The following is a 57,671-nucleotide window of genomic DNA, read 5'->3' as shown; positions in this document are numbered from 1 at the left end:
GCGCGCTCGTGCGGTGGGCGCGCCGCGCGGGTCGCTCCATCCGGATCTTCGCGCTGGATCGCGATGGCGAGACGCTCCGCGCGGCCGCCCTTCGGATGGCCGGCTATCCCGAGGTCACGCTGGTCCGCGGCGACGCCCTCGCCCTCCCCGTGCGGCCGTGCTCGGTGGACGTGGCCATCTCCGCCCTCGTGCTCCATCACCTGCCGCCCGCCGAGGCCGCGGTCTCCCTCGCCGAGATGGATCGCGCCGCCCGGCGGGGTCTCGTGGCCAATGATCTCTTCCGGAGCCGCCTGGCCCATGCCGTGGTCTGGCTGACCACGCGGCTCCTGGCCAGGAACCGCATGTCCCGCCACGACGGGCCCATGTCCGTCCGGCGCGCCTATACCCTCGGCGAGGTCGAGTCCCTCGCCCGGCGCGCCGATCTCGCCGACGTGCGCGTGCATCGCCACGCCTGGGCCTTGCGTCTCTGCGCCGTCAGGACCACGACCCAGCACTCGCCTCGCCGCTCATCTACTCAGCCCTCGCCTCAGGGCTTCGCCCTTCAGCTCGAACTGCCACGCCTGCGGGATCAACTCAGCCCTCGGCTCGCGTCGGCGAGGCGCCGCCCCTCGCCTCGAACAGCGGGCAGCGTCTCGGCTCGAACTTCCCGGCCATGAGCGCGCGCGACGTGATCGTGGTGGGCGCGGGTCCCGCGGGGGCCGCCTCCGCGATTCTCCTGGCCGAGCGCGGCTGGAGCGTGACCCTGCTCGACAAGGCCGCCTTCCCGCGTCCCAAGATCTGCGGCGAGTACCTCTCGCCGGAGTCCGCGCGCATTCTCGACCGGCTGGGCGTGCTCAAGGCGATCGACGAGGCGGGCGCCCAGCCCCTGCGCGGCATGAAGATCGTGGCGCCTGACGGCACGGTCATCATGGGATCGTATCCCACCACCGGTCCCTGGCCCAGTCACCGGGACCATGCGCTGGCCATTGTCCGCGAGAGGCTGGACCAGATCCTCGTCGATCGTGCGCGAAGCCTGCCCGTGGACGTGCGAGAGCGTCATCGCGTCACCGGCCTTCTGAGGGAGGGGAGCAACGTGAAGGGCGTCCAGGCTCAGGATGCCGAGGGCCGGGCGCTCGAGTTGCGCGCGCGGCTCGTGATTGGTGCCGACGGCCGCGCTTCCGCCGTGGCGGCGGCGCTGGGGCTCCTGCGCCCGCACCGCCTCCGGCGCATGGCCCTCATCCAGCACGTGGCCGGGCTCGACGGCTTCGACGAGCGCGGAGAGATCTTCGTCGATCCGCCCGACTACGCCATTCTCAATCCCGTGGCTCCCGGTCTCGTCAACCTGGGCCTGGTCGTTCCCCTGGCGCATGCCAGGCCCTTCGCGGGCCGGCTCGAGACTTTCTTCCATGCGCGCCTCCGGCAATTGCCGCGGCTCTCCGCGCGGCTCGAGGGGATGAAGCCGGTGGGGGCCTTGCAGGCCATGGGTCCGCTGGCCTATCGAGTCAAGGAGCCGCGCGCGGGCGGCGTCATGCTCGCCGGAGACGCGACGGGCTTCTACGACCCGTTCACGGGCGAGGGGATCTTCACCGCGCTCCGATCCGCCGAGCTCCTGGCCGAGGTGGCGCATGCCGCCATCGAGCGCGGCACCCTCGAGGCATCCGCGCTCAGGCCCTATGCGGAGGCACGCCGCGAGCACTTCCGCGGCAAGGCGCGGCTCACCCGCGCGCTCCAGTTCGTGATCGCGCGGCGCCGGCTCGCCAATGCCGCGGCGCACGCGCTTCTGCGTCGCCCCGCCCTCCTTGATCTGCTCATGGGCGTTCTCGGGGATTTCGTGCCCCCGGCCGCTCTCTTCAGCAAAGGCTTCCGCTAGGCACGCTCCTGGGCCAATTTGCTTCGCCACATCAACTCAGCCCTCACCTCGCGGCCGGGCCGCTCAGCTCGAAATGCCACGTTCTCGGTCGCCAGCAACGCTCAACGTACGATCCACTCAGCCCTCGCCTCGGGCTTCGCCCTCAGCTCGAAGGGCCACGTACGCCTCGCGTTGCTGGCTCCCTCGGGCATGGCGGTTCGAGCTGAGGGGCGCAGCCCCGAGGGGAGGGCTGAGTAAAATTGGCTCGCAACTTGACCCAGTAGAATACCGGCCGGGTTGACACAGCCGGAGCCGGCATGGCACTCTGCCGTTCGGTCTTTCGAACAGAGGTTCACAAATGCGAATAGCCGCCATCACGAGGGAACCGACCCCAGGGCCGCCGCGTCCGCGCAGCCGGGACGCGGGGCCCCGCGCCCTCGGCCGGGCCCTCGAGGTGCTGGAAGCCCTGGCGAGGCGCCGGGATGGCGCGACGCTCTCGGGGCTCTCCCAGCGGCTGGGCTCACCGAAGAGCAGCCTGCTCTACCTGCTTCGCCCCATGGCCCGGCTGGGTTACCTCGTGAGAAGCTCCGATGGGCGCTATCAGCTGGGCCCCGCCGCCTTCACGCTGGCCATGGCGGCCCTGTCCAACCGCGAGCTCCCGCAGCTGGCGCGTCCCTTCCTGGAAGACCTCGCCGAGCAGAGCGGGGAGACGGCGCTCCTCGCCACCATGGCCAGCGATGAGCCCGTGGCCGTCTACATCGACAAGGTGGATGGCCGGGATCCCATCCGCTACACGCCGCCTCTCGGCCTTCGCCGTCCGCTCTATTGCTCGGCCATCGGCAAGCTCTTGCTCGCCCACCTCCCGCCCACCCGCCGTCACGAGTACCTGCGCACGACCAAGCTCCGGGCCTTCACGCCCCAGACACCCGTCACGCGCACCGCTCTGCGGCGCGCCATCGAGGAGATTCGCGCCGCGGGACTCTCGATCTCCGTGGATGAGATCGCCGAGGGCGCCGCCGGCATCGCCGCTCCCGTCTTCGACCGGCACGGCGAGCTTCTCGCCGGGCTCGTGGTGGGCGGCCCGAGCAAGCGCCTGGCCGCTGACCAGGAGCGTCTGGGCGCCCTGGTGATGGAGCGCGCGCGCGAGCTGTCGCGCGTCATGGGCTTTGGAGCAGAGCCGGCCTCGTGAGGCTCGTTTTTCACTCCCTGTCCCTCGAGATCATCAGCGGGCTGGTCCCCGCGCTCTAGAGGGGAGACGTCCATGATGACGCCCGCCGCGGCGGCCCTCGTCTGCTGATCCGGCCCGCCGCGTGATCGCGAAGACGTCGAGGGCGGCCGGTCTGCTCGCCGGAGTGGCCGTGCTCGTCCTCGCCGTACTCATCTCCTTCGACGTCCTCATGCGGTACTTCCTCGACCGGCCCCAGCTCTTCGTCGACGAGATCGGGCCCTTCCTCCTCCTCCTCGTGGTCTTCGGCGGAGCCGCCCAGACGTTTCGCGTGGGCGGCCATGTCCGCGTCGATCTCATCACGACCCACCTGCCCCCCGCGGTACGCGCGTGGCTGCGCGTCTTCAACCTGGTCATCGGCATCGTCTTTCTGCTCGCCGTCATCTGGGTCACCACCCAGTCCGCCTTCACCGCCTTCCACTACGGTCGCGTCTCCGCCGTCATGCTCTACCCGCTCTGGCTGCCCATGTTTCTGATTCCCGCGGGCCTGGCCCTCACGGCGGGCGCCATGATGATCGCGCTGCGTCGTCAGCTCCGCGCGGCCCTCGGGCCCCACGCCGGCCGCGACGAGGTGCCTCCCTCGCCGGAGGCGCGGTGAGCGAAGCCCTCTTCGGCACCCTCCTCATCGCGCTCCTGTTCCTCCTCTTCGCCCTCGGACTCGAGATCTCGATCTCGCTCGGGCTGGCCGGCGTGGTCGGCCTCCTCTACCTGAAGGGCTGGAAGGTGGGCATGGGGGTGGTCGGATCCATCGCCTGGACCAACGCCACGAGCTTTTCCTTCATCGCCGTCCCCCTCTTCATCTTCATGAGCGGCATCCTGCTCCATTCGGGCATCGGCAAGGGGCTCTTCACCGCCGTCGCGCGCTGGGTGGGCTTTCTTCCGGGCGGCCTCGCGGTGGCGAGCATCTTCTCCTGCGCCATCTTCGCCGCGGTGTCCGGCTCCAGCGTGGCCACCGCGGCCACCATCGGGATGATCGCCATTCCCGAGATGGAGCGTCGCGGCTATGGGCGGCCGCTCATCATCGGCTCCATCGCGGCGGGCGGCACCCTGGGCATCCTCATCCCGCCCTCCGTGCCCATGATCATCTACGGCGTGATGACGGAGACCTCGGTCGGCCATCTCTACATGGCCGGGATCATTCCCGGCATCGTGCTCGCCGTCATGTTCGCGATCTACGTGGTCGTCTACGCGCTCATCTGGCCCGAGAAGGCCCCGCGCGTGGCCGAGGACCGCGGGTCGTTCCGGGACAAACTCCGCTCCTTCGGCGAGGTGGCGCCCGTGGCCATCTTGATCTTCGTCGTCCTCGGCTCCATGTACCTCGGCATCGTCACCCCGACGGAGGCGGCGGCCCTCGGATCCGTGGTGAGCATGCTCCTGGCCTTCTGTTACGGCAATCTCTCCTGGCGGGCCCTGAACCAGACCTTTCAGGCGACGGTGCGCACCACGTCCATGGTCATGCTCATCATCCTCTTTGCCGCTATCTTCTCGCACGTGATCGCGCTCCTGGGCGCCCCCAAGGCGCTCCTGAACGCCGTGCTGACCCTGGGGCTTCCCAAGTGGGCTCTCTTCGCGGCGATCTTCTCGGTGCTGCTCGTCATCGCCTATGCGCTCGAGGAGCTGTCGGTGATGATCATCCTGCTCCCCATCCTCTTTCCCCTCATCACGGGCCTGGGCTTCGATCCGGTGTGGTTCGGCATCATCATGGTCGTCTGGCTCGAGATCGGCTTCATCACGCCCCCCGTCGGGCTCAATCTCTTCGTCATCCAGAACCTCATGCCCGGCTCAGGCGCGCGCGAGATCACCATCGGCACCACGCCGTACGTGATCCTCATGGTCGTGCTCGTCATCATCCTCTTCTTCGTGCCGGAGCTGGCGCTGTGGCTGCCCGCTCAGATGATGCCCGGTCGGCGCTAGACTCGGGGACTGGATGAGCGACCGCCGGATGAGCCCCCCCGGTCCATGAGCATCATTGGCCCATGAGTGTTTTGGGATGGTGGCGCGCGAGGCGGGCCCGCCTCCGCCAGCTCTGGGTGGTGGGCGCGATCGCCGCCTGCGCGGTGACGGCGGGCTCGGCCATGGGCTATTTCGAGTCGCTCCAGGTCCGAGCGCTCGACCTCTTGATGTATCTGCAGAGCCCGCGCCAGCCCGGGACCATCGTCATCGTGGCCGTCGACGATGGCGCCTTCGATGCTCTCGGTCGGCGCCAGCCCATTCCGCGCGATTACCTGGCGCGGGTGCTGCGGGGGATCCAGCGCGCGGGGGGCGTCACCGTGGGCTTCGACATCTCGTTTCGCACCGCCGGACCCGCGCCGGAGGACGCCGCCCTCGCCCAGGCCATGGCGGAGTTCGCGGAGCGCGGAGCGCGCCGGCTCGTGGTGGCGAGCGCGGCCCTGCCCGATCGCGGTCCGCTCGCCGATCCCGCGCTCGCCAAGCTGGTCGTGCTGAGCGCCCCGGAGGTCCCGGTGGACGGGGACGCCATCGTCCGGCGCGTGGTGGTGAGAGTCGGCCGCGATGTCGCCTTCGGGGCCGCGGTCAGCCAGTCCCAGACCTCGGAGCCGGGGACGGTTCTCCCCATCAACTTCATCGGTCCCCCCGGAAGCTTCCTGACCATTCCGTCCGACGCGGTGGCCGCCATCGGCGACGCGGGGGCCGACATCGCCGGCGACAATCCCCTGCGCGGACGCATCGTGCTCGTGGGGGGTACCTTCCAGGACGGCCGCGATTTCCACATGACGCCCTTTGGCCGGATGTCGGGCGTGGAGATCCAGGCGAATATCGCCCAGATGCTGCTGACCCAGAGCTTCGTCCGGCCGGCGGGATGGATCGCGGCGCTCGGAGTCCAGCTCGGGGCGGTGCTCCTCGCCGGTCTCGTCATGACCGCGCTGCGGCCGCTCTGGGGCACCGTGGTCTGTCTCGCGGCCGCGGCCATCCTGGGCATTCCCGCGAGCCTGGCCGCTCTCAAACGCGGCTACCTCGTGGATTTTCTTCTCCCCGTCCTCGCCGTGGCCCTTCTCGGGCTGGGCGCCGACGTCCTGGCGAGGCGGCGGCTCCGCGAGGCTCTCGGCCGCTATGTCAGTCCCGAGGTGGCCGCGCGCGTGGAGCGCCGCCCCGAGGAGCTGGCCGGCGAGCGACGCGAGGTCTCCATTCTCTTTTCGGACCTGCGCGGCTTCACCACGCTCTCCGAGCGCATGGCGCCCGAACAGATGGCCGCGCGGCTGACCGAGTACTTCGACGCCATGACGGCGGCCATCTTCGTCCATCGGGGCATGGTGAACGATTTCATCGGGGACGCGATCATGGCCGTGTTCGGCGCTCCCCTCGACGATCCGGATCACGCGCGCCACGCGGTGCAGAGCGCGCTGGCCATGCAGCGGGCGCTCGCCGGCCTCAACCGGCGCTGGGAGTCCGAGGGGCTGCCGCCGCTGCGTATGGGGCTGGGCGTGCACACCGGCGAGGTGTTCGCGGGAAACGTCGGCCGGGAGGGCAAGGTCAAGTACGCTGTGGTGGGAGACACGGTCAATCTGGCTTCCCGCGTCGAGGGCTTGAACAAGGAGCTCGGCACCATCATGCTGGTGACCGAGTCGGCCTATCGAAATGCGGCCCTGGACGTGGGGATGACCGACCGCGGACTGGTGCAGGTCAAGGGACGGCAGGAGCCCGTGCGGATCTACGAGGTCGCGCCGCCGGAGCCCGACGAAAGAGAGCGCTGAGCGTGGCCAAGACTCTGGCGGTACTGCTTGGGGCGGGTCTGCTCGAATGGACGCTGATCCTCCCGTCAGTGGCGATGGCCGCGGATCCCGTGGCCGTGGTCACCGAGATCCGCGCGGAGGGCGGCCAGATCGAGGTGAAGCGGGCGGGGGAGTCCGCGTGGGGCGCGGCCCAGCCTCTGCAGGCGCTCCGCGCGGGCGACCAGATCCGCGCCGGCGGCTCGGCGCGCGCGGCCGTCGTCTTCACGGGCGGGCGGGGAGCGCAATCGGTCTCCGCGGCCAACTCGCCCTTCACCGTGCAGCCGCCCGCCGCGGCCGCCTCCGGCGACAAGCTGCGTGGTCTCGTGGGCGGGGTCACGGACTTTCTCTCCGGCAAGCAGAAGGACCTGGCCTATCTCCCGCTCTCGGTGCGCAACGTGCGCCCGCCGCGCGTGCTCCAGCTCGCCCCCCGCGACACGAAGATCCTGCCCGGCACCGTGGCATTCGAGTGGAACGGCTCGGACACCTTGCGCTACCGCGTGCGCGTGCTCTCGGCCAAGGGTCCCCTCTGGGAGCAGGCGGATCTTCCGCGGCGGCCCGTGGCGTATCCTGCCTCCGCGCCCGCGCTCCAGCCCGGCGTGCGCTATCTCTGGCAGCTCGAGACGGCGGGTCAGCCGGTTCAGCAGACCGAGTTCGAGATCCTGGCCGCCGGAGACGCCGCGCGGGTGCAGGAATCGCTCGGCATCCTCGTCCCTGCCTCGATGCCCGGCTATCCCGCCTCCAGCGTGGCCATCATGCGGGCCGGCTATCTCCTCCGCGAGGGGCTCTATGCCGAGGCCCGGCGCGAGCTCCTGGCCGCGGTGGCCAAAGACCCCGACGAGCCGACCCTGCATCTGCTGCTCGGACAGGTCTACGAGACGATAGGGCTGACCGAGCTCGCCCAGCGGGAGTACGTGGAATCCCGCGACCTCTCGGCGGCGCGGCGGTAAGTACCCGAGCTTCCAGGCGAGTTCCCGCTCGCGAACCGAGGAAGCAGGCCTCTCCCGCCAAGTTTGACACGGCCCCGCCCAGGCGGATAGGGTCATCACATGGTTCGTTCAGGCCTGAAGCGATTGTCTCAGCTCGCGCCTCGCCGCGCTCCTCTCCTGCGGGATCAACTCCGCCCTCGGCTCGCGTCGGCGAGGCGCCGCCCCTCGCCTCGAACTGCGGGCCGCGTCTCAGCTCGAACGTCTCTTGCCCTCTTCGCCTCGGCGATCGTGCTGGCCCTCGTGCTCTCGCCCGCGCTCGCCCACGCGCAGGCCAAGCCGCGGGCCGAGCGGCCGACGTATACGCTCGGCGAGAAGTGGGTGCGCAATGACGGCCTCTACGAGCTGATCCGTATCGAGAAGGACATCTACGTCTTCTCCACGAGGCCGCGCTGGGAGATCCACCTGACCAAGGACCTCGGGATCGCCCGCGCGCAGCGGGGCGACGCCGTCCTCGATTTCAGCCCGCCCATCGAGCTGAAGTGGCCGCTCGAGGTCGGCAAGTCCGGTTTTCAGAACAGCCTCTGGGAGACTCCGGGAACCTCGGGGCGCTCGTTCCCCGTCTCCATCAGCTGGAGGGTGGTGGCCTACGAAGACGTGCAGGTCTTCGCGGGAACCTTCAAGGCCTTCCACATCGTCCTCACCTTCACCAATCAGGGCGGCCGGAGCTTCGAGAACCATCTCTGGTACTCACCCGAGGCACGCCAGTACATCAAGGCGGACGGGCCCCAAGGCACTCTCCGATTCCAGCTCGTCGGTCTCGATCATCCCACCACCGGTCCGATACAGTTCGCCCTCGAGGGCATGCCCGAGAAGGACCGCGTCGGTATCGATAGCATCACGCTGGGCGGAAAGGTCACCGCGGGCAAAGGCCTGGCCTCGGTGGTGGTCACCGTGAACGGCGCCGAGGTGGCGAGCAAGAACGAGCGGCGCGCGCCCAAGCCGGAGATAGCCCTGGATGTGCCGATCAAGCTCCGTGAGGGCAAGAACGTCGTCATCGTGACCGCCGTGGATGGCGAGGGCACCACCCGGCAAGAGGCCCGCGGCCTCTTCTATCTGCCGCCTCGAGGGCCGGCCGTGCCGGGCGCGCCGCCCGGCCCCGTTCCGCCGATCGGCGCCCCGCCACTTCCCCAGCCCCCGCCGCCGCCTCAAGTCGCCGCGCCCGCGCCCGCTCCGAGGGCCGTCCCGCTCCAGGTGACGCTTTCCTCGCCGGCTGATCAGGCGCGCTTCGACAACGAGACGGTGGCGCTCGCCGGGCTCGCGTCGGGCGGCAAGAACGTCCGCCGCGTGGCCGTCTCCCTCAATGGGGTCGAGGTCGCGCGCCAGGAGCCCGGCACGACCTCGGCGGCCGTGAACCTGCCCCTCAAGCTCCGCGAGGGCCAGAACACCGTGGTCATCACCGCCACGGACGCCGACGGCGTCACCCAGCAAGAGGTGCGGACCGTCTATTACGAGAAAGCCGCGCCGCTGACCGTGTCGTTCCGGTACCCCGAGGATCGCTCCCGCGTGAGCGAGGAGTCGAGCGTGGTGGCGGCATTGGTGACGTCGAGCAAGGGCGTGGCCAAGGTCACGGTGGCCCTCAACGGCACCCAGGTGCACCAGCAGAGCGACAAGACGCCGCCGCGCTCCGTCGCGGTCAGCGCGCCCGTCACCTTCCGCGAGGGCGCCAATGCCATCGTGCTGACGGCCACGGAGCCCGACGGCACCATCAAGCAGGAGCTTCGCACGGTCATCTATGACAAGCCGAAGCCGGTGGCGTCCGCGCCTGCCCCCCCGCCATCGCCGCCCGTCAAGCCCGTAAGCGACCGATGGGCCGTCGTCATCGGGGTGGGGCGCTACCAGAGCACGGACATCCCCTCGCTCCGCTACAGCGTGGCAGACGCCGAGGCGCTCTATCAGGTCCTGGTCGGACCCGGGGGCTTCCGGAAGGATCACGTGCTCCTGCTGAGCGACAAGAGCGAGAAGCCGCCGACTCTTCGCAACATCAAGTGGGCCCTCGGCACCTTCCTCGCGCGCTCGGCCAAGAAGGACGACACGGTGGTGATCTTCTTCGCGGGCCACGGGGCTCCCGAGGTGGACCAGCGAGGCGTCGAGCGCGACGGGCTCGCCAAGTATCTGATCCCGGCCGACGCCGACCCGGACGATCTGTACTCGACGGCGCTGCCCATGGACGAGATGCAGACCATCTTCAGCCGGGTCGAGGCCGAGCGCATGGTGGTCTTCCTCGACGCCTGCTATAGCGGCGCGGCGGGCGGGCGGACCTTCAGCGCGAAGCGCACGCGCGCCACCAACCTGGACGACCAGTTCCTCGAGCGGCTGACCCGCTCGAAGGGACGCGCCATCATCACGGCCTCGCGTACCTCCGAAGTGTCGATCGAGCTGGCCGAGCTCGGGCACGGCATCTTCACCTACTACCTCGTGCAGGGGCTCAAAGGCGCGGCCGACCTCAACAAGGACGGCATCGTCACCGTCCAGGAGCTCTACGAGTACCTCGAGCAGCAGGTGGCACAGAAATCGCGCTCGGTCGGGGGCAACCAGCATCCCGTCATGAAGGGCGAGATGGAAGGCGCGCTTCCGTTGGTGAAGGTGACCCGCTAGGGGCTCTCGACTTTCGGAGGTTGCTCCCGCGGCGGCACGGCCGCGCGACGGCGTCGGGGCGGGGGCGGGGCTTGCTCCTTCGCCAGCTCGGGCATGATCGACTCGATGAGGAGCAGGCTCGCCTCACGCAGCGGCCGGCCGATATGATCGCGGATCCACCGGGCATCCCACCACTCGACGGGCGTCACCGATACCCCCTGGATGAGCACCTCGAAGTGCAGGTGGTCGCCCATGGCGAATCCCGTATCGCCGGTGCGCCCCAGCTCCTGCTCCTGTCGCACCTGATCGCCTTCCTTGACCTCGATGGTCGAGAGATGCGCGTAGAGCGTCTGCAGGCCCAGCCCGTGATCCACGATGACCGTATTGCCGTAGATCGATAGCGGGCCCGCGAAGACGACCACGCCCGCGTTCGCCGCGGGCACCGGCCCGTGGCGCACGGCGGCCAGGTCATAGCCGAAGTGGATCTGAGTGTCGACCTCTCGCCCGTGGTAGCGGTAGGTGCGCGTCTCCGCGAAGTTGGAGAAGACCTTGGTATTGCGGGGCTGCAGGAAGACGCCGTCCCAGAGCGGCCGCGGCTGCGTCCGGGAGGCCAGCGTGCGCTTGGTCTCCTCGGCCTGCTTGCGACGGTCCCGGTTGACGGTGAGAAAGGCCTCGAGGAGCTGATCGCGCGGGATCGCCCCGCCGCGCTCGGGCAGGAGCTCGGGGAGCTTGCGCTCCAGGAAGTCGTCCTTCACGTCGATCACGTCCGTCTTGAAGCGCCGGCCCTTGACCTCGACGGCGACATTGCGCGTGGTCGTGTTCCCGGCCTCGTCCTGGGCGGTGGCGGCGATGGGCGTCCCCACCTCGTAGTTCCAGGGCAGGCCGACGATGGCCACGTGGAGATTGGAGTCCGCCGGTCCCGCCGGATACGCGCGGAAGGACAGGGCGCCGACGCTCACCGCCACGCGAGAGGCGCCTCGGGAGCGGATGACCACGAGCCCCCCGCCGCCCTTGGCCCAGTAGCGCGTCGCCGAGACCACTTCGAGCGAGGGCGGCGTGAAATCCAGGGTAACGGGTACGGAGGCGACGGGCTTGTCGTCCACGCGGATGGGCCGCCAGAAGCCGTCGCGGGCGCGCACCTCGAGCAGGGCGCCCCCCTCGCGCAGGCCCAGGGTGCCGCCCGTGATCTGGAGGGCCACGCGCTGGGTATTCGACGGCGCGCCCGTGAACTCCTGCTTGACGAGGACCACACGCGCGGGACCCTGCTTCAGGCGGATCTCGACGGAGCGGACTCCGCCGCGCACCGCGAAGAGATCCACGGCGAGCGGCGTCTTGACGCCGATCCAGCGGGGGACTGGCTCGAGCACCGCGCGGACCCCCGGAACGGACTGCCGCCAGGCGAAATAGCTGAGGACGGCGATGACGAGGAAGGTCGGAATGACGATGATGCTGAACCAGAACCGGAAGGTGGAGCGGACCATGCGGAGAGGATATCAAGCTCTTCTCGCCCCGCCCGCACGAATGTGCTGTAGTGCGAGCCAAGACGCTGCCGACGAGCCGTAGGCGAGGAGAGCGGCGAGGCGAGGGCTGGGTCGTGCGAGCCGAGACGCTGCCCGCTCTTCGAGCTGAGAGGCGGCCCCTCGGCGACGCGAGCCGAGGGCTGAGTCAGGAGACGAGAGTCATGATCGCGATGAGGCTGGCCGCGCTGGGGTTTCTCGCGAGCGCCGCCGCGCATCTCCTCTCGTTCACGCCGTGGGCGCGGTTCCTCGGCGAGGGGACCATCTGGACGCTCGGGGCGGGCGTGTTCCTCCTCGCCCTCTGGATGATCGCGCGGCTCCGGCGAACCGCGGCCATCCGGCGGCAATGGGGACGGGTGGCCGTTCACGACTGGCGGGGTGTCGTGGCCGCGGTGCCGCCGGGCTCGCGCTTCGTCGTCATCGGCGCCGCGCTCTACGCCTGGATGAACTTCGTCCTCTGCCTCATGGTCGAGCCAGGCCCCGACGCGGCCGCGGCGATAACGCTGCGCATGGCCACGGGGCACCTTCTCTTCTTCTATCTCGTTCCCCTCGTGTTCTTCGGCTTGGTCGAGCCGGCGCGGAACGCCGAAGGAGGCGGCGGAGACGCATCATGAGCCGTTCGAACCCGTCGCGTCCTTGACACCCCTGGACCCATCCGCTAGAGTGTGGCGGGTTTGTACAGAAAAGCACAATGTCACGACTCGTCTGGCTGATCCCGTTCTTTCCGCTCGTGGGCACGCTCGTCAATGCCCTCTTCGGCCGGGCGATCGGCCACCGCGCGCACTGGGTGGCGGTGCCCGCGCTGGGCCTTTCCTTCCTCGTGTCGTGCGCGGTCTTCCTCCGCGTGCTCCACGGCGAGACGTATGTGGGCGAGCTCTTCCCGTGGATCGCCGCGGGCGCCTTCAAGGCGGCCATCACCGTGCAGGTGGATCAGCTCTCGGCGGTGATGGTGCTCGTGGTCACCGGCGTCGGCTTCCTCATCCATGTCTACTCCGCCGGTTACATGCACGACGATCCGGGCTATGCCCGCTATTTCACCTATCTCAATCTCTTCGTCTTCTCCATGGCCATGCTCGTGCTCGCGGGCAACTTCCTCCTCCTCTACGTCGGGTGGGAGGCGGTGGGACTCTGCTCTTACCTCCTGATCGGCTTCTGGTACGAAAAGCCGTCGGCCTCGGACGCGGGCAAGAAGGCCTTCATCGTCAACCGCGTGGGCGACTTCGGCTTCGGCCTGGCCATCATGCTGATCTGGACGACCTTCGGCACCCTCGACTACGGCGCCGTCTTCGCCAATGCCACCGACGCGGTCAGCCACGGCACCTATCTCGCCATCGCGCTCCTGCTCTTCGCGGGGGCCTGCGGCAAGTCGGCGCAGCTGCCGCTCCACACCTGGCTGCCCGACGCCATGGAGGGCCCGACGCCCGTGTCGGCCCTGATCCATGCCGCGACCATGGTGACGGCGGGCGTCTACATGGTGGCGCGCTGTCACAAGCTCTTCGAGATGGCCCCGTTCTCGCTCGAGATCGTGGCCTGGGTGGGCGGGCTCACCGCGCTCTTCGCCGCCACCATCGGCCTCGTCCAGACCGACATCAAGCGCGTGCTCGCCTACTCGACCATCAGCCAGCTCGGCTACATGTTCGTGGGCGTGGGCGTGGGCGCCTATGCCGCCGGCGTCTTCCATCTCGTGACGCACGCCTTCTTCAAGGCCCTGCTCTTCCTGGGCGCGGGCAGCGTCATCCACGGGATGAATGGCGAGCAGGACTTGCGCAAGATGGGCGGGCTCGCGCCCCGCATGCTGGTGACCACGGTCACCGTCTTCGTGGGCGCGTGGGGGCTGGCCGGTCTCCCGCCATTCGCGGGCTTCTTCTCCAAGGATGAGATCCTGGCCTCGACCTTCCATGAAGGCCACATCGCGCTCTGGCTCATCCTGCTCCTCGGCGCGCTCCTGACGGCCTTCTACACGGGCCGACTTTTCCTGCTCGCCTTCATGGGCGCGCCCCGGATGTCCAGGGAGCAGGCGCACCACGTCCATGAGTCGCCCACCATCATGGCGCTGCCCCTCGGCGTGCTGGCCTTGCTGACGGCGGTGGCGGGCGTGCTGGGCGTGCCGTCGGCTCACGGGACGGCGTTCGCGCGTTTCCTCTCGCCCGTGCTGCCCCTCAAAGAGGCCGAGCATGGCGGCGTGACGGCGCTTGCCCTCGCGGCCCTGGCCGTGGTCGTGGCCGCGGGGGGCGCCTTCCTCGCCTGGCTCATGTACGGGCGCCGGCCCATCGACCCGGCGACGATCGGCGTGGCGCGGACCCCCGTGCACCGTCTGCTCCTGAACAAATACTATGTCGACGAGATCTACGACGCCCTCATCGTCCAGCCCCTCTATCGGCTCTCCCTCTGGCTCGCGCGCGTCTTCGACCCCCGGGTGATCGACGGCCTCGTCAACGGCGTGGCCCAGATCATCATCGGCTGGGCGCGCGGCCTGCGACAGCTCCAGACGGGCTTCGTCATGAACTACGCGCTGACCATGCTCGTGGGCGCCGTGGCCGTGATCGCGTTCCTGCTCTTCGCCCACCCCCGATGAGCGCTTGCGCGAAGAGCCCTGACCGCATCGCGGGGTCCTCCATTCCAGGGCGTTCACAATGACCAGCTACGTGCTCTCGCTGGTCACCTTCGTCCCCACGCTCGGGGCGGCCCTCATCTTCTTGCTCCCGCGCCGGAGCGACGCGCTGGTCAAGATCACGGCCCTCGTCACCACGCTCGTGACCTTCGCGCTGTCCGTGCCCCTCTACGCGCGCTTCGACCCCACGGCGGCCGACTACCAGTTCGTCGAGCAGGCGCCGTGGATGCCGACCCTCGGTGTCTCCTACCACCTGGGCGTGGACGGGATCAGCCTCCTCCTCGTGCTGCTCACGACCTTCCTCATGCCGCTGACGCTCTTGGCCTCGTGGGATTCGATCGAGCGGCGCTGGAAGGAATTCTCCATCACCATGCTCCTGCTCGAGACGGGGATGCTCGGCGTCTTCCTCGCCCTCGATCTCTTCCTCTTCTACGTCTTCTGGGAGGCCATGCTCATCCCGATGTACCTCATCATCGGGATCTGGGGCGGACCGAACCGCGTCTACGCGGCCATCAAGTTCATCCTCTACACGCTGACGGGCTCGCTCCTCATGCTGGTGGCCATCCTCGCCCTCTACTTCCTGCACGGGACGGCCACGGGTATCTACACGTTCGACCTGCCCGTGATCGCCCGCTTTGTCTTGCCGGCCGGACGGGTCCAGGATCTCCTCTTCCTGGCGTTCGCCCTCGCCTTCGCCGTCAAGGTGCCCATGTGGCCGTTCCATACGTGGCTGCCCGACGCCCACGTGGAAGCCCCCACCTCGGGCAGCGTCATCCTGGCCGGGGTGCTCCTGAAGATGGGCACATACGGCTTCCTACGCTTCTGCCTACCCCTCTTTCCGCAGGCCAGCCTCGCCTTCGCGCCGTGGATGTTCACCCTCGCCGTCATCGGTATCCTGTACGGGGCCTGGGTCTCCACCGTTCAGGCCGACATCAAGAAGCTCGTCGCCTACTCGAGCGTGAGCCATCTGGGCTTCGTGGTCCTCGGCCTCTTCACCCTCAATCCGCAAGGCCTGGTGGGCGGCATCATCCAGATGGTCAACCATGGCCTGTCCACGGGCGCCCTCTTCCTGATCGTGGGCATGCTCTACGAGCGCCGACACACGCGCCTCATCGCGGATTTCGGCGGCCTGTGGACGGTCATGCCCGCCATGTCCGTGCTCTTCCTCATCGTGTGTCTCTCTTCGCTCGGCCTGCCCGGACTCAATGGCTTCGTCGGGGAGTTCCTGATCCTGGTCGGTACGTTCCAGGTCAACCGACTGGCCGCCGTGCTGGCCACGGCCGGCATCATCTTCGCCGCCGTCTATCTTCTGTGGATGTACCAGCGGGTGGTCTTCGGTCCCGTGACTCGCGAGGAGAACCGGCGGCTCGCGGACCTGTCGGCTCGCGAGTGGGTCATCCTGGGGCCGGTGCTGGCCCTGATCATCTGGATCGGCGTGTACCCGGTGCCCTTCACGAGCAAGACCGAGGCGAGCGTGCAGGCCCTCATCACCCAGGTGCAGACCAAGGCCGCCGCCCCCGCCGCCCTGGCCCCTCGCACTCCATGACCGAAGCGCTCGGAGGGGCGCTGCTCGCGATCGCGCCGGCCATCGTGCTGACCCTGACGGCCTTCGTGCTCATGGTGCTCGACCTCCTGCCCCCGCGAGGCCGGCGCGGGCATCTGGCTTTTGTGGGCCTGGCCGGCGTGGTGGCCGCCCTCGTGACCACTCTGCTGCTCTGGGGCTCGGACGTCTCGGCCTTCCGGGGTATGGTGGTGCTCGACAACTTCGCCCTCTTCTTCAACCTCGTCATCGGCTACGCCACGGGGCTCGTGCTCCTGGTGTCCATGGACTACCTCCGTCGGCGCGGCCAGGAGTCAGGGGAGTTCTACATCCTCGTGCTCTTCGCCGCCGTGGGCATGGTCATCATGGCGAGCGCCAATGACTTGATCGTGATCTTCCTGGGCCTCGAGACGATGTCCCTATCGCTCTACGTCCTCGCGGGTTTCTTCCGCTCGCGCATCGAGGCGGGCGAGGCGTCCATGAAGTACTTCTTGCTGGGCGCCTTCGCCTCGGGCTTCTTCGTCTACGGCATCGCGCTGATCTTCGGCTCGACGGGCACGACCAATCTGGACAAGCTCGGGGCGGCCGTGGCCGCGGGGGCGTCCCGCGACCCCCTGCTCCTCATCGGCTTCGGCCTCCTCATCGTCGGCTTCGGCTTCAAGATCTCCTCGGTGCCTTTCCACATGTGGACGGCCGACGTGTACGAGGGCGCGCCCACCTCCGTGACGGCGCTCATCGCCACCGGTTCCAAGGCCGCGGCCTTCGCGGCGTTCTTGCGCGTGCTCCTCGCCTCCCTCCGCCCCGTGCAGGCCGACTGGGCGCTCCTCCTCTGGGGCATGGCCGTGCTGAGCATGACGGTCGGCAATGTCGTTGCCCTGGCCCAGCAGAACCTCAAGCGCATGCTCGCCTTCTCGTCCATCGCGCACGGCGGCTACATGCTGGTGGGGATCGTGGCGGGCGGGGCCCTCGGCAACGGCAGCGTGCTCTTCTACCTGCTCGTCTACACCTTCACCACGGCCGGGGCCTTCGGGGTCATCCTGCTTCTCGAGCGGGGCGGGGAGGAGGCCGTGCGCATCGAGGACACCGCGGGGCTGGCCGTCCGCCACCCCCTGCTGGGACTGACGCTCACGATCTTCCTGCTCTCCCTGATCGGGATCCCCCCCACGGCGGGATTCGTCGGCAAGTTCTATCTGTTCGGCGCCGCCGTGCGCTCCGGCTATATCTGGCTGGCCGTCATCGCCGTCCTCAACTCGGCCATCGCGGCCTACTACTATCTCCGCGTCATCGTGAGCATGTACATGCGCGACCCCGAGGGGACGCCCACCACCGTCGTCCCATCTTTCGCGGGCGCCCTCGCTCTCGTGGTCGCCTTGTGGGGCGTGGTGCAGCTGGGTCTCATGCCGGCTCCGCTGTTCGATCTCGCTCAGTCCGCGGTGTTACCCTTGCTCCGCTAGCAACCGTGCCGGGCCGATCTACTTCGCCAATTCGACTCAGCCCTCGCCTCGCGGCGGGGCCGCTCAGCTCGAAGGGCCACGTTCTCTGTCGTCGCCAGCCCTCAACGTATAGATGGATACGCCTCGGGCTGGCTTCTCCCTCGGGCGTGGCATTTCGAGCTGAGGGGCGCCGCCCCGAGGCGAGGGCCGAATCGATCTGGCTCGCATCTCGGCCCGGCATGCGGTCAACGCGTTAGTGCGGTAGTGTCCGTTCGATTCCCGTATCGCGGCTGGCTCGTGGATCTCGACGGCACCGTCTACCTCGGCGAGCAGCTCATCGACGGCGCGGCGGAGGCCATGGCCGCCCTCCGGGCCGAGGGCCGACGCATCGCCTTCCTGTCGAACAAGCCGCTCCAGACGCGCGAGGAGTACGCGGCCAAGCTGACGCGGCTGGGCATTCCCGCCTCGGCCGACGACGTGATCAACTCGTCCCTCGTGCTCGCCCGCCACCTGCGGACCCTCGACCCCGGCGCCCCCGTCTTCGTGATCGGCGAGCCGCCCATGCAGGCCGAGATGCGCGCCCATGGCTTCGAGGTGCGGGACGACGAAAGGGTACGGTGGGTCGTGATCGCCTTCGACCGCACCTTCACGTACGCCAAGCTGAACATCGCGCTGCAGGCCGTGCGGGGCGGCGCCCGGCTCATCGCGACCAATCCGGACCGCACGTGTCCGGTGGAGGGCGGCGAGATCCCGGACTGCGCGGGCATGATCGCCGCCGTGGAGGCCGTGACCGATCACACCGTGGAGCTCATCGTGGGCAAGCCCTCGCCCATCATCCTCGAGGTCGCCCTGGCCGCCCTCGGCTGCGCACCGGGCGAGTCCGTGATCGTGGGTGACCGCCTGGAGACGGACATGCTCATGGGCCGCCGCCTCGGGCTCGCGACCATCCTGGTGCTCTCGGGGGTGACGCGTCCCGGCGACCCCCGAATCGCCGCGACGGCTCCGGACCACGTGCTACGATCCATCCGGGAGCTCGTGGAGTGACCAGGCTGTCCGGGATCGGTGAAGCCACCTTCGACGCCGTCGTCATCGGCGGCGGGATGGCGGGAGCCGGCGTCGCTCGTGACCTCGCCCTGCGCGGCGCCTCGGTGGCCCTCTTCGAGAAGGGCGACTTCGCCTCCGGCACCTCCTCCAAATCCTCCAAGCTCATCCACGGAGGCCTGCGTTACCTCGAGCTCGCCGACTTCAGGCTCGTGCGCGAGTCGCTGCGCGAGAAGAAGACCCTCGAGCGGCTGGCCCCGCATCTGGTCCGCCCCCTTCCCTTCCTCGTGCCCGTCTATCGCGGCTCCAAGCGCGGGCTCATCACGGTGCGCATCGGGATGTGGCTCTACAATCTCCTCACCCCGGGCAAGCAGACGGAGCGCTTCCGCGTCATCCCCCCGGTGGAAGCTCTCGCCCTCGAGCCCTCCATCCAGGCCGCGGACCTTCGGGGCGCCGGCTACTACTTCGACGACCTCTTGCTCTTCCCGGAGCGGCTCTGCCTCGAGAACGCGCTGGCCGCGGCGCGCCACGGGGCCCGCGTGCACAACTACTGTGAGGTCGAGGAGGTGACGCGCGGGGCGAGCGGGCTCGACGGCGTGCGGGTGCGTGACCTCCTGACCGGGCAGGTGCACGCGGTACGCGCTCCCGTCCTTGTCAATTGCGCCGGCCCGTGGGTCGATCGCCTGCGCGAGCTGGCGGGCATGCGGGAGGCGGGCCGGCGCGTGCTCCGCACCACCAAGGGCATTCACTGCCTGCTCCCGCGCATGACCGAGCGTGCCGTCTATGTCTCCACGACTGACAACCGGATGATCTTCGTGATCCCGTGGCGCCAGTTCTCGATGGTCGGCACCACGGACACCGACTTCGACGGCGATCCCGACCGGCTCTGGGCCACGCGCGAGGAAGTCGACTACCTGCTCGGCGCCGTGCGCCCGGCCCTGCCGGATCCGCGAGTGGCCATCGACCGGGTCGTCTACACGTATGCGGGGGTGCGGCCGCTGGCCTTCGAGGAAGGCGCATCAGCTTCGAAGGTCTCGCGCGATCACAAGGTGGTGGTCGAGGGCCCCGGGGGCCGGTTTCTCTCCATCACGGGCACGAAGCTCACCTGCTTCCGCAGCCTGGCCGAGGAAGTCGGCGACCGCGTCATGCGCGCCCTCGGACGGCACGTCCCCTCGCGCACCGCGGAGCTGACCCTCGACGGGCTCGACAACGAGGCGGGCAAGATCGAGGCGCGGGCGTGGATGGACGTCTCCGAGGAGATGGCGGCCACCGGCCTGTCGCGGGAGACGCTCGAGATCCTCGTGGAGACCTATGGACGCGGCTACACGCGCGTGCTCGCCCTCCTGCGCAAGCTGCCCGACGGCGCCGAGCGGCTCTGCCCGCGGAACCCGGAGATCGTGGCCCAGCTCCACCACGCCGTCCGCGAGGAGATGGCCGTCTCCCTCCAGGATTTTCTCCTGCGCCGCACGGGCATCGGCCAGAGCCCGTGCCTGGGTCTCGACTGCTTCGAGTCCGTGGGCCGCCGCATGGGCGAGCTCGCCGGCTGGTCACCCCGGCGTCTCCAGGCCGAGCTCGAGGCCTATCAGGCCCAGGTCGAGCGCAGCCTCAAGTTCCGGCACGTCTGATTCGTGCTATAGTCCGACCCGCTTGGCGCGGCGATGCGCAAACGTCACGAGCCCGCAACCCCGGCGAGACACAGCTCCGGTAGCATGACCGGCGTCTCGGACCCATTTCCCACGAGGAGGACGGCCATGCCTCGCACCACGACTGTCTGGCGGTCGATCACCGGCGCCGTCGCCCTCTCGGCCCTGGTCGCCCTCGCGCCGTCACCCGCCTCGGCCAAGACGGAGATCCAGTTCTGGCATGCCATGCCGGGCCAGCTCGGTGACGCGACCAACGAGCTGGTCAAGCAGTTCAACGAGAGCCAGTCCGAGTACGAGGTCAAGGCGCTCCGCAAGGGCACGTATCCGGAGACCCTGACCGCGGCCATCGCCGCCTACCGGCAGCGCCAGGCCCCGAATATCGTGCAGGTCTTCGAGGTCGGCACCCAGACCATGTTGCTCTCGGGCGCCGTGCATCCGGTCTACCAGCTCTTCAAGGAGCAGGAGATCGCCGTGGACTGGAAGGACTTCATCGCGCCCGTGGTGGGCTACTACACGAAGGACGGCAACCTCTACTCAATGCCGTTCAACTCCTCCACGCCGATCTTCTACTACAACAAGGACGTCTTCCAGAAGGCCGGGCTGGATCCCGCCAAGCCGCCGCAGACCTGGAAGCAGGTCGAGGAGTACGCGAAGAAGATCATCGCCTCGGGAGCGGCCAAGTGCGGCTTCTCCACGGGCTGGCCGTCCTGGACGATGGTGGAGAACATGCACGCCTGGCACGACCAGCCCTTCGCGACCAGGCGGAACGGGTTCGACGGCCTGGACGTGCAGCTCCTCATCAACAAGGAGTTCGGCGTCAAGCACATCGGCCAGCTTGCCGCCTGGCAGAAGGACAACGTCTACTCCTACGGCGGGCGGGCAGGCACGGCCGACCCGAAGTTCATCAACGGCGAGTGCGCCATGTACATCCAGTCCTCGGCGCTCATCGGCGGCTTCACCCGCGGCGTCAAGTTCGCGTGGGGCACGGGTCAGCTGCCGCACTGGGGCCCGCCCTACCCCAAGGCCACCTCCATCATCGGGGGCGCCACCCTCTGGGTCATGAAGGGCAAACCAGCGAACGAGAACCGCGGGACGGCGCGGTTCCTCAAGTTCGTCTCCGAGACGAACCAGCAGATGTGGTGGCACGTGACCACCGGTTATCTCGCCATCTCGAACAGCGCGGTGAAGAATCTCGAGGCGGGCTACCATTTCAAGAAGAACCCAGACCAGTGGACGGCCTTCGCCCAGCTGACCAAGGGCAAGGCCACTCCCAATAGCCAGGGGCTGCGCCTGGGCAATTTCGTCCAGATCCGGGACGTCATCGAGAGCGAGCTCGAGAACATCTTCGCGGGCAAGAAGACGGCCAAGCAGGGACTGGACGACGCCGCGGCCAAGTCCAACGACCTCCTCAAGGAGTTCGCGGCCGCCAACAAGCAATAGGTCGCGGACGGGCGGGCGGCGTCATGCAACGGACGGTCTTCCGGAGTTGGTGGCTGCCATACGTGCTGGTCTTTCCCCAGATGGCGGTGACCGTGGTCTTCTTCTTCTGGCCCGCCCTCAAGTCGCTTCAGCTTTCCCTGTACCGCGTCTCGCCCTTCGGCGACACCATGACCTTCATCGGCCTGGAGAACTTCACCAAGCTGCTCGCCGACCCCGAGTACTACCGGAGCGTGGCCAACTCCCTCGTCTTCGCGGCGGGGGTGACGGTGCTGGCGGTGGCGGGGGCGCTCGTGCTTGCCGCCCTCGCCACCCAGAAGATCCGGGGCCTGGCCGCCTACCGGACGCTCCTCCTCTGGCCCTACGGCATCGCGCCCGCGGTGTCGGGCATCATCTTCCTTTTCATCTTCCATCCCACCTACGGTGTGCTGCCGTACTTCCTCTCCTTCGTGACGGCCTACGAGTTCAACTGGCTCCTCAAGGGCTGGGTGGCCATGACGCTGGTCATCGCGGCCACGGCGTGGACGCACCTCGGCTACAACATCGCCTTCTACATCGCGGGGCTCCTCGCCATCCCCGGCGCCGTGATGGAGGCGGCGGACGTGGACGGGGCAGGACCGGTGCGCCGCTTCCGCTCCATCGTCTTTCCCCTCGTCTCGCCCATCACGTTCTATCTCGTGGTCCTCAACATGGTGTTCGCCTTCTTCGAGTCCTTCGGCGTCATCGACGCCGTCACCAAGGGCGGACCCGGAGATGCCACGACCATCATGGTCTACAAGCTCTACAAGGACGGTTTCATCGGCTTGAACCTCGGCTCCTCGGGCGCCCAGTCCGTGATCCTGATGGCCCTCGTCATCGGCCTGACCATGCTCCAGTTCCGCTTCGCCGAGAAGAAGGTTACTTACCGATGAGCGCGGTCGGCGCGGGGCAGCTCGAGCGTGTGCGCGTCGGCGTGGTGGCGGCGCCTCGAAAGAAACCATTCCCGTGGAATGCGGCCATCGTGCACGCGCTGCTCATCGCCTGCATCGCCGTGGTCACCTTCCCCCTCTACTACGCCTTCGTCATCTCCACCCAGGATATCCAGGAAGTCGTCCAGCGACCGCCGCGGCTCATCCCGTCTTCGCATCTCCTGGAGAACTACGCAGAGGCATGGCGCAAGGTCCACATGGGCCGCATGCTCATGAACAGCCTGGTGATGGCGGTGGCCGTGGCCGTGGGCAAGATCATCATCTCCATGCTCTCGGCCTTCGCCATCGTCTACTTCGATTTCCGCGGGCGCATACTCTGCTTCTGGATGATCTTCGTCACCCTCATGCTGCCCGTGCCCGTGCGCCTCATGTCCACCTACGAGGTGGTGGGCACCCTCGGCTGGCTCAATACCTATCAGGGGCTCACCATCCCTCTCGTGGCCTCGGCCACCGCCACCTTCCTCTTCCGCCAGTTCTACCTGACCATTCCCAACGAGCTGGCCGAGGCCGCGCAGCTCGACGGCGCCGGGCCCATCCGCTTCCTCTTCCAGTTCCTCCTGCCCCTGTCCTGGGCGAACATCGCCGCGCTCTTCGTGGTGCTCTTCATCTTCGGCTGGAACCAATACCTGTGGCCGCTCCTCATCACCAATACCGAGGCGATGCGAACGGTGGTCATCGGGCTCGAGGGGCTGATCCCGCGCAGCGGCACCGAGCTGCCCACCTGGAACCTCATCATGGCCGGCGCCATGATGGCCCTCCTGCCTCCCGTGGCCATCATCATCTTCATGCAGCGCTGGTTCGTGAAGGGCCTCATCGAGAGCGAGAAATAACTTGCGCCTGGTCTCGCTGGCCGGCTGGGCGCTGGTTGGTCTCGCCGTGGTCGCCGGATCGGTGGGAGGGCAGGGGAAGCCCGCCACCCTGCTCGCCGCACACCGGGGCGGCGCCCTCCTCTGGCCCGAGAACAGCCTCCTCGCCTTCCGGAACGCCGTCGCCCTCGGCGCCGATTTCATCGAGTTCGACGTTCACCTCTCCCGGGACGGCGAGGTGGTGGTCATTCACGATCCGACGCTCGACCGGACGACGAACGGCCAGGGAGCGGTGAAGGACCGGACCGTGGCCGAGCTCAAGGCCCTCCGTCTCAAGGACAGAGCCGGCGCCGTCACCGGCGAGACCGTGCCCACGCTCGACGAGGTGACGGCCGTCGCGTCCCAGGGCGGGCGCCGGATGCTGCTCGAGATCAAGCTCGACGCCGGCCGCGCCCGCTATCCGGGCATCGAGGAGAAAGTCCTGGTTATCCTCGACCGTCACCGCATGGTGGGCTCGACGGTGGCGATGGCCTTCGAGCCCGCCACCTGGAAGCGCATGAGGGAGCTGCGTCGCGATCTCGCCATCTGCGCCCTCTACTCGGCCAGGATGCTCGGGCGCACCACGCTCACGGCCGAGCTCGAGGCGCTGAGGGCGTCGGGCGTCGGCTTCGTCGGCCTGGAGCATACGGTGGTGGACACGGCCGCGCTGGCCCAGGCGCGGCAGGCGGGGATCCAGGTCGGCGCGTGGACGGTCAACGACGCGGCGGCCATGAAGCGCCTCATCGGCGCCGGCGTCGCCGTCCTCATCACCGATCAGCCGGACGTGGCCAAGACGCTCCTCGGCCGATGACGGCCCGCCGTTACATCCTCGCCCTCGACCAGGGCACCACCGGCTCACGAGCGCTCGTGGTCGATCCCGACGGCCTCGTGCGGGGCAGCGGTTACGTGGAGCTGGCGCAACACTACCCCCAGCCCGGCTGGGTCGAGCACGATCCCGAGCAGATCTGGATCACCACGATCGAAGCCGTGGCGCGAGCCATCGCGCGGGCGCGCATCGCGGTCTCTGACATCGCGGCCATCGGCATCACCAACCAGCGGGAGACGGCGGTCGTCTGGGATCGCCGGTCGGGCCGCCCGATCCACCATGCCATCGTCTGGCAGTGCCGCCGCACGGCGCCATTCTGCGAGCGGCTGCGCGCCGACGGGCTCGAGGCGGAGTTCCGGAACCGGACGGGCCTCGTGCTCGATCCATACTTCTCGGGAACCAAGATCCGCTGGCTGCTCGACGAGATACCGGGAGCGCGCGGGCGGGCGGAGCGGGGAGAGCTCGCCTTCGGGACGGTGGATTCGTGGCTCCTCTGGCGGCTCACCGACGGCCGCGTGCACGCCACGGATGTCTCCAACGCGTCGCGGACGCTCTGCTTCGATATCCGGACATTGCAGTGGAACCAGAGCTTGTGCGGGCAGCTGGGCGTGCCCATGGCGATGCTGCCCGAGGTCAAGCCTTCGGCAGGCCTGTTCGGCGAGACGGCGGGCGGCGATCTGCCCGCGGGCATTCCCGTCACGGGCATGGCCGGGGATCAGCAGGCCGCGCTCTTCGGCCAGGCCTGCTTCGAGCCTGGCATGGCCAAGAACACGTACGGCACCGGCTGCTTCGTCCTCCTCAATACGGGCGAGCGCCCCGTCGCCTCCGAGCGCGGCCTCCTGACCACGGTCGCCTGGCAGCTCGACGGCGCCACGACCTATGCGCTCGAAGGCAGCGTATTCGTCGCGGGGGCCGTCGTGCAGTGGCTGCGCGACGGGCTGGGCATCATCTCGCGGGCCGACGAGTCCCAGGCGCTCGCGGAGTCCGTGCCCGACACGGGCGGCCTCTACCTCGTGCCGGCCTTCACCGGGCTCGGCGCGCCGTACTGGGACCCGTATGCGCGCGGCGTCCTCATCGGCATCACGCGCGGCACCCGCCGCGCTCACATCGCGCGCGCGGCCCTCGAGGCCATCGCCTTCCAGAGCCGCGACGTTCTCGACACCATGGCCCTCGAGGCGGGCGTTCCCATCCGCACCCTCCGCGTCGACGGCGGCGCCGCCGCCAATGATTTTCTCTGCCAGGTTCAGGCCGACGTGCTAGACGTTGAAGTCCTTCGCCCCGCCATGACGGAGACGACGGGGCTGGGGGCCGCCGCGCTGTCCGGAGTGGGCGCGGGGATATGGAAGACCGCGGACCTCGCCCGGCGCTGGCGTCTCGAGCGCCGCTTCGTGCCGGCGGCGAAGCCGGAAGCCCGCGAGGCGGCCTATGCGCGGTGGCGCCGGGCCGTCGAGCACGCCCGCGACTGGGCGGACCACTGAGCAACCTCAAGGAGGCATTCATGACGAGACTGATCGCCGCGGTGGCGGCGCTGGCTCTGCCGCTCGCTGTCCCCGGATTCGTTGTGCCGGCCCGGGCCCAGGCGCCCGCGGGGGCGCCCCCCCAGGCTCAGATAGAAGGCGAGCTCAACCTGATCACCCCGATCTCGAAGTTCATCCACGACGCCTCCCTCAAGGCCTTTGCCGACTATGCGAAGGAGAAGTGGAACATCGCGGTGAAGGTGAATGCCATCCCCGCCGGCACCCCCGTCGCGTACGGGCGCATCGTGGAGTGGAAGGGCAAGCCGGAGGCGGACATCTTCTGGGGCGGCGAGTCGGCCCTCTTCGAGAAGCTGGCCGAGCAGAAGCTGCTCCAGAAGGTCGAGATCTCCCGCGCGGCCTGGGATTCCATCCCGGCCTCGATCGGGAAGCCCAGGCCCATTCCTCTCAAGGACAAGGACGGCTACTGGGTGGGCACGGCGCTGGAGCCCTATGGGCTCGTGTACCATCCGCGTCGGCTCCAGCGGCTCGGCGTCCCCGAGCTGAAAGAATGGGACGACCTGCTGAATCCGAAGCTCAAGGGCGAGGTGGCGCAGTGCGCGCCCACGCGCTCGTCTTCCTCGAACGCGACGTACGAGGTCATCCTCTCCATGCTCGGCGAGGAGAAGGGCTGGGAGTGGCTGACACGCTTGGCCTCCCAGACCGGGCACTTCACCGCGCGCAGCCGCGACGTGCCCACCGTGGTCGCCAAGGGCGAGTTCGCCGCGGGCTTCGCGGTGCCCTCGTACATGGCCTTCGAGGAGAAGCTGGCGGGCTTCGACATCAAGTACGTGGCCCCGAAGAACGCCTTCGTCACCCCGGAGCCCATGGCCATCCTGGCCGGCGCCCGCAATCCCAAGGCCGCGCGCGCCTTCGTGGAGTTCCTCCTGACCGAGCGCGGGCAGAAGGTCTTCATGGAGCGCGGCCTCTTTCCCATCACGCCGAAGTTCAAGGTCCAGGGCGCGCCGGGCTCGACGGCGGAGCTGGCCGTGGAGTTCACGGGCGGCGTGCGCTCGTATTTCGATCGCGATGTCTCCAACGTCTACGACGAGACGGTGGCGACCAAGCGCTCCGACGCCCTCAAGACGCGCTTCCGCAGCGACATCGAGGTCAAGTGGGAGGACCTCAAGAAGAAGTAGGCCCCGGCCAAGGTCTCGACCACGTGGACATTCGCATCAGCGAGGTCGTCAAGCGGTTCGGCGCCGTCACCGCGGTGGACCGGGCGGATCTCACCGTGCGTGACGGCGAGCTCTTCACGCTCCTGGGCCCGTCGGGCTGCGGCAAGACGACCTTGCTGCGGCTCCTCGCCGGCTTCTACCAGCCCGACGCCGGGGAGATCCGCTTCGGGGACCGGGTGGTCAGCGGCCTCGCCCCCTACGAGCGGAATATCGGCATGGTGTTCCAGAACTACGCGCTCTGGCCCCACATGACGGTGGCGGGCAATGTCGCGTACGGGCTCAAGCTGAGAAAGCTCAGCCGAGCAGAAGTGGAGCGCCGCCTGCGCGAGGGCCTCGCCAAGGTCAATCTCGCGGGCTTCGAGGCTCGCTACCCCGGCCAGCTCTCGGGCGGGCAGCAGCAGCGGGTGGCCCTGGCCCGCGCCCTCGTGCTGAACCCCGACATCCTGCTCCTCGACGAGCCGCTCTCGAACCTCGACGCCAAGATCCGGGTCCAGGTGCGCGCGGAGATCCGGAGACTCCAGCAGGAGCTGCGCATCACGACCATCTACGTCACCCACGACCAGGAAGAAGCCCTCTCGCTGTCCGACCGCGTGGCCGTCATGAGAGACGGTCGCGTGCTGCAGGTGGGGGCGCCCAAGGAGCTCTACGAGCGGCCGCGGACACGCTTCGTCGCAGACTTCGTGGGCACCAACAACCTCGTCCCCGGCCGGGTGAGTGCGCGCGCGCCCGGGCAACTCATGGTCGAGACCCCGCTGGGCCCGTTGCGGGCCATCGAGGAGGCCGTGGTCGGCGAGCGCTGCGTGCTCGCCATCCGCCCGGAGAACGTCGCCCTGGACTCCGGGCCGTCGCCGGCCGGCAACGTGGTGCGCGGCCGCGTGGCCTTCGTTTCCTATCTCGGGAGCACGGTGCGCTACGATGTCGAGACGGCCGGCGGTCAGGTCATCCGGGCCGACGTGCGCGACGCCTGGCACCACGAGCCGCTCCCCATCGGCCGGGAGGTCGCCGTCAGCTTTCCCGCCTCGGTGACCCTGGCCCTGGCCGATGATGTCGAGACGGCAGGTGTCTAGACGGCGGGCGCTGCCCGCGCTCGGCATCGGGCTCCTCTGGCTCTTCCTCGTCCTCTTCCTCGTTTACCCGCTCCTCCGGATCTTCTACGACGCGGTCACCGACGAGGCGGGCCGGCTCACCCTCGCGAACTTCACGGCCTTCTTCACCGACGCCTTCTACCTGCGGGCCCTCTGGAAGTCTCTGGCCCTGGGCGTGGCGACCGTGGCCGCCTCCTCCGTGATCGGCATCGCCGTGGCCTTCCTGCTCGTGCGCTTCGACTTTCCCGCGCGCGCGCTCTTCGGCTACCTGACCATGATCCCCATCATCTCGCCGCCCCTCGTGGGCACCCTCGGCTTCACTTTCATCCTTGGCCGGGCCGGCTCCGTCAACGTGCTGCTCCAGGACGTCTTCGATCTCCTCAAGCCCATCAACTTCCTCTACGGCCTCCACGGGGTCGTGCTCGTGGAGACGCTCCACCTCTTTCCCATGATCACCCTCAACGTGGTGGACGCCCTCGGCAAGATCGACCCCTCGCTCGAGGAGGCGGCGGAGAGCATGGGCGCGCGGGGATGGAGAAAGTTCTGGACGGTGACCCTGCCCCTCATGACGCCCGGCTATGTCGCGGGGGCCCTCCTGGTCTTCATCTGGACTTTCTCGGATTTCGCCACCCCGCTCATCCTGGGCGTCCAGGATTTGCTGGCGCCCCAGGCCTATCTCAACATCGTGCAGTTCGTGGATCGCCGCATCTTCCGCATGGGGATCGTGATCTCGGCCTTGATGGTGATCCTGGCCGTGGTCTTCCTCATGGTCGCCCGTCGCTGGGTGGGCCTCAAGGACTACGCCTCGCTGTCCTACGCGACCGTGGAGCGCCGCCGCTTGACCCCGTGGAAGCGGGCGGGGGCCGTCGGGTTCCTCTCCGCCCTCATGCTGCTCTCGTTCATTCCGTACGTGGGAGTGGCCCTTGCCTCGTTCAGCAAGGGCTGGTCCCTGACCCCGCTGCCGCTCTCCTACACGCTCCAGCACTACGAGCGGGTGATCGTCGAGACCCCGAAGTACATCCTCAACAGCTTTCTGTACTCGGGGCTGGCCGTGGCCCTCTGCATCGCCGTGGGCGTGCCCATCGCCTGGGTGCTCGCGCGATCCCGGCTGCCGGGGCGCGGAGCCCTCGACTCGATCAATACGCTCATCCTGGCCGTGCCCGGCACGGCCATCGGCATCGCCTACATCCGCGCCTTCCACTTCGACCTGCCCGGCTTCGATCGCGGCCTGACCTCCTTCTGGATCGTCATGCCGCTCGTGCTGGCCGTGCGACGCCTGCCCTACACGGTGCGGGCGGCCCACTCCTCTCTCCTGCTCGTCCATCGCTCCATGGAAGAGGCCGCCCAGAACGTGGGGGCCACCGGGCTGCGGACCATCCGCGACATCAGCCTGCCCCTGATCTGGAAGGGCATCGTCGTGGGCAGCCTCTTCTCCTTCATGACCTCGCTCCAGGAGGCCTCCGCCGTGCTCTTCCTGGCGCTCGGCGGCTGGGAGATGATCACGAACGGAATCTTCACCTTCTACATCGCGGGCAGCTCGAGCGAGGCGGCCGCGCTGGGCGCCATTCTCATCGCCGTGGCCGCCCTGAGCGTCCTCGTCATCAACAGACTTGCCGCGGGCCGGATGGGCGGCGTCTTCGGCTAGCAATCTATTCAATCGAGTTCTCACCTTGCGACGGCCAACCGCCGCGGGTCAGCTCGGATTGCGGGCAGCGTCTCAGCTCGATCGTCCGCCGCCGCGAGGGTTTTTGTGCGTGACCGACAGGTTTCGCTAGGCGCTTTCCCCCGTGATATCAATCATTTGGGTGTGCTTGTGCAGCCGATAGCGGTGTGATAGTGTTCCTGTTCACATGGCTCCGGGAAGTGACCGGCCGCCACGTGGCCAAGCCGCGCAGCTCGTCAATCTCGGGACCATGCTGTTCGCGTGTGTCGCCGTGGGGCTCGGCGTCGGATACTTCGCGGACCGGTGGCTGGGGACGCAGCCATGGCTCGTGTTGATCGGGCTGGGTTTCGGCATCGCGGCAGCGGGTGTGAACTTCTATCGCACGATCAAGAAGCTGAGCCGAATGGATGACTCCGGGGACAATGCCTGATCTCACCACTCGCGTGACCTGGGCGGGCGCCTGGACGGTGGCGGCCCTGAGCGCCGGCGCCTGGTGGCTGGCCGGCATGCCGGCGGCGGCCGGCGTGACGGGAGGCGGCGTCATCGGCATCATCAATTTTCGCTGGCTCGCCCGCGATCTTCGGCGGGCCGTGGCCCTGGTCGCCGACGGGCAGGCTGGTCTGGCCCGGGTCGGCCGCATCGGCCTGCGCCAGCTCTTCACCTTCGGCGCCCTGGGTGCCCTCGTGGCGCAGGGCTGGGCTCATCCCGTCGCCGTGGGTGTCGGGTTGGCCGCCCTGCCCCCCGTGCTGCTGGCCCAGGGACTGCTGAGCGCCCGCGAGGACGGCTAGGACCATGGAGCTCATCGAGCATCCGCCCATCCTTCGCGTCCCGCACATTCCGGACCAGGTCCTCTACATGTGGATCGTCATGGCGGTGCTGGTCGTGGTGGCGGTGGTAGCCACGCGCCGTCTCCAGCTGGTGCCGAGCGGCACGCAGAACGTGATGGAGGTCATCCTCGAGCAGTTCGTCAAGGAGCTGGACGAGACGATCGGGCATGATGGCCGGCGCTATCTGCCCCTCATCGCCACCCTGGGTCTGTTCATCCTGACCTCGAACCTGATGGGGCTGGTGCCGGGGCTGGTCGCGCCCACCGCCAATCTCAATACCACCGCGGCCTGCGCGCTCATCGTGTTCTTCACCTATCACTGGATCGGCGCGAGGAAGCAGGGGGTCATCCCGTACCTCAAGCACTTCGCGGGCCCCGTGCCCACCTTGCTCAAGCCGCTGATGTTCGTCATCGAGATCATCAGCCACTGCGCGCGGCCGCTGTCGCTGTCCCTTCGCCTCTTCGGCAACATGATGGCGGGCCACATCCTTCTCGCGATCTTCTTCTTCATGATGGGCCTGGACGGGATGCTTGGCTGGGCCCTGTCCGGCTCCCTGGGGGGGATCCTGATCGGAGCGCCGGCCACCCTGATCATGATCGTCTTCGTGGTCGGCTTCCTGCTCCCCCTCAAGATCCTGGTGGCCCTGATCCAGACCTTCATCTTCTGCAAGCTGGCCATGCTCTACATCGCCGCGGCCGTCGAGGAAGCCGAACACCACTAGGCGGTAACCACCACTACAAGGAGGAGATCCGTGCGACGCACTGTCACTCTGACTCTGATGGCGCTTCTCGCCGCGCCCGGGATGGCCTGGGCGGCCGAGGCCGGCGCCGGCGACCTCCCGAAGGCCTTCGCCGTCCTGGCCGCGGGCATCGGCTTCGGCCTGGCCGCCGGCCTCTGCGGCCTGGCCCAGGGCCGCACCGCGGGCTCGGCCGTCGACGCCATGGCGCGTCAGCCCGGTGCCATCGTGCGCATCCAGACCGCCATGCTGCTCGGCCTGGCCTTCATCGAGTCGCTGGTCCTGTTCGTGTTCGTCATCGCGGTCATCTTGCTGTTCGTGAAGTCGTAACGACAGCCGGAGTCTAGGAGCGTCCCGGGGCGCCGCCCCGGGACGCCCGAAGCCGCGCGGCGATGGCTCGACGGTCTCAGTTCAAGATCCCCCGCATCCCGGAGATGACGGTCCGGCGCCTGTCCGTGTACACGCGCTGTCTCCTGCAGCTCGAAGAGGACGGAGTCAAGACCATCTCGTCTCAGGAGCTGGCCGAGCGCTTCAGCCTGAACTCCGCGCAGGTCCGGAAGGACCTCGCCTACTTCGGCGAGTTCGGCGTGCGCGGGATCGGCTACTACGTCTCGGGGCTCAAGGCCGAGCTCCAGCGCATCCTGGGCCTGGACCGCGAGTGGAAGGTGGCCCTGGTCGGCTTCGGCAACCTGGGCTCGGCGCTTTTCCACTACAAGGGCTTTGCCCGCCAGGGCTTCCGCATCTCGGCCATCTTCGACGATGATCCGGCCAAGAGCGGCAAGTCGGCCGACGGCGTGCCCATCCTGCCCATGCGTGACCTCGCCCGCGAGGTCAAGGGCCGCAATCTCCAGATCGCCATCGTGGCCGTGCCCGCCGAGTCGGCGCAGCCGGTGACCGAGAAGCTCGTGGCCGCCGGGATCAAGGCCATCCTCAACTTCGCCCCGGGGCGCATTCGGGCTCCCAAAGACGTACGTTTCAAGAGCGTGGATCTGTCCATCGAGCTCGAGACCCTGAGCTTCTATCTGTCGCAAGGTCCCAAGTCGTAAGTGAACTTAATTCAGCACTCGCCTCGCCGCTGACCCACACAGCCCTCGCCTCAGGGCTACGCCCTTCAGCTCGAACTGCCACGCCTGCGGAACTTACTCAGCTCTCGGCTCGGGCCTTCAGCCCTCAGCTCGAACTGCGGGCCCCGTCTCAGCTCGAACTACTGCACCCGTGGCTGGGGGCGGGTGCTAAGCTGCCGGGTGGCGTCACGCAGCATTCGTTCATGAGCCTGACCGCGTCGGAGTCGACACTGTTCCGGTGGGCCGCGCTTGGAGAGCTCTCCACGGCCCTCGCCCAGGGAGTAGTCCGTCTCGAGGCCCAGGGTCTGTGGGGGTCCTCCCGCGCCCTCGTGGTCGCGGCCCTCGTGCGCGACACGGGGCGACCCCTTCTGTACCTCTCGCCGGGCACCGCCGAGCGTCACCGCGCCGCCGAGGACGTCCGCTTCTTCCGGGACACGCTCGACTCCTCGAGCGTCCCCGTTCTGGAGTTTCCGCCGGCCGAGCCCAGCGCCTGGCATGGCCGCCATCGCGACCATGTCGCCGAGCGCGCTCTGGTCTGCCACGCGCTCGTGACCGGGGGCGCCGCCGTGGTAGTCACCACTCCGGCCGCCCTCGGAGCACCGATTCTTTCCCCGGAGACTTTCCGCGCCCGGACTTTCACGCTGACCGTGGGGGCGACCTTCGAGCGCGACCGCCTTCTCCGCGCGCTCGAGACGGGCGGCTATGAGCGCGTGGACACCGTGGTCGAGGTTGGACAGTGGAGCCTCCGGGGCGGGATCGTCGACATCTTCTCGCCCGCCCATGAGCGGCCCGCGCGCGCCGAATTCTTCGGCGACGAGATCGAATCGCTGCGGCTCTTCGATCCGACGACGCAGCGGTCCGTGGAGACGCTCGGCGAGGTGACGGTGCTGCCCCTGGCGGGGGCCGATCACACCCTGCCGGCCTGGCTGCCGAGCGAGACCCTCATCGTCCTCGACGACCCCGCGCTCCTCGAGGCTCCGCCCGAGGACGCGCCTTCGGCCGTGCCCCTGGCCCAGGCACTCGCCGGCTTCTCGCGGTTGGAGCTACCGCTGCTTCAGCGGGGCGCGGGACTGGTGCCGCGGGTGGCCATGGGCACTCGCTCGGTCGGCGGCTTCCAGGGCCGCTTCAAAGACCTCGCGGCCGAGATCCGGAGCTGGCGCGCCGAGGGATTCGCCGTGCGCCTGGTCGTGGACGACGAGGCCCAGGCGGCGCGCTGTCGCGGCATCCTCCAGGAGCACGATCTCGAGCCGTGGCCCGGCGCCACCCTCTGGAGCGGCGAGGGCCTCGGCGTCATCACGGGCGACGTCGCGGGGGGCTTCCATCTGCCCGCGCTCGGGCTCGTGCTTCTCGCCGAGGAAGACATCTTCGGCGCGCGCCGGCGCCGGCTGCGCCGTCCGGTCTTCCAGCGCGGGGCGGCCATCGCCGCCTTCACCGACCTCAACCCGGGCGATCTGGTGGTCCACGAGGCCCACGGCATCGGCCGCTACCACGGCCTGCGCACCATGTCCGTGGACGGCCGTGACGCGGATTTTCTTCTCCTCGAGTACGCCGAGGGCGGTCGCCTCTATCTTCCCGTCGAGCGCCTCGACCTCATCTCCAAGTACATGGGCGCGCCATCGGTGGCCGCGCGGCTCGACCGCATGGGCGGCGGGGCCTGGCAGCGCGTCAAGGAGTCCGTGCGGGCCGCCGTGCGCCAGATGGCCGAGCAGCTCCTCCGCCTCTACGCCGCGCGCTCCGTGGCCGAGCGGCGGATCTTCTCGGGAGACACGCCCTGGCAGCGGGAGTTCGAGGCGGCCTTCCGATTCGAGGAGACGCGCGATCAGCTGCGGGCCATCGAGGACACCAAGCGGGACATGGAAGGCCCGCGTCCCATGGACCGCCTGGTGGCGGGAGATGTCGGCTACGGAAAGACGGAAGTGGCCCTGCGCGCGGCCTTCAAGGCGGTGGCGGACGGACGGCAGGTCGCCGTCCTCGTGCCGACCACGGTGCTGGCCCAGCAGCACTTCCACACCTTCAGCGATCGCTTCTCGCCCTTCCCGACCCGCGTGGAGCTGCTCTCCCGCTTCCGCAGCCCCAGGGAGCAGAAGGCGGTGGTGGCGGGGCTCAAGACGGGCGCCGTGGACGTCGTCATCGGGACGCATCGGCTTCTGTCCAAGGACGTGGCCTTCCGCGACCTCGGCCTCCTCGTGGTGGACGAGGAGCATCGCTTCGGGGTCACCCACAAGGAGCGGATCAAGCAGCTCCGGACCTCGGTGGACGTGCTGACCCTGACCGCCACCCCCATCCCGCGCACCCTGTACATGTCGCTGGCCGGAGCGCGCGATCTCTCGGTGATCGAGACCCCGCCGCTCGACCGGCTGCCCGTGGAAACGATCGTGACCGGTTTCGATCGGAAGGTCATCAAGGAGGCCATCGAGCGCGAGCTGCAGCGCGGGGGCCAGGTCTTCTTCGTTCACAACCGGATCCAGTCGCTGCCGTCCATGACCACCTTCGTGCGCCAGCTCTGCCCGCAGGCGAGGGTGGTCATGGGCCACGGTCAGATGGGAGAGCGCGAGCTCGAGGCGGTCATGGTCAAGTTCGTCGACGGTGAGGCCGACGTGCTCGTCTCCACCGCCATCGTCGAGTCGGGGCTCGATATCCCGGCCTCCAACACCATCATCATCAATCGCGCCGACCGCTTCGGTCTCGCTCAGCTCTACCAGTTGCGGGGCCGCGTGGGGCGAGAGCGCCAGCAGGCCTTTGCCTATCTCCTCGTGCCCGCCGCGGGCAGCCTGGACGAGACCGCGCAGCGGCGCCTGCGCGTGATCGAGGAGATGACGGAGCTCGGAGCGGGCTTCCAGCTCGCCATGCGCGATCTCGAGATCCGCGGCGCCGGCAATCTGCTCGGCGCCGAGCAGCACGGACACATCGCGGCCGTGGGGTTCGATCTTTACACCAAGCTCCTGGCCGAAGCCGTGAGAGAATTGAAAGGCGAGCCGGCCCCCGCCTCGGTAGACCCGGTGATCACGGTGGAGGTGGAGGCGCTGCTGCCCGACGGCTACGTTCCCGAAGTCAACCAGCGGCTCGCCATCTACCAGCGACTTGCGGACGTGGAAGGCGATGACGAGATCGCCCAGTTGCGGGCCGAGCTCGCGGACCGCTTCGGCCCGCCGCCTCCCGCCGTGGTCGCGCTACTCGACGTGGTTGGGTTGCGGGTGCTCAGCCGGCGGTTCGGCGTCGAGCGCCTCGAAGCCGGTGGCGGCCGGGCGCTCCTGACCTTCGCCCCGTCGACTCCCGTCGCTCCGGAGCGTATCCTGACCGTGCTCGAGCGACGCGGCAGCGGAGTGACCATGCGGAAGGAGTTCATGCTCGAGGCGGTCGTTCCCCCGGGCCCCTGGGACGCCGTACGGGATGCTCTGCGCTCGCTGCTGGAGTCTCTCGCGTGAGGCAGGTGTCCCGCCTCGTCCTGGCCGGGTGCGTGGCCGCCGCCCTCGCGGGCTGCTCCGTCCCGTCGTGGGTGCCGCTCATCGGCAAGTCCAAAGGGCCGGAGCCGATCCCGCCCTCCCCGCCTCCCAGCGAGGTCCGGGCCCCCATCCTCTCGCGCCCGGCCCTGCCCCCGGACGCCGAAGCGGTCATGGACCGGGTCATCTGCGTCGTGAACAGCGACGCCGTCACCCTGTACGAGCTCGATGAGGCGGAGGCCTACTACCTCTATGAGAACAAGCAGCCGCGACCGCCCGAGGGCGAGGAGCGGGGGAAGCTTCGCGAGCGACTCCTCTCCGGCATCATCGAGAAGCGGCTCCAGATCCAGCAGGCCGAGCGGGAGAAGATCACCGTCGAAGACGCCGAGATGACGGAGCGGCTCGGAGAGATCCAGAAGCGGCTCGGGGCCAAGACCCAGGCGGAACTCGACGAGATGATCAAGGCCCAGGGTCTGAACATGGACACCATCAAGAAGCGTGTTCGCGAGCAGCTGCTCGTCGAGCGCATGATCCGGCGCAAGGTCGGCCTCCGCGTGTCCGTCACCGAGGAGGAGATCGACCGCTACCTGATCACCAATCGAGAGAAGCTCGAGACGGGCCTGTCCTTCGAGGCCCGGCACATCCTCTTCGTGCCCCGGGCGGGCTCGGGGGAGGACGGCTGGACGGTGGCCCGGCGTCGGGCCGACGAGATCTACAGCCGCGTGCTCGGGGGGGAGGACTTCGGCGACCTCGCGCGCGAGTACTCGGAGGACACGGGCACGGCCCTGAACGGCGGCCGGCTCGGCGTGCTCAAGCGCGGCGAGCTGGCCGCGGACATCGAGGCGGCCATCCTGAGGCTCTCGCCCGGTGAGCACTCGCCGCCCTTCCGGTCCCAGGTCGGCTATCACCTCTTCGAGCTCGATTCGAAGGAGACGCTCGCGGGCGAGCAGCTCGCCCAGGCCCGGAGCCAGATCCGCGACATCCTCTACAAGCAGAAGTACGAGACGAGGCTCCAGGAATGGCTGACGGAGATCCGCGGCAAGGCCATCATCGAGATGCGCCTCTGAGCGAGGGTCCGGCCGGACACGGGGCTTGCCGATGGCGCGGAGTTTTTAAGTTTGACATCATCGCCGGCCCTGTGGGAGATTGAGGGTCGTAGTCGAACCAAGTTCCCCGTACACATTCAACCCCCCGGAGATCGCCATCTCGCAGCGTAGTCCCAAACGGCCCTCGCCGCAGAAGTCTGACGCCACCGAAACGGCCGCGTCCGATTCCGGTGGAGCAGGAGGCAACAGGATGAATTTGTCCGAACTCAAGGATAAGACCATCACGGAGCTCAACACCGTGGCCAAGGACCTGGGGGTCCAGGGCACGGGCGGGCTCCGCAAGCAGGAGCTGATCTTCAAGATCCTGCAGGGCCAGGCCGAGCGGGACGGGCTCATCTTCGCGGAGGGCGTCCTCGAGGTGCTGCCCGACGGCTTCGGCTTCCTCCGCGCTCCCGACTATAACTATCTGCCGGGGCCGGACGACATCTACGTCTCCCCCTCGCAGATCCGGCGCTTCGATCTCCGCACGGGCGACACCATCTCCGGCCAGGTGCGGCCCCCCAAGGACACCGAGCGCTACTTCGCGCTGCTCAAGGTCGAGGCGATCAATTTCGAGACGCCCGAGCAGTCGCGCGACAAGACCCTCTTCGACAACTTGACCCCGCTCTACCCGATGGAGCGGCTGCGGCTGGAGCACGACTCGGAGAACCTGACCACGCGGGTCATGGATCTGCTCTGTCCCATCGGCAAGGGCCAGCGCGGCCTCATCGTGGCCGCGCCCCGCACCGGCAAGACGGTCATGCTCCAGAACCTTGCCAATGCCATCGCCAAGAACCACCCCGAGGTCTATCTCATCGTGCTCCTGATCGACGAGCGGCCCGAAGAGGTCACCGACATGCAGCGCTCTGTCAAGGGCGAGGTCATCTCCTCGACCTTCGACGAGCCGCCCCAGCGCCACGTCCAGGTCGCCGACATGGTCATCGAGAAGGCCAAACGCTTGGTCGAACACAAGAGAGATGTCGTCATCCTCCTCGACTCCATCACGCGCTTCGCGCGGGCGCACAATGCCGTGATTCCCTCGTCGGGCAAGGTGCTCTCCGGTGGTCTGGACGCCAACGCGCTCCAGCGGCCTCGGCGCTTCTTCGCGGCCGCCCGAAACATCGAGGAGGGCGGCTCCCTCACCATCATGGCCACCGCCCTCGTGGACACGGGCTCGCGGATGGACGACGTGATCTTCGAGGAGTTCAAGGGCACGGGCAACATGGAGGTCCATCTCGACCGGCGCCTCATGGACAAGCGCGTCTTCCCCACCATCAATATCGAGCAGACGGGCACCCGGAAAGAGGAGCTGCTCCTCGAGAAGGACGAGCTCCAGAAGGTCTGGCTGCTCCGCAAGGCTCTGACCCAGCTGAACCCCGTGGAAGCCATGGAGCTCCTGCTCGACAAGGTCAAGATGACCAAGACCAACAAGGACTTCTTGAGCGCCATGAGCCAGATGGGGTGAGGGTCACCCCCTATCCCGGCCCAGTACCCAAATCCCCAATTTGTTGCGGTATTGGTAGGCTGCTGGTAACATCTAGCCTTCATTCGCAATCATCAGGAGGTGCGCCGTGAAGGCTGGCATTCATCCGGAATACGTGGACACCACGATCACCTGCAATTGCGGGGAGGTCATTCACACCCGCTCCACCCAGCCCCATATCCGGGTGGAAGTATGCTCCAAGTGCCATCCCTTCTTCACGGGCAAGCAGAAGTTCCTGGACACGGCCGGACGCGTCGAACGCTTCCAGCGGAAGTACAAGAGGAAGCCGATCGCGGAGGGGTAGGGACCGGCTCGGCAGAGCGCCGCGCCACCCTGTCACCGTCCTGAAGTGCCGTCGGTCTCCGTCTCTGCGCGCGGTGGCCTCGCCGTCCGCCTACTCCCCCGCAAGGGGCCGCGATGTTTGACAAGCTCCGCCAGATCGAGGATCGGTATCGCGAGCTGAACGGCTCGCTCTCCGACCCCGCGGTGCTCGGCCAGCCCGCGCTGTATGCCAAGACCGCCAAGGCGGCCTCCGAGCTCAGCCTAGTCGTGCAGACGTTCGAGGACTACAAGCAGCTCCTGGGCGGTCTCGAGTCGGCTCGCCGCATGTCCGCCGAGGAGCCCGACCGGGAGATGCGTGAGCTCGCCCAGGCCGAGGTGCGCGACCTCGAGGCCCGCCAGGGCAAGCTCGAGGAGGAGCTTCGCGCCCTCCTCATTCCCAGGGATCCCAACGACGACAGGAACGTCTTCGTGGAGATCCGTGCCGGAGCGGGCGGAGACGAGGCCGGTCTCTTCGCGGCCGACCTGGCCCGGATGTACACGAAGTACGCCGAGCGTCAGAAGTGGAAGGTCGAGCTCATGGACAAGCATGAAACGGGGGTGGGCGGCTTCAAGGAGATCGTGCTCTTCATCCAGGGCCGGGGCGCGTGGAGCCGGCTCAAGTTCGAGCGAGGCGTCCATCGCGTGCAACGGGTGCCCGAGACGGAGTCGAGCGGGCGCACCCATACCTCCACGGTGACGGTGGCCGTGCTCCCCGAAGCCGAGGACGTGGACATCAAGGTGGAAGAGAAGGACATCCGCGTCGACGTGTACCGTTCGTCCGGGCCCGGCGGCCAAGGCGTGAACACCACCGACTCCGCCGTGCGGATCACCCATATCCCCACGGGACTCGTGGTCACTTGCCAGGACGAGCGCTCTCAGATCAAGAACCGAGCCAAGGCCATGCGGGTGCTGAAGGCTCGGCTGCTCGAGCGCGCCCAGGAGGAGCAGGCCGCGGCCATCGCCGCCGACCGCCGGAGCCAGGTGGGAACCGGGGAGCGCAGCGAGCGCATCCGTACCTACAATTTCCCTCAGGGCCGGGTCTCCGACCATCGGATCAACCTCACCCTGTATCGTCTGCCCGCGATCCTCGAGGGCGATCTCGACGAGATCGTCGACGCCCTCGCCGCCGAGGAGCAGCGTAAGAAGCTGCACGAGCCGTCATGAGCCGCGCCACGAGCCCGATCGCCTCGCTTCTCGCCCTCGGCGCCGCGCGCCTAGGCGAGGCTGGCCTCGACGGCGCGCGGCACGACGCGGAGGAGCTCCTGGCCGCCGTCATGGGCACGGACCGCCTCGCCCTCTATGTCGAGCCGCGGCGGCCGGTCGACGCGGAGGCGGTCGCCCGCTACCGTGAGCTGCTCGACCGCCGCGCCAGGCACGAGCCCATCCAGTACATCCTGGGCTGGGAGGAATTCCGGGGCCTGCGGCTGACCGTGACGCCCGACGTGCTGATCCCGCGTCCGGAGACGGAAGGGCTCGTGGAGCGGGCCCTCGAGCTGCTGACCGGTCACCACGGCGCGGTCGTGGCCGATGTCGGGACGGGCAGTGGCGCCATCGCCTGCGCGCTGGCGTCGGCACGTCCCGATCTCGAGCTCCTGGCCGTGGACCAGTCCCTGGGCGCCCTCGCCGTCGCCTCGGACAATGTGCGCACGCTCGGGCTCGCAGCGCGCGTGAGGCTTGTCGCGGGCGATCTCTTCGGGCCGCTGGCCTGGCTCGGAGGCAGCCTGGACATGGTCGTGGCCAACCCGCCCTATCTGCCCGCCATGACGCTCGCCTCGCTGCCCGCCGAGGTGGCGCGCTTTGAGCCGCGCCTGGCCCTCGACGGCGGTCCGGATGGCATGCGCGTCCTGCGGCGCCTCATCGCGGAAGCCCCGGCCTTTCTGCGGCCGGGCGGCTGGCTCGTCATGGAGATCGGCGAGGAACAGGCGGGGGCGCTGGCCTCGCTGATGGCGGCGGAGGGCTTCTCGGCCATCGGCGCGCGGCGCGATCTCCGGGGCATCGAACGCTATATCGAGGGCTGCTGGGCCGAGGGCAAGACATTGGCGCCGCTCACGGGCCTGGCCACACAAAGGATGAGCTGCTGATGCTGGGAAGGGGCCGATGGGGAAGGGGCCGATGGGGAAGGGACTGATGGGGAAGGGACTGATGAGGAAGGGACTGATGGGGAAGGGGCAAATGCGGAGGGGCGACTGATGCCGACGCGGCTCGTGATCGAAGGAGGTGTGCCACTGCGCGGCGTGGTCGAGGCCAGCGCGGCCAAGAACGCGGCGCTGCCCGCCATGGCTGCGAGCCTGCTCACGGCCCAGCCGGTCGTCCTCGACAACGTGCCGCAGCTGGCCGATGTCGTGACCATGCGCTCGCTCCTCGAGCGCCTGGGCGCGGAGATCGCGCCCGAGGCGGACGGCGCCACGCGCTTCCGCGTCCCGCGGGTGACCACTCCCGAGGCGCCGTACGAGCTGGTCTCGACCATGCGCGCCTCCGTGGTCGTGCTGGGGCCGCTCCTGGCCCGCACGGGCATGGCCCGGGTCGCGCTGCCGGGCGGCTGCGCCATCGGCGCGCGTCCGATAGATCAGCACCTGAAGGGCCTGGCCAAGCTCGGCGCCGATATCGTCATCCAGAACGGCTATATCGAAGCGCGGGCCAGCCGACTCAAGGGCGCGCGCATCACGACCGACCTCGTCACCGTCACGGGCACGGAGAATCTCATGATGGCCGCCGCCCTCGCCGAGGGTGTCACGGTGCTGGAGAATGCCGCCCGCGAGCCCGAGGTCGCCGACCTGGCGCGCCTCCTCACCGCGATGGGCGCGCGCATCGAGGGCGCGGGCACCGAGCGCATCGAGATCGAAGGCGTGTCCGAGCTCGGGGGCGCGCGGCACCGCGTCATTCCCGACCGCATCGAGGCGGGCACGCTGCTCGTGGCCGGGGCCATCACGGGCGGTGACGTCACGCTGACGGGTGTGACTCCGCGCCATCTCTCGGCCACCCTCGCCAAGCTCGAGGAGTGCGGTGTGAGCATCACCGTCGACGGCGATCGCGTGCGTTGCGTCGGGCCCCTGCGCCCTCGGCCCGCGGATGTGATTACGAGCCCCTTCCCGGGCTTTCCCACTGACATGCAGGCGCAGATGATGGCGCTGCTCGGTCGGGCCGAGGGGCTGAGCAAGATCACTGAAACCATCTTCGAGAACCGCTTCATGCACGCCGCGGAGCTCTGCCGGATGGGCGCTCTCATCGAGACCGACGGACCGTTCGCGGTGATCCGAGGGGTCGAGGCGTATCAGGGCGCTCCGGTCATGGCCACCGATCTCCGCGCCTCCGCCTCCCTGGTCCTGGCCGGGCTGGCCGCGCGGGGCACCACGGAGGTCTCGCGCGTCTACCATCTGGATCGCGGCTACGAGGGGCTCGAGAGGAAACTCCAGGCCCTCGGGGCGCGGATCGAGAGGGTGAAATGATCTTCGAGCTGAGCGGCGGTCTCTGGCCGTCGCGAGGCGAGGGCTGAATAGATGACCCTGCCTGCTCTCACCTTCGCGCTGCCCAAGGGACGCCTGCTCGATCCCGCCCTCCAGCTGCTCTCCGCCATGGGCATCCGGGGCCTCGAGGCCGACACGCGCAAGCTGCTGCTCGCGGACGCGGAGAGGGACCTGCGCTTCATCTTCCTCAAGCCCGCCGACATTCCGACCTATGTCCAGTACGGCGCGGCCGACCTCGGTATCGTGGGCAAGGACATCCTGGCCGAGCAGCAGCCCGACGTCTACGAGCCGGTGGACCTGGGCTTCGGCTTCTGTCGGCTCGTGGTGGCCGAGCCCCGCGAGCTGTGGGAGCGGGACGACCCGGCCAAGTGGTCGTGGGTTCGCGTGGCCACCAAGTATCCGACCTTGACCGAGCGCTATTTCTCCGAGCGCGGCATCCAGGTCGAGATGATCCGTCTCGACGGCTCCATCGAGCTGGCCCCGCTGGTGGGGCTGGCCGAGCGCATCGTGGATCTCGTCCAGTCGGGCGAGACGCTGCGGGTCAACGGCCTCGTAGAGGTCGCGGAGATCATGACCTCGACGGCGCGGCTCATCGTAAACCGAGCGTCGCTCAAGACGGCCCATGCCCGGGTCAGCGCCCTCATCGCCGCCATGCGCCAAGAGGTCGCGAGATGATGTTCGAGCCGAAGCGTGTGACGAGCCAATGGCGAGGAACACGATGAGGCGAGGGCTGAATAGATCGTTCGAGTCGAAGCGCGGCCCGATGTTCGAGCTGAGCGGCGGAGCCGCGAGGCGAGGGCTCAGATGATCCCGCAGGCGTGGCAGTTCGAGCTGAAGGGCGAGGCCCTGAGGCGAGGGCTGAGTAGATGAGCGATGAGGCGAGGGCTGAGATGATCAGCACGTCTGAGTCCATCATCAAGCGTCTGGACACCGCGACGCTCGGCGCCGCCGGAGTGGCCAAGGCGCTCGACCGGCCGCCCGCGGCCGTGGACGCGGAGGTCCACCGGCGCGTCGAGGAAATCGTGGCCGCCGTGCGCGAGAAGGGCGACGCCGCGCTCCTCGACTTCACCGAGCGCTTCGATCGCGTGCGCCTGACCGCGACCGAGCTCGCGGTGACGCCGGCCGAGATCGACGCGGCCATGGGCACGGTGGGCGAGGCGACCATGCGGGCGCTGCGCTATGCGGCGGAGCGCATCGAGCGCTTCCACCGCGAGTGCGCTCCGCGCTCGTGGCGCATGACGGACGCCCTGGGCTCGCGGCTGGGCCAGGAGGTGCGCCCGCTGGACCGGGTGGCCGTGTATGTTCCGGGCGGCCGCGCCGCCTACCCGTCCACCGTGCTGATGACCGTGATACCCGCGCGGGTGGCGGGCGTGCGCGAGATCGTGCTCGTCTCGCCGCCCGGGGCCGACAAGTCCCTCGCTCCCGCCGTCCTGGCCGCGGCCCGCGTGGCCGGTATCACCGAGGCCTATCGCGTGGGCGGGGCCCAGGCGGTGGCCGCCCTGGCCTATGGCACCGAGACCATCCGTCGGGTGGACAAGATCGTCGGCCCGGGCAATATCTATGTCGCGCTCGCCAAGAGCCGGGTCTTCGGCGATGTCGGCATCGACATGGTGGCGGGTCCCAGCGAGGTCGTGGTGGTGGCCGAGGCGGCCGCCGATCCCTCGTGGGTGGCCGCCGACCTCCTCGCGCAGGCCGAGCACGATCCCATGGCTCGGGCCGTCCTCCTCACGCCCTCGACCGCCCTCATCGAGCGCGTGGCCGTGGAGGTGGAGCGCCAGCTGGCGCTCCTGCCGCGAAAGGAGATCGCGGGCGCCGCCTTGAGATCTCACGGGGCGCTCGTCCTGACCCGGAGCCTGGAGGAGGCCGTCGAGGTCGCCAACCTCCTGGCCCCAGAGCATCTCGAGCTTCAGGTCTCCGATCCCGAGGCCTGGCTCACGCGCGTGCGGAATGCCGGCGCGGTCTTCCTCGGCCCCTACACGCCCGAGGTGATCGGCGACTACGTGGCCGGCCCGAATCACGTCCTGCCCACGGGGGGAACGGCGCGCTTCGCCTCGGCCCTGTCCACGGAGGACTTCGTCAAGCGCCTGAGCGTCATCGAGTACGTCAAGGCCGGGCTCGTTGAGGCGGGGCCGCACGTGGCGGAGCTCGCCCGCGTCGAGGGGCTGGATGGCCATGGCGCCGCGGCCGCGGCGCGCATCGAGAAGACTGGAGGTCGGACATGAAGCCTTCGGGCGACCAGGCAACTCCCGAGATTCCCCGCCAGGGCCGCGTCGAGCGCCGGACCAAGGAGACGCAGATCGTGCTCCAGCTCGGCCTCGACGGCACGGGCGCCTCCAAGGTGGAGACGGGCATCCCCTTCTTCTCCCACATGCTCGAGGCCTGGGCCAAGCACGGCCTGATGGACCTGACCGTGGATGCTCGCGGGGACCTCGAGGTGGACCTTCACCACACGGTGGAGGATGTGGGGATCTGCCTGGGCAAGGCATTTCGCGAGGCGCTGGGCGACAAGGCGGGGATCGTCCGCTACGGCGCGTCTTTCCTTCCCATGGATGAGGCCCTCCTGCACGCCGCCGTCGACATCTCGGGCCGGCCCTATCTCGTCTTCAACGTGCCGCTGCGGCGCGCGCGGATCAGCAACTTCGACCTGGAGCTCCTCGAGGACTTCTTCCGCGCCTTCGCCTTCAACGCCGAGATCACCCTGCACGTCAACATGCACTACGGGCAGAACCTCCACCACATCGCCGAGGCCGCCTTCAAGGCGGTGGGTCGCGCCCTCGCGGAGGCGACGCGGCTGAACCCGCGCATCGCCGGAGTCCTCAGCACCAAGGGAACCCTCTGACGTGATCGCCGTCATCGACTACGGCCGAGGGAATCTGGGCAGCGTCGAGAACGCGCTCGGCCGTCTGGGAATGCGGGCCGTCGTGACTCAGGACCCGCGCGTCATCGAGGGCGCGCGCGCTCTCGTCCTGCCCGGCGACGGCGCTTTCCACGACGCCATGAGCGGTCTCCAATCCCTCGGCCTCCTCGACCCTCTCAAGGCCGCCCTCGACGAGGGCCGCCCCTTTCTCGGCATCTGCCTGGGCTATCAGCTCCTCTTCACGGAGAGCGAGGAGTTCGGTCAGGGCAAGGGGCTCGACGTGATTCCCGGGACGGTCCGGCGCTTCCCGGGCGGGCTCAAGGTGCCGCACATGGGCTGGAATACCGTCGAGCATCGGGGGGACTTGCGCATCTTCGAGGGCATCCCGTCCGGGGCCCATTTCTACTTCGTGCACTCCTACTATCCGAGCGCGGCGGATCCCTCGCTGCCCATGGCGACCTGCACCTACGGGCTGACCTTTCCGGCGGCCGTGGGGCGGGGCACGCTCTTCGCCACGCAGTTTCACCCCGAGAAGAGCCAGCGCTGGGGCTTGAAGCTGCTCGAGAACTTCGCGGCCTTCGTGCGCGACGGACGGACCTGATGCTGGTCATTCCCGCCATCGATCTCCGGAACGGCCGATGTGTGCGGCTGCTTCAGGGACGCGCGGAGGCCGAGACCGTGTTCTCCGACGATCCCGTGGCCATGGCCCGCCGCTGGGAGGCGGAGGGCGCCCCGCGGCTTCACGTCGTGGATCTCGACGGCGCCTTCGACGCCGGGCCGGCCCAGGCTGTCCTCATCCGCGACATCGTCCGTGCCGTGAACATACCCGTGGAGGTGGGCGGGGGACTCCGGGCGGTAGAGCACGTGCAGGCCGTGCTCGACTCGGGGGCGCGCTGGGCCATCGTGGGCACCCGCGCGGCTCTTGACCCCGATTTCCTCGCCGACATCTGCCGCCGCTTCCCCGATCGAATCATGGTGGGTGTCGACGCCGCGGACGGCCACGTGGCCGTGGATGGCTGGACCCGCGTCTTGGAGCTGGAGGCGGTGGCTCTGGGGCGTGATGCCGCGGCGGCCGGCGCGGCGGCCATCGTCTATACGGACATCACCAGGGACGGCACCCAGGGCGGCCCGAACCTCTGGAGCACGGAGGCGGTGGCCCGCGCCGCCACCATCCCGCTCTTCGCGTCCGGGGGGGTCGGGTCCCTCGACGACATCCGCCAGCTCGCCACCATCCCGGGCGTCGACGGCGTCATCGTCGGCCGCGCGCTCTACAGCGGCGCCGTCGATCTCCGCGCCGCCGTGGCGGAGGCCCGCTAGCCGTCATGCTCTGCAAGCGCCTCATCCCATGCCTCGATGTCCACGGCGGCCGTGTCGTCAAGGGGGTGCGCTTCGTGGATCTCCGCGACGCGGGCGATCCCGCCGAGGCCGCGCGAGCGTATGACGCCCAGGGCGCCGACGAGCTGGTCTTCCTCGACATCACCGCCTCCCACGAGGAGCGCGAGATCATGCTCGACGTCGTGCGCCGGACGGCCGAGGGCATCTACATGCCGCTCACCGTGGGGGGCGGCGTGCGGAGCATCGAGGACATCCGGACCCTGCTCCGCGCCGGCGCCGACAAGGTCTCGGTCAATACCGCGGCCCTCGAGCGCCCCGAGCTGATCCGCGAGGCGGCCCAGCGCTTCGGCAGCCAGTGCATCGTGGTGGCCATTGATGCCAAGCGAATCACTGCCAAGCGAATCACTGCCAAGCGAATCACTGCGAATCGAATCACCGCGAAGCGTGAGCCGAGCCCGCCCCTGCGGTGGAGCGTCTTCACCCATGGCGGCCGCCGGTCGACGGGTCGCGACGCGGTCGCCTGGGCGCGCGAGGTCGAGGCGCTCGGAGCGGGGGAGATCCTCCTCACGAGCATGGACCGAGACGGCACGGGCGACGGCTATGACCTCGAGCTGACGCGCGCGGTGTCGGAGGCGGTCAGCGTCCCCGTCATCGCCTCGGGAGGGGCGGGGAGCCTCGAGGATCTTCGCACGGGCGTGGTCGAGGGCAAGGCCGACGCCGTGCTCGTGGCCTCCATGTTTCACTTCGGCCGGCACACCATCGGCGAGGCCAAGGCCTATCTTCGCGATCGCGGCGTGGCCGTGAGGCTCGAGCCGTGACCGAGCTCAAATGGGACGCCCAGGGACTCATCCCCGCCGTGGCGCAGGAGACGGAGACGGGCGAAGTGCTCATGGTCGCCTGGATGGACCGCGGCGCTCTCGCCAAGACTCTCGGAACGGGGCTGGCCCATTACTGGTCGCGCGAGCGACGAGCCCTCTGGCGCAAAGGAGAGACCTCCGGCCACGGGCAGCACGTCGACGGCGTCTATGCGGACTGCGATCGCGACACCCTCCTCGTCCAGGTGCACCAGGACGGTGTCGCCTGCCACACGGGCGCGCGGACCTGCTTCTTCACTCGCCTCGCGGGACTCGCCTCCCCCGCGCCGGGGGGGGCGGGTCCCGCGGTGCTCGAGGTGGTGGAGCGCGTGCTCCAGTCGCGCAAGGTGGAGCGGCCCGCCGGCTCCTACACGGCCGGGCTCTTCGAGCGCGGGGAGGCGCAGATCTGCCGGAAGATCGGCGAGGAGGCGACCGAGGTGGTGACGGCGGCCCTCGGCGGCGAGGGCGACGGGCGCGTGGTGTCGGAAGTGGCCGATCTCTGGTTCCACAGCATGGTGCTGCTCGCCTCTCGCGGCATCCCGTTGCGCCGCGTCTTCGAAGAGCTCGCGCGGCGCCACGGAGAGAAGAGCCCGGCATGAGGTCACCGGCGCTCAGGTCGATGACTCTCCAGCTCCTCGCCATCGTGGCGGCCGGCTGCAGCGTCGGCCGAATCGAGAGCGGCGTCTACCATTCGCCCAAGGGCTATCACGTGAGCCTGCCGTCACCGGGCTGGTCCGTGAAGCGGGGCGGCGCCGCCGACCTCGAGCTCCAGCGGGCGACGCCGCCGGGCGGCATGCTCGTGGATGCCACGTGCGAGGACAAAGCGGTTCGGCGTCCGCTCGACGTCCTGACACGCCATCTGACCTTTGGCCTCAAGGAGCGCGTGGTCGAGGAGAGCGGCCCCCTCACCGTGGGCGGCCGGCCGGCCCAGCGTGCGGTGCTCCGGGGTAGCCTGGACGGCACGCCGGTGGAGGTCGAGGCGATCGTGGTCAAGGGCGACCAGTGTGTCTACGATTTTCTGTACGTGGCGCCCCCCGAGGCCTTCGCGTCCGGCCGCGAGGCTTTCCGCGCTTTCGTGGAGAGCGTGAACGGGAGCGTCCGATGAGCGCTTGCGCGAAGAGGCCCCCAACTCGCGCCTCCTCCTCCACCGGGAGACCATTCCGATGAGCGTGTGGGCGTACGCGCGGCGCCAGGGGCAGGAATCCGTGGCGTGGTACGGCGGGCTCGGCCTCCTCGCCATCGAGGCCGCGCGTAACGTCAGGCTCCCGCCCTCCTATCTGGTCATCGTGGCCCAGCAGATCGACTTGATCGGGGTGCGTTCGCTCCTCGTCGCCCTCACGGCCGGGCTCTTCACGGGCATGGTCCTGGCCCTCCAGAGCGCCGTGAACATGGCGCGGTTCGGGGCGGAGAACTACGTCGGGCCCATCGTGGCCCTCTCCATGCTGCGCGAGCTCGGGCCCGTGCTCACGGCCATCCTGGTGGGCGGCAAGGTCGCCTCCGGCATCACGGCGGAGCTGGGCTCCATGAAGGTGACGGAGCAGATCGACGCGCTCCGCGCCCTCGGCGTCAACTACGTCAAGCGTCTGATCGTGCCGCGTCTCCTCGCCGCCCTCGTGGTGTTCCCGCTCGTGACCATCCTGGCCGATGCCATCGGGCTCTTCGGTGGCATGCTCGTCGTGGTCTTCGACCGTGGCGTCGATGGCTATCTCTACTGGAACACCATCTCGTACTGGGTGGTCATGCGCGATTTCCTGACGGGCATCGCCAAGAGCGTGGTCTTCGGCGCCCTCGTCACCCTCATCGGCTGCTACAACGGGCTCGGCACCGAGGGCGGCACCGAGGGGCTGGGTCGCTCCACCACCGACACGGTGGTCCAGGTCGCCATGGCCGTGATCATCTCGGACTTCTTCCTCACCAAGCTCTTTTTCATCCTGTTCTGGTGATGGATCCCGTGGCGCCGGCTCCCGAGATTCCCGTCGAGCTCCGAGAGGTGCGAAAGTCCTTCGAGGACAAGCCCGTGCTCCGGGGCGTGAGCCTGGCCCTTGGCAAGGGCACCACGCTGGCCGTCATGGGCGGGAGCGGCGCGGGCAAGACCGTGCTCCTGCGCATCACGGACGGGCTGATCCGGCCCGATGCCGGACAGGTGTCGCTCTTCGGCACGCGCATCGAGCGCATGCGCGAAGAGGCCATGCTCCCGCTCCGGAGGCGGGCGGGGTTCGTCTTCCAGGGCGCCGCCCTCTTCGACTCGCTCTCCGTCTTCGAAAACGTCGCCTTCCCGCTGCGCGAGCACACCAGCATGTCGCTCGGGGAGATCACGGACCGCGTCCATCGATTCCTGTCTCTGGTGGGATTGCCCGGCGTCGACGACCTCCTGCCCGCGGAGCTCTCCGGGGGCATGCGCAAGCGGGTGGGCATCGCCCGCGCCCTCGTGCTGGAGCCCGAGGTCGTCTTCTTCGACGAGCCCACGGCCGGGCTCGACCCCACCAATGCCCGGCTGGTCGGCGAGCTGATGGTCTCGCTGCGGTCGGGGGTCTGCGACACCGCCATCGTGGTCACCCACGACATCGAGTTCGCCAACATGATTGCCGACCAGATGGCCATCCTGCACCAGGGGCGCATCGCGGACATCGGCACTCCGGCCGAGATGCGCGCCTCCTCCAACCCCGACGTCCGCCGCTTCCTCGCGGGCGAGCTCCGCGAAGACTGATGTTCGAGCCGAGACGCGGCCGAGGAGCCGTAGGCGACGAGCGCGGCGAAGCGAGGGCTGAGTTGCGGTTCGAGCCGAGACGCGGCCGAGGAGCCGTAGGCGACGAGCGCGGCGAAGCGAGGGCTGAGTAAGATGCCAGACCGCCGCTCCCTCGCCCTTCAGCTCCGCATCGGCGGCTTCGTCCTCGTGTCGCTGGTCGTCTTCCTCGCCATCATCTATCTGCTGGGGGCCCGCGCCCGCTACTTCGAGAGCAAGTACGAGCTCATCGCCGAGTTCACCGAGGTCGGGGGGCTCATCGAGGGCGCCACCGTGCGCCTGGCCGGCGTCCAGATCGGCCGGGTCACGGACGTGACGCTGTCTCCCAAGGTCGGCAGCAAGGTGCGGGTGACCATGACGGTGGCGCGGCGCTTCCACGATCGCATCCGCCGCGACTCCGAGGCGCGTATCGCGACCCAGGGTCTGCTCGGCGACAAGATCGTGGAGATCACCAGCGGCTCGCCGGATGCCCCGCCCCTCGCGCCGGGGGAGCCGCTGACCTCCCGCGAGGCGTTCGAGATGGGCCGGATGTTCGCCGAAGGCGCGGGCACGCTGGCCGCCGTCAACCAGCTGGTGTCGACGCTGCGCGCCGCCGTCGATCGGCTCGACAAGAGCGGCGCCGTGGAAGATCTTGGCGTGGCGGCCAGCTCCGCGCGCCGTATCACCAACGAGGTCGAGAAGGGGCGAGGGTGGCTCCACGTGCTGGTCTACGAGGAGCCGGAGGCGCTCCGGCGGCTCAATGCCATCCTCATCTCGGCGGAAGCCCTCATGGCTCGGGCGGAGAGCGGGGACAGCGCCGTCGGCGTCCTGCTCTCCAAGGACAGCGCGAAGTCTGGCCGCGCGCTCATGGCTGCCCTCGACGCGCTGGGGCGGGCTGCGGAGAAGCCGGGGCCCAGCGACGGCCTCCTCCCGGCCCTCCTCTTCGACCCCGAGTACCGGCCGGTGGCGCGAGACCTCCAGATCCTCGCGCGGAACTTCCGTGACGTGTCCGAGAAGCTCGCGCGAGGCGAGGGCGTGCTCGGCGGGCTCATACAGGGAGGGAACGAGGACGGCATGAGCCAGGCCGGCGCGGACGTACGGACCGCCCTCGCCAATCTCCGCGCGGTGTCCGAGAAGCTCAATTCCGGCGAGGGCACCCTGGGAAAGCTCGTGGTCGACCCCACGCTCTACGAGAGCATGGTCTCGTTTCTCGAGGGCGCGCAGCGGAGCTTTCTCCTGCGCGCCCTCATACGCTCCACGATCAAGACGGGCGATCGAGCCAAGGACAAGTAGTGGCAAAAGAGCGATCGATCTATCGCTGTCAAACCTGCGGCTTCGCAGCGCCGAAGCCCGGCACCTGCCCTGATTGCGCCCGGATGGGAAGCTTCGTCGCCCTGATCGAGGAGCGGCCTCTGGCCTCGCGCTCCGAACGGCCCAAGCTGGCCGCGGGCGCCAAGCCCATGCCCATCGGCGACATCGCCGTCGAGGCGGGAGAGCGGATCCTCACGGGCATCGGCGAGCTCGATCGCGTCCTGGGGGGCGGCGTGGTGCCGGGCTCGCTGGTCCTCATCGGAGGTGACCCCGGTATCGGCAAGTCCACCCTCCTGCTCCAGGCTAGCCGGGCCCTCGCCGAGCGGCGGGGTCCGGTGCTCTATGTCTCGGGCGAGGAGTCGGCGGCGCAGGTCAAGCTGCGGGCCGATCGGCTCGGCATCGCGCCGAAGGGACTCTACTTCCTCGCGGAGACGGATCTCCAGGTCATCGAGGCGCACGCGATTGAGCTCCGGCCGCGCGCGCTCATCGTGGACTCCATACAGACGGTCTTTCTGCCCGGGCTCGAGTCGGCGCCCGGCAGCGTCAGCCAGGTGCGCGAGTGCGCCGCCCGCCTCATGCTCCTCGCCAAGAGCCGCGGCATGGCCGCCTTTCTCGTCGGTCACGTCACCAAGGACGGAGCCATCGCGGGACCGCGCGTTCTCGAGCATCTCGTCGACACCGTGCTCTACTTCGAAGGCGAGCAGCACCACGCCTATCGTATCCTCCGCGCCGTCAAGAATCGCTTCGGGTCGACCAATGAGATCGGGGTGTTCGAGATGGGTGAGCTGGGGCTGGCCGAGGTGTCGAACCCGTCCGGCTTCTTCCTCGCCGAGCGGCCGCGTGGGGCCGCGGGCTCGGTCATCGTCTCGAGCCTCGAGGGCACCCGGCCGCTCCTGCTCGAGCTACAGGCCCTCGTCACGCCCGCCAGCTTCGGGACGCCGCGACGTACGGTGCTGGGGGCCGACTACAATCGCGTCTGCCTGCTCCTGGCCGTGCTCGAGAAGCGGGTGGGATTTCCGCTCCAGAGCCAGGATGTCTTCGTCAACGTGGCAGGAGGCGCGCGCGTCACCGAGCCGGCCTCCGACCTCGGCATCGCCATCGCGGCAGCTTCGAGCTACCTCGATCGGCCCGTCCGCGGCGACGTGGTGATCATGGGCGAGGTGGGGCTGACCGGCGAGGTGCGCGCGGTGGCCGGCTTCACGGCACGGCTCAAGGAGGCGGCGGCCCTCGGCTTCGATACCGCCGTGGTGCCCCAGAACAATCTCGGCGGCAAGAATCCGGCGGCGGGAGCCACGCATCCCCTTACCGTTCAGGGCGTGGGCTCGGTGGACGAGGCGGTCAAGACACTGCTCGGGGAGTGAGAGGCGACCATGGCCATCATCATCGTGCGCATAGTCATGCTGGCGGCGGCGACGGCAGCCGGAATGGCCTTCGGCCCCGCCATGGGCATTCCCGCGACCAACTGGTGGCTGGCCGGCGCCGGCTTTCTCTTCGGCGTCCTCGCCGTCTTGCTCGAATGGCAGGCGCGACGCATCCCGGTCGACCGGCTCTTCTGGGGTGCCATGGGCGGCATCGTCGGGCTGGGTCTCGGGCTCGGCCTCGGCACGGCCGTGGGCGCCGTCGCTCCCGATGCGGGCCCCCTCGGCCGCGGTCTCTTCGGGCTGCTCCTGACCTATCTGGGCGCATCGGTGGCGCTGGCCAAGCGCGACGAGCTCGAGGACATGTCGTCCAAGCTCTTTCCCAAGACGGCGGCGCGGCGGCAGGGCTTCAAGATCCTCGACACCTCCGTGATCATCGACGGGCGGATCGTGGACCTCTCCGAGGTCGGCTTTCTCGAGGGCACCCTCGTCATCCCCCAGTTCGTGCTGCGAGAGCTCCAGCAGATCGCCGATTCGCCCGATCCCCTCAAGCGGAACCGGGGCAAGCGAGGCTTCGACGTGCTCCAGCGGCTGCAGCGGATGCCCGGCGCCACCGTGCGGATCGAGGACCAGGATTTCCCGCAGGTGCGTGAGGTCGACCGCAAGCTCATCGAGCTCGCCAAGGCCATGGGCGGCAAGGTCGTGACCAACGACTACAACCTCAACAAGGTTGCGGAGCTCTCGGGGGTCGCGGTGCTCAACGTCAACGAGCTGGCCAATGCCCTGCGCCCCGTGGTGCTGCCGGGCGAGCTCGTCCACGTCCACGTGGTCAAGGAGGGAAAGGAGGCGGGGCAGGGCGTCGCCTACCTCGACGACGGCACCATGGTGGTCGTGGATCACGGCAAGCGCTTCATCGGCCAGCAGGTGAGCGTGACGGTGACCTCGGTCCTGCAGACCACGGCCGGCCGCATGATCTTCTCCCGCCTGAAGGACGAAGAGGGCTCGCGGTGACCCGCGCGATGAACGGAGCCGCCACGCGAGTGGGGGGAGTGCGGGGGCCATTTCGAGGGGCCCGCCTCCAAACGGGGGGAGTGCGGGGGCCATTTCGAGGACCCCGCACCCAATGATGAAAGCCGTCGCCCTCGTTCCCGCGGCTGGCTCCGGCACGCGCATGGGTGGACGGCAGCCCAAGCAATACCTCCTGCTGGGCGGCGCCCCCCTTCTCGTCCACACCATCCGCGCGCTCGCGCGATGCCCCTCCATCGAGGGCGCGGTGGTGGCGGTTTCTGAGGACAGGATCGGCGCGACCCAGGCTCTGCTCCGGCGCTTTCGAGTGCCCCGCGTGCTGGCCGTGGTCGCGGGTGGAGAGGAAAGGCAGGATTCGGTGCGGCTTGGCCTCGAGACGATTTCGTCCGAGGCGGCCTGGGTCGTGGTCCACGACGCCGTTCGGCCCATGGTCACGCCCGACCTCGTGGAGCGCGTGCTTGCGGCCGCGCGTATCCCCGGCGCCGCCACCTGCGGCTGGCCGGTGCGCGAGACGGTCAAGATGGTCCAGGACTCCGTCGTCGCCAAGACGCTGCCTCGGGACGGCCTGTGGCTGACCCAGACGCCGCAGGCCTTTCGACGGGAGCTCTTGCGCGAGGCCCACGACAAGGCCGTGCGGGAAGGCTTCCGCGGCACCGACGACGCGATGCTGGTGGAGCGGCTGGGTGGCCGGGTGGCCATGGTCGAGGGCCTGGCGCGGAACATCAAGATCACGACGCCGGAGGATCTCAAGACCGTGCGCATGCTTCTCGGGAGCCGTCGATGACCACCTCGCGGAGCGGCCTCGGCTTCGACCTCCACCCGCTCGTCGACGGCCGCCCCCTCGTGTTGGGCGGCATCACCGTCCCTGCCGAGCGCGGGCTCGGGGGCCACTCGGATGCCGATGTCCTGACTCACGCCGTGTGCGAGGCCCTCCTGGGCGCGCTGGCCCTGGGCGACCTCGGGCGCATGTTCCCCGACACTGATCCGCGCTGGAAGGGCGTGTCGAGCCTGGTCCTGCTCGAAAGCGTGATGGAGGCCCTCACCCGGAAGGGCGCGCGCCCTATCAATGTCGACGCCACGGTGATCTGCCAGGCGCCCCGACTCGGTCCCCACCTGCCCGCCATGGCCGAGCGGCTCGCCAAGACCATGGGCCTGGCGCCTGATCAGATGAGCGTCAAGGCCAAGAGCCCCGAGCACCTGGGCCTCCTCGGCCGCGGCGAGGGCATCGCCGCCATGGCCGTGGTCAGCGTGGAGGTGCCGTGATGGCGCTCCGCATCTTCAACACGCTCACCCGTGTCAAGGAGGACTTCGTCCCCCTCATCCCCGGCGAGGTGCGGATGTACGTGTGCGGGGTCACCGTCTACGATCTCTCGCATATCGGGCATGCGCGCAGCGCGCTGGCCTTCGACATCATCCGCCGGCATCTCGCCTTCAAGGGGCTCAAGGTGACGTTCGTCAAGAACTTCACCGATGTGGACGACCGGATCATCCGCCGCGCCAACGAGGAGGGCGTGGAGGCCACGGTTATCTCGGAGCGCTACATTGCCGAATACCGGGCGGACATGGCCTCGCTCGGGATCAGGCCGCCCGATGTCGAGCCCAAGGCCACCGAGCATGTCCCGCAGATGGTCGAGCTCATCGAGCGGCTGCTGAAGCGCGGAACCGCCTACGGGCTGGACGGCGACGTGTACTTCGAGGTGCGCCGCTTCCCTTCGTATGGAAAGCTCTCGGGCAAGAACCTCGACGAGCTGGAGGCGGGCGCCCGCGTCGACGTCGACGAGCGCAAGCGCGACCCCCTCGACTTCGCGCTGTGGAAGGCCGCGAAACCTGGCGAGCCCTCGTGGTCCTCGCCGTGGGGTCCCGGGCGGCCGGGCTGGCACATCGAGTGCTCCGCCATGGCCATGCAGTACTTGGGCGAGAGCTTTGACTTCCACGGCGGGGGCGAAGATCTGATCTTCCCTCACCATGAGAACGAGATCGCCCAGTCCGAAGGCGCGACGGGCAAGCCTTTTGTGCGCTGCTGGGCCCATAACGGCTTCGTGAATCTCGCGTCGGAAAAGATGTCCAAGTCGCTCGGCAATACCCTCTGGATCAAGGACATGGTCCAGCGCCACGCGCCTGAGGCCCTGAGGCTCTACTTTCTCGGCACTCACTATCGTCACCCGCTCGAGTTCGCCGACGAGCGAGTCAGCGAGTCCGCCAAGGCCCTGGGCCGCCTGCGGGCTCTCGTCGAGGAGGCCGAGCGCATCGCCAGCAAGGGCACGCCGAAGCCCGGCCCCGACGGCGGCCTCTTCGATGAGGTCGCCGCGCATCGCCAGCGCTTCGAGGCGGCCATGGACGACGACTTCAACACGCCGCAGGCCCTCGGTGTCCTCTTCGACCTCGCGCGATTCCTTCAGGGCGCGCGGGCGCAGCTCGAGCAGGGCCGAATCGGGGCGGGCCCGCTTCTCATGGGCGTGGGCGAGCTCGTCACCCTCGGGCGCGTGCTGGGGCTGCTCGAGACCGGCGCGCGAGCCCACGCGCCCGTGGATCCGCAGCTCAAGGCGCGCGTGGAATCCCTCGTCTACCTCCGCGAGCAGGCACGCAAGCAGCGTGACTTCGCCGAGGCCGATCGCCTTCGTGACGAGCTCGTGAGGCTCGGTGTCACCCTCAAGGACACGCGCGACGGCACGACCTGGACGCTATCTCCGTGAGCGCCGACGCCCGCGAGGAGACGCCGCTCTTCGGGCGCAATCCGGTGCTCGAGCTCCTGCGGGCCCAGAGTCGACGCGTCGAGGAAGTGGCCGTGCTCTCCGAGGGCAGGGGACCCGCCCTGCAGGATCTCGTGACGCTCGCGCGCGGTCGGGGGGTGAAGATCTCTTTCCGCACGCGCGATCAGCTGACGGCCATGGCGGGCACGCCGCACCATCAAGGCGTGGTGGCGCGCGTCGCCGAGGCAACCTACGCTTCTCTCGAGGAGCTCCTTGTCATTCCTGGGCAGCGTGGGGAGCCGGCCTTCTTCCTCGTTCTCGATCAGGTCCAGGATCCGAGAAATCTCGGAGCGATTCTCAGATCGGCCGAGGCGACGGGAGCGCACGGGGCGATCGTGCCCAAGCACCACGCGGCCGGGCTCACGGGGGCTGCGGCCAAGTCGGCCATGGGGGCTGTTGAGCATTTGGCTGTTGCGCGGGAGACGAATCTCGTGCAATCTCTTGAAATATTGAAGAAAGAGGGCCTCTGGGTGGTGGGGTCGACGATCCGGGGGGGTCAGGCGCCGTGGGAAATAGACCTGACCGGCCCCGTGTGCCTGGTTCTCGGTGGCGAGGGTCCCGGGCTGAGACCCCTGGTGGCCAAGAGTTGCGACTTCCTGGCCAGCATCCCGATGCGGGGCCGGACCAATTCCCTGAACGTCTCGGCAGCGGCCGCAATCCTCTGCTACGAAGTCCAGCGTCAGCGGGTGGCTAAACAGGCAAAAATGTCTTGACTTCCAGGTACCTCGAAACTAAAGTGAAGTTTTGCGACTGCTGGCGTAGCTCAGGGGTAGAGCAACTGCCTTGTAAGCAGTGGGTCGGGGGTTCAAATCCTCCCGCCAGCGCCAGACATTTCAAGGGGTTACAGTCTGAAGAACCAGCGGGGAGATACCCAAGTGGCCAAAGGGGGCAGACTGTAAATCTGCTGGCGAACGCCTTCGGAGGTTCGAATCCTCCTCTCCCCACCATTTTCTGGGGCGAAGGGTTTCGCGCCGAGAGGGAGTGCGGGAATAGCTCAGCGGTAGAGCGCCAGCCTTCCAAGCTGGGGGTCGCGGGTTCGAATCCCGTTTCCCGCTCCACTTGGGCTCCAGCCTCTGGGCTTCCGACATCCGGAGAAGCAACGAGGCATGTGATCCACGCCCATGTAGCTCAGTTGGCAGAGCACGCCCTTGGTAAGGGCGAGGTCTCCGGTTCAATCCCGGACATGGGCTCCATCTCTTGGGACGAACACGCAGGGCGGGCCGAACGGCGGAAGGACTAGGGAGGCGAGCCAAGGATGGCCAAGGCGAAATTCGATCGGTCGAAGCCGCACGTGAACATTGGGACGATTGGGCACATCGACCACGGGAAGACGACGCTGACCTCGGCGATCACGAAGGTGCTGCACACGAAGTACAGCGGGGTGGCGGTGCGGGAC

Annotated in this window: 53 protein-coding genes and 4 tRNA genes (1 of these 57 running past the window's edge); 56 read left to right on the top strand and 1 reads right to left on the bottom strand. The window is 68.7% G+C overall.

Annotation, left to right across the window (positions count from 1 at the left end):
- From VGT00_00285 to VGT00_00250, 8 genes are all read left to right on the top strand, one after another.
- Positions 1-656: the 3' portion of a methyltransferase domain-containing protein gene (locus VGT00_00285; protein HEV8529835.1), read on the top strand. Its footprint begins 211 nt before the window's first position; only the last 656 of its 867 coding nucleotides appear in the window; its start codon lies off the left edge, out of view; the stop codon is at positions 654-656.
- On the top strand, positions 653-1,849 hold the full coding sequence (locus VGT00_00280; protein ID HEV8529834.1) for an NAD(P)/FAD-dependent oxidoreductase: 1,197 nt from the start codon (positions 653-655) through the stop codon (positions 1,847-1,849). Before VGT00_00285 ends, VGT00_00280 begins: the two co-directional genes overlap by 4 nt.
- A 337-nt stretch (positions 1,850-2,186) precedes the next feature.
- On the top strand, positions 2,187-3,017 hold the full coding sequence (locus VGT00_00275; protein ID HEV8529833.1) for an IclR family transcriptional regulator: 831 nt from the start codon (positions 2,187-2,189) through the stop codon (positions 3,015-3,017).
- A 121-nt stretch (positions 3,018-3,138) separates the two neighbouring features.
- On the top strand, positions 3,139-3,651 hold the full coding sequence (locus tag VGT00_00270; protein ID HEV8529832.1) for a TRAP transporter small permease: 513 nt from the start codon (positions 3,139-3,141) through the stop codon (positions 3,649-3,651).
- The gene (locus tag VGT00_00265; protein ID HEV8529831.1) at positions 3,648-4,967 is read left to right on the top strand and encodes a TRAP transporter large permease; all 1,320 of its coding nucleotides are present in this window, start codon (positions 3,648-3,650) and stop codon (positions 4,965-4,967) included. The genes VGT00_00270 and VGT00_00265 overlap by 4 nt, the downstream gene beginning before the upstream one ends.
- A gap of 62 nt (positions 4,968-5,029) precedes the next feature.
- Positions 5,030-6,763: an adenylate/guanylate cyclase domain-containing protein gene (locus VGT00_00260; GenBank protein HEV8529830.1), complete on the top strand. Its 1,734-nt coding sequence runs from the start codon at positions 5,030-5,032 to the stop codon at positions 6,761-6,763.
- A 2-nt stretch (positions 6,764-6,765) separates the two neighbouring features.
- Positions 6,766-7,728 (top strand): hypothetical protein, encoded by a 963-nt coding sequence (locus VGT00_00255; protein HEV8529829.1) that lies wholly within the window; start codon positions 6,766-6,768, stop codon positions 7,726-7,728.
- Between the two features lie 267 nt (positions 7,729-7,995).
- On the top strand, positions 7,996-10,362 hold the full coding sequence (locus VGT00_00250; protein ID HEV8529828.1) for a caspase family protein: 2,367 nt from the start codon (positions 7,996-7,998) through the stop codon (positions 10,360-10,362).
- Here the strand turns inward: VGT00_00250 and VGT00_00245 are convergent.
- On the bottom strand, positions 10,359-11,822 hold the full coding sequence (locus VGT00_00245; GenBank protein HEV8529827.1) for a M23 family metallopeptidase: 1,464 nt from the start codon (positions 11,820-11,822) through the stop codon (positions 10,359-10,361). The genes VGT00_00250 and VGT00_00245 overlap by 4 nt on opposite strands.
- A 200-nt stretch (positions 11,823-12,022) precedes the next feature.
- Here VGT00_00245 and VGT00_00240 point away from each other — a divergent pair, with 200 nt between their 5' ends.
- The 48 genes from VGT00_00240 to VGT00_00005 all read left to right on the top strand — a co-directional run.
- Positions 12,023-12,472, top strand: a complete 450-nt coding sequence (locus tag VGT00_00240; protein ID HEV8529826.1) for a hypothetical protein — start codon at positions 12,023-12,025, stop codon at positions 12,470-12,472.
- 77 nt (positions 12,473-12,549) lie between these two features.
- Positions 12,550-14,433 (top strand): NADH-quinone oxidoreductase subunit L, encoded by a 1,884-nt coding sequence (gene nuoL / locus VGT00_00235; GenBank protein HEV8529825.1) that lies wholly within the window; start codon positions 12,550-12,552, stop codon positions 14,431-14,433.
- 58 nt (positions 14,434-14,491) lie between these two features.
- A complete protein-coding gene (locus tag VGT00_00230; protein ID HEV8529824.1) occupies positions 14,492-16,015 on the top strand; it encodes an NADH-quinone oxidoreductase subunit M in 1,524 nt (507 codons plus the stop codon).
- Positions 16,012-17,463, top strand: coding sequence for an NADH-quinone oxidoreductase subunit N (locus tag VGT00_00225; protein ID HEV8529823.1), 1,452 nt, complete (start codon positions 16,012-16,014; stop codon positions 17,461-17,463). The genes VGT00_00230 and VGT00_00225 overlap by 4 nt, the downstream gene beginning before the upstream one ends.
- A gap of 243 nt (positions 17,464-17,706) precedes the next feature.
- Positions 17,707-18,486 carry an HAD-IIA family hydrolase gene (locus VGT00_00220; protein HEV8529822.1) on the top strand — a complete coding sequence of 260 codons (780 nt, stop codon included), beginning with the start codon at positions 17,707-17,709 and terminating at the stop codon, positions 18,484-18,486.
- Positions 18,483-20,108: a glycerol-3-phosphate dehydrogenase/oxidase gene (locus VGT00_00215; protein HEV8529821.1), complete on the top strand. Its 1,626-nt coding sequence runs from the start codon at positions 18,483-18,485 to the stop codon at positions 20,106-20,108. Before VGT00_00220 ends, VGT00_00215 begins: the two co-directional genes overlap by 4 nt.
- A gap of 126 nt (positions 20,109-20,234) precedes the next feature.
- The gene (gene ugpB, locus VGT00_00210) at positions 20,235-21,566 is read left to right on the top strand and encodes a sn-glycerol-3-phosphate ABC transporter substrate-binding protein UgpB (GenBank protein ID HEV8529820.1); all 1,332 of its coding nucleotides are present in this window, start codon (positions 20,235-20,237) and stop codon (positions 21,564-21,566) included.
- A 23-nt stretch (positions 21,567-21,589) separates the two neighbouring features.
- The gene (locus tag VGT00_00205; GenBank protein HEV8529819.1) at positions 21,590-22,474 is read left to right on the top strand and encodes an ABC transporter permease subunit; all 885 of its coding nucleotides are present in this window, start codon (positions 21,590-21,592) and stop codon (positions 22,472-22,474) included.
- Entirely contained in the window at positions 22,471-23,361 is an 891-nt protein-coding gene (ugpE, locus tag VGT00_00200) for a sn-glycerol-3-phosphate ABC transporter permease UgpE (protein HEV8529818.1), read from the top strand. The genes VGT00_00205 and ugpE overlap by 4 nt, the downstream gene beginning before the upstream one ends.
- A 1-nt stretch (position 23,362) precedes the next feature.
- Positions 23,363-24,187, top strand: coding sequence for a glycerophosphodiester phosphodiesterase family protein (locus VGT00_00195; protein HEV8529817.1), 825 nt, complete (start codon positions 23,363-23,365; stop codon positions 24,185-24,187).
- Positions 24,184-25,680 carry a glycerol kinase GlpK gene (gene glpK, locus VGT00_00190; GenBank protein HEV8529816.1) on the top strand — a complete coding sequence of 499 codons (1,497 nt, stop codon included), beginning with the start codon at positions 24,184-24,186 and terminating at the stop codon, positions 25,678-25,680. The genes VGT00_00195 and glpK overlap by 4 nt, the downstream gene beginning before the upstream one ends.
- A 20-nt stretch (positions 25,681-25,700) precedes the next feature.
- Entirely contained in the window at positions 25,701-26,855 is a 1,155-nt protein-coding gene (locus tag VGT00_00185; GenBank protein ID HEV8529815.1) for an extracellular solute-binding protein, read from the top strand.
- 23 nt (positions 26,856-26,878) lie between these two features.
- Positions 26,879-27,961 (top strand): ABC transporter ATP-binding protein, encoded by a 1,083-nt coding sequence (locus VGT00_00180; protein ID HEV8529814.1) that lies wholly within the window; start codon positions 26,879-26,881, stop codon positions 27,959-27,961.
- Entirely contained in the window at positions 27,954-29,624 is a 1,671-nt protein-coding gene (locus tag VGT00_00175) for an iron ABC transporter permease (protein HEV8529813.1), read from the top strand. Before VGT00_00180 ends, VGT00_00175 begins: the two co-directional genes overlap by 8 nt.
- 205 nt (positions 29,625-29,829) lie before the next feature.
- Positions 29,830-30,072 (top strand): AtpZ/AtpI family protein, encoded by a 243-nt coding sequence (locus VGT00_00170; GenBank protein ID HEV8529812.1) that lies wholly within the window; start codon positions 29,830-29,832, stop codon positions 30,070-30,072.
- Complete coding sequence (locus tag VGT00_00165) at positions 30,065-30,430, top strand: ATP synthase subunit I (protein ID HEV8529811.1); 366 nt, start codon at positions 30,065-30,067, stop codon at positions 30,428-30,430. The genes VGT00_00170 and VGT00_00165 overlap by 8 nt, the downstream gene beginning before the upstream one ends.
- A 4-nt stretch (positions 30,431-30,434) precedes the next feature.
- Positions 30,435-31,190 carry a F0F1 ATP synthase subunit A gene (atpB, locus tag VGT00_00160; GenBank protein HEV8529810.1) on the top strand — a complete coding sequence of 252 codons (756 nt, stop codon included), beginning with the start codon at positions 30,435-30,437 and terminating at the stop codon, positions 31,188-31,190.
- Positions 31,191-31,220: 30 nt separating this feature from the next.
- On the top strand, positions 31,221-31,535 hold the full coding sequence (locus VGT00_00155; protein ID HEV8529809.1) for an ATP synthase F0 subunit C: 315 nt from the start codon (positions 31,221-31,223) through the stop codon (positions 31,533-31,535).
- A 62-nt stretch (positions 31,536-31,597) separates the two neighbouring features.
- Positions 31,598-32,251 (top strand): redox-sensing transcriptional repressor Rex, encoded by a 654-nt coding sequence (locus tag VGT00_00150; GenBank protein HEV8529808.1) that lies wholly within the window; start codon positions 31,598-31,600, stop codon positions 32,249-32,251.
- Positions 32,252-32,472: 221 nt separating this feature from the next.
- The gene (gene mfd / locus VGT00_00145; protein HEV8529807.1) at positions 32,473-35,694 is read left to right on the top strand and encodes a transcription-repair coupling factor; all 3,222 of its coding nucleotides are present in this window, start codon (positions 32,473-32,475) and stop codon (positions 35,692-35,694) included.
- The gene (locus tag VGT00_00140) at positions 35,691-36,776 is read left to right on the top strand and encodes a peptidylprolyl isomerase (protein HEV8529806.1); all 1,086 of its coding nucleotides are present in this window, start codon (positions 35,691-35,693) and stop codon (positions 36,774-36,776) included. Before mfd ends, VGT00_00140 begins: the two co-directional genes overlap by 4 nt.
- A 79-nt stretch (positions 36,777-36,855) precedes the next feature.
- Positions 36,856-38,259: a transcription termination factor Rho gene (gene rho / locus VGT00_00135; GenBank protein HEV8529805.1), complete on the top strand. Its 1,404-nt coding sequence runs from the start codon at positions 36,856-36,858 to the stop codon at positions 38,257-38,259.
- A 106-nt stretch (positions 38,260-38,365) separates the two neighbouring features.
- A complete protein-coding gene (gene rpmE, locus VGT00_00130; protein HEV8529804.1) occupies positions 38,366-38,581 on the top strand; it encodes a 50S ribosomal protein L31 in 216 nt (71 codons plus the stop codon).
- 113 nt (positions 38,582-38,694) lie between these two features.
- On the top strand, positions 38,695-39,762 hold the full coding sequence (gene prfA / locus VGT00_00125) for a peptide chain release factor 1 (GenBank protein ID HEV8529803.1): 1,068 nt from the start codon (positions 38,695-38,697) through the stop codon (positions 39,760-39,762).
- Positions 39,759-40,679, top strand: a complete 921-nt coding sequence (gene prmC, locus VGT00_00120) for a peptide chain release factor N(5)-glutamine methyltransferase (GenBank protein HEV8529802.1) — start codon at positions 39,759-39,761, stop codon at positions 40,677-40,679. The genes prfA and prmC overlap by 4 nt, the downstream gene beginning before the upstream one ends.
- Positions 40,680-40,787: 108 nt before the next feature.
- Entirely contained in the window at positions 40,788-42,044 is a 1,257-nt protein-coding gene (murA, locus tag VGT00_00115) for a UDP-N-acetylglucosamine 1-carboxyvinyltransferase (GenBank protein HEV8529801.1), read from the top strand.
- Between the two features lie 51 nt (positions 42,045-42,095).
- On the top strand, positions 42,096-42,737 hold the full coding sequence (gene hisG / locus VGT00_00110) for an ATP phosphoribosyltransferase (protein ID HEV8529800.1): 642 nt from the start codon (positions 42,096-42,098) through the stop codon (positions 42,735-42,737).
- A gap of 215 nt (positions 42,738-42,952) precedes the next feature.
- Positions 42,953-44,284 (top strand): histidinol dehydrogenase, encoded by a 1,332-nt coding sequence (hisD, locus tag VGT00_00105; protein ID HEV8529799.1) that lies wholly within the window; start codon positions 42,953-42,955, stop codon positions 44,282-44,284.
- Between the two features lie 29 nt (positions 44,285-44,313).
- Positions 44,314-44,901: an imidazoleglycerol-phosphate dehydratase HisB gene (gene hisB / locus VGT00_00100; GenBank protein ID HEV8529798.1), complete on the top strand. Its 588-nt coding sequence runs from the start codon at positions 44,314-44,316 to the stop codon at positions 44,899-44,901.
- 1 nt (position 44,902) lies between these two features.
- Positions 44,903-45,520, top strand: coding sequence for an imidazole glycerol phosphate synthase subunit HisH (gene hisH / locus VGT00_00095; GenBank protein HEV8529797.1), 618 nt, complete (start codon positions 44,903-44,905; stop codon positions 45,518-45,520).
- Positions 45,520-46,236, top strand: coding sequence for a 1-(5-phosphoribosyl)-5-[(5-phosphoribosylamino)methylideneamino]imidazole-4-carboxamide isomerase (hisA, locus tag VGT00_00090; GenBank protein HEV8529796.1), 717 nt, complete (start codon positions 45,520-45,522; stop codon positions 46,234-46,236). Before hisH ends, hisA begins: the two co-directional genes overlap by 1 nt.
- A 5-nt stretch (positions 46,237-46,241) precedes the next feature.
- Positions 46,242-47,072, top strand: a complete 831-nt coding sequence (hisF, locus tag VGT00_00085) for an imidazole glycerol phosphate synthase subunit HisF (protein ID HEV8529795.1) — start codon at positions 46,242-46,244, stop codon at positions 47,070-47,072.
- Entirely contained in the window at positions 47,069-47,707 is a 639-nt protein-coding gene (gene hisIE, locus VGT00_00080) for a bifunctional phosphoribosyl-AMP cyclohydrolase/phosphoribosyl-ATP diphosphatase HisIE (protein HEV8529794.1), read from the top strand. Before hisF ends, hisIE begins: the two co-directional genes overlap by 4 nt.
- Positions 47,704-48,213 carry a hypothetical protein gene (locus VGT00_00075; protein HEV8529793.1) on the top strand — a complete coding sequence of 170 codons (510 nt, stop codon included), beginning with the start codon at positions 47,704-47,706 and terminating at the stop codon, positions 48,211-48,213. The genes hisIE and VGT00_00075 overlap by 4 nt, the downstream gene beginning before the upstream one ends.
- A 58-nt stretch (positions 48,214-48,271) precedes the next feature.
- Positions 48,272-49,051 carry an ABC transporter permease gene (locus VGT00_00070; GenBank protein ID HEV8529792.1) on the top strand — a complete coding sequence of 260 codons (780 nt, stop codon included), beginning with the start codon at positions 48,272-48,274 and terminating at the stop codon, positions 49,049-49,051.
- Between the two features lie 8 nt (positions 49,052-49,059).
- Complete coding sequence (locus tag VGT00_00065; protein HEV8529791.1) at positions 49,060-49,815, top strand: ATP-binding cassette domain-containing protein; 756 nt, start codon at positions 49,060-49,062, stop codon at positions 49,813-49,815.
- 132 nt (positions 49,816-49,947) lie between these two features.
- Positions 49,948-51,123 (top strand): MlaD family protein, encoded by a 1,176-nt coding sequence (locus VGT00_00060; GenBank protein ID HEV8529790.1) that lies wholly within the window; start codon positions 49,948-49,950, stop codon positions 51,121-51,123.
- Entirely contained in the window at positions 51,123-52,502 is a 1,380-nt protein-coding gene (gene radA / locus VGT00_00055; GenBank protein ID HEV8529789.1) for a DNA repair protein RadA, read from the top strand. The genes VGT00_00060 and radA overlap by 1 nt, the downstream gene beginning before the upstream one ends.
- A 9-nt stretch (positions 52,503-52,511) precedes the next feature.
- The gene (locus VGT00_00050) at positions 52,512-53,510 is read left to right on the top strand and encodes a PIN domain-containing protein (GenBank protein HEV8529788.1); all 999 of its coding nucleotides are present in this window, start codon (positions 52,512-52,514) and stop codon (positions 53,508-53,510) included.
- A 112-nt stretch (positions 53,511-53,622) separates the two neighbouring features.
- Positions 53,623-54,309 carry a 2-C-methyl-D-erythritol 4-phosphate cytidylyltransferase gene (gene ispD / locus VGT00_00045; GenBank protein ID HEV8529787.1) on the top strand — a complete coding sequence of 229 codons (687 nt, stop codon included), beginning with the start codon at positions 53,623-53,625 and terminating at the stop codon, positions 54,307-54,309.
- Positions 54,306-54,788 carry a 2-C-methyl-D-erythritol 2,4-cyclodiphosphate synthase gene (ispF, locus tag VGT00_00040; protein HEV8529786.1) on the top strand — a complete coding sequence of 161 codons (483 nt, stop codon included), beginning with the start codon at positions 54,306-54,308 and terminating at the stop codon, positions 54,786-54,788. The genes ispD and ispF overlap by 4 nt, the downstream gene beginning before the upstream one ends.
- Positions 54,788-56,218, top strand: a complete 1,431-nt coding sequence (gene cysS / locus VGT00_00035; protein ID HEV8529785.1) for a cysteine--tRNA ligase — start codon at positions 54,788-54,790, stop codon at positions 56,216-56,218. The genes ispF and cysS overlap by 1 nt, the downstream gene beginning before the upstream one ends.
- A complete protein-coding gene (rlmB, locus tag VGT00_00030) occupies positions 56,215-56,988 on the top strand; it encodes a 23S rRNA (guanosine(2251)-2'-O)-methyltransferase RlmB (GenBank protein ID HEV8529784.1) in 774 nt (257 codons plus the stop codon). The genes cysS and rlmB overlap by 4 nt, the downstream gene beginning before the upstream one ends.
- Positions 56,989-57,027: 39 nt before the next feature.
- Positions 57,028-57,102, top strand: a tRNA-Thr gene (locus VGT00_00025).
- 34 nt (positions 57,103-57,136) lie between these two features.
- A tRNA-Tyr gene (locus tag VGT00_00020) sits at positions 57,137-57,222 on the top strand.
- A gap of 36 nt (positions 57,223-57,258) precedes the next feature.
- Positions 57,259-57,333: transfer RNA gene (locus VGT00_00015), tRNA-Gly, on the top strand.
- A gap of 59 nt (positions 57,334-57,392) precedes the next feature.
- Positions 57,393-57,468: transfer RNA gene (locus VGT00_00010), tRNA-Thr, on the top strand.
- Positions 57,469-57,530: 62 nt separating this feature from the next.
- Positions 57,531-57,671: GTP-binding protein (locus VGT00_00005; protein ID HEV8529783.1), on the top strand; the 141-nt coding region annotated here is incomplete at its 3' end.

This window comes from Candidatus Methylomirabilota bacterium (assembly GCA_036002485.1).
Lineage (GTDB): Bacteria > Methylomirabilota > Methylomirabilia > Rokubacteriales > CSP1-6 > AR37.
Note: the sequence above shows the minus strand (reverse complement) of the source record. Positions and strands in the feature narration are given on the sequence as shown.

What these genes read in the sequence shown, in the direction of transcription:
- VGT00_00070 (HEV8529792.1), top strand. Translation starts at nt 48,272, where the DNA reads ATGAGCGTGTGGGCGTACGCGCGGCGCCAGGGGCAGGAATCCGTGGCG.
- VGT00_00225 (HEV8529823.1), top strand. Translation starts at nt 16,012, where the DNA reads ATGACCGAAGCGCTCGGAGGGGCGCTGCTCGCGATCGCGCCGGCCATC.
- VGT00_00245 (HEV8529827.1), bottom strand. Translation starts at nt 11,822, where the DNA reads ATGGTCCGCTCCACCTTCCGGTTCTGGTTCAGCATCATCGTCATTCCG.
- VGT00_00240 (HEV8529826.1), top strand. Translation starts at nt 12,023, where the DNA reads ATGATCGCGATGAGGCTGGCCGCGCTGGGGTTTCTCGCGAGCGCCGCC.
- prmC (HEV8529802.1), top strand. Translation starts at nt 39,759, where the DNA reads ATGAGCCGCGCCACGAGCCCGATCGCCTCGCTTCTCGCCCTCGGCGCC.
- VGT00_00260 (HEV8529830.1), top strand. Translation starts at nt 5,030, where the DNA reads ATGAGTGTTTTGGGATGGTGGCGCGCGAGGCGGGCCCGCCTCCGCCAG.
- hisD (HEV8529799.1), top strand. Translation starts at nt 42,953, where the DNA reads ATGATCAGCACGTCTGAGTCCATCATCAAGCGTCTGGACACCGCGACG.
- prfA (HEV8529803.1), top strand. Translation starts at nt 38,695, where the DNA reads ATGTTTGACAAGCTCCGCCAGATCGAGGATCGGTATCGCGAGCTGAAC.
- VGT00_00075 (HEV8529793.1), top strand. Translation starts at nt 47,704, where the DNA reads ATGAGGTCACCGGCGCTCAGGTCGATGACTCTCCAGCTCCTCGCCATC.
- VGT00_00050 (HEV8529788.1), top strand. Translation starts at nt 52,512, where the DNA reads ATGGCCATCATCATCGTGCGCATAGTCATGCTGGCGGCGGCGACGGCA.
- ispD (HEV8529787.1), top strand. Translation starts at nt 53,623, where the DNA reads ATGATGAAAGCCGTCGCCCTCGTTCCCGCGGCTGGCTCCGGCACGCGC.
- VGT00_00205 (HEV8529819.1), top strand. Translation starts at nt 21,590, where the DNA reads ATGCAACGGACGGTCTTCCGGAGTTGGTGGCTGCCATACGTGCTGGTC.
- ispF (HEV8529786.1), top strand. Translation starts at nt 54,306, where the DNA reads ATGACCACCTCGCGGAGCGGCCTCGGCTTCGACCTCCACCCGCTCGTC.
- cysS (HEV8529785.1), top strand. Translation starts at nt 54,788, where the DNA reads ATGGCGCTCCGCATCTTCAACACGCTCACCCGTGTCAAGGAGGACTTC.
- ugpB (HEV8529820.1), top strand. Translation starts at nt 20,235, where the DNA reads ATGCCTCGCACCACGACTGTCTGGCGGTCGATCACCGGCGCCGTCGCC.
- murA (HEV8529801.1), top strand. Translation starts at nt 40,788, where the DNA reads ATGCCGACGCGGCTCGTGATCGAAGGAGGTGTGCCACTGCGCGGCGTG.
- ugpE (HEV8529818.1), top strand. Translation starts at nt 22,471, where the DNA reads ATGAGCGCGGTCGGCGCGGGGCAGCTCGAGCGTGTGCGCGTCGGCGTG.
- nuoL (HEV8529825.1), top strand. Translation starts at nt 12,550, where the DNA reads ATGTCACGACTCGTCTGGCTGATCCCGTTCTTTCCGCTCGTGGGCACG.
- VGT00_00170 (HEV8529812.1), top strand. Translation starts at nt 29,830, where the DNA reads ATGGCTCCGGGAAGTGACCGGCCGCCACGTGGCCAAGCCGCGCAGCTC.
- hisG (HEV8529800.1), top strand. Translation starts at nt 42,096, where the DNA reads ATGACCCTGCCTGCTCTCACCTTCGCGCTGCCCAAGGGACGCCTGCTC.
- VGT00_00150 (HEV8529808.1), top strand. Translation starts at nt 31,598, where the DNA reads ATGGCTCGACGGTCTCAGTTCAAGATCCCCCGCATCCCGGAGATGACG.
- mfd (HEV8529807.1), top strand. Translation starts at nt 32,473, where the DNA reads ATGAGCCTGACCGCGTCGGAGTCGACACTGTTCCGGTGGGCCGCGCTT.
- hisA (HEV8529796.1), top strand. Translation starts at nt 45,520, where the DNA reads ATGCTGGTCATTCCCGCCATCGATCTCCGGAACGGCCGATGTGTGCGG.
- VGT00_00280 (HEV8529834.1), top strand. Translation starts at nt 653, where the DNA reads ATGAGCGCGCGCGACGTGATCGTGGTGGGCGCGGGTCCCGCGGGGGCC.
- VGT00_00060 (HEV8529790.1), top strand. Translation starts at nt 49,948, where the DNA reads ATGCCAGACCGCCGCTCCCTCGCCCTTCAGCTCCGCATCGGCGGCTTC.
- VGT00_00230 (HEV8529824.1), top strand. Translation starts at nt 14,492, where the DNA reads ATGACCAGCTACGTGCTCTCGCTGGTCACCTTCGTCCCCACGCTCGGG.
- VGT00_00275 (HEV8529833.1), top strand. Translation starts at nt 2,187, where the DNA reads ATGCGAATAGCCGCCATCACGAGGGAACCGACCCCAGGGCCGCCGCGT.
- hisF (HEV8529795.1), top strand. Translation starts at nt 46,242, where the DNA reads ATGCTCTGCAAGCGCCTCATCCCATGCCTCGATGTCCACGGCGGCCGT.
- VGT00_00165 (HEV8529811.1), top strand. Translation starts at nt 30,065, where the DNA reads ATGCCTGATCTCACCACTCGCGTGACCTGGGCGGGCGCCTGGACGGTG.
- glpK (HEV8529816.1), top strand. Translation starts at nt 24,184, where the DNA reads ATGACGGCCCGCCGTTACATCCTCGCCCTCGACCAGGGCACCACCGGC.
- VGT00_00185 (HEV8529815.1), top strand. Translation starts at nt 25,701, where the DNA reads ATGACGAGACTGATCGCCGCGGTGGCGGCGCTGGCTCTGCCGCTCGCT.
- atpB (HEV8529810.1), top strand. Translation starts at nt 30,435, where the DNA reads ATGGAGCTCATCGAGCATCCGCCCATCCTTCGCGTCCCGCACATTCCG.